This window comes from Schinkia azotoformans LMG 9581 (assembly GCF_000307855.1).
GTDB classification, from domain to species: domain Bacteria; phylum Bacillota; class Bacilli; order Bacillales; family Bacillaceae_J; genus Schinkia; species Schinkia azotoformans.
Genome location: NZ_AJLR01000038.1, coordinates 57,672 through 106,311 on the forward strand (window position 1 = coordinate 57,672; position 48,640 = coordinate 106,311).

The window sequence follows — 48,640 nt, forward strand, 5'->3', positions numbered from 1 at the left end:
ACGAACGATGTTCCCAGGCTTCGCTCACTTGAACCTGTCAAAGTGAAAGAAGAAATCCTCCTTGGCACATTGGCAAACTGGGCGATGCTGAATTACGGGAATCTCGACGGCGAGTCCTACGATGTTGTTGTTGTTGGAAGCGAGCCTGAAGGAATTTCAGCCGCAATTGCTGCTGCGCGTGAGGGTCAAAAAACGCTTTTACTAGATAAAAAGCTGATCATTGGCGGTCTTTATACGCTTGGGATGCTGAACATGATCGATATAAACTGGTCACCCACCCATGAGAGCGTCAATAAAGGGCTTTTTCTTGAATTCTACGAAAAAATAAATAACCGCACATCCTTTGATGTGAAGCAAGCAAAACGAGTTTTTGAAAACATGCTTGCCGATGAAAAAAAAATAACGGTGCAGCTTGGGGCTCAAAGCTTCCTCCCTATCATGAATCAAAATCATGTTGAAGCACTGCTATATAAGGATGCGAATGGGATTGTAAAAAAAATCATTGGGAAGCAATACATCGATTCCACTCCTGACGCTGATTTTGCCCAGCTTGCTGGTGCTAATTTTACAATCGGTCAAGAAGACTTTCGGAACGAAGCAAGAATGATGGCCGTTACACTCGTGTTCGAGCTGTCCGGGGTTGATTGGGCAAAGGTTCAAAATTACCTTAATAATGATGATGAAGTTTACACAGGAGCTGACCAATTTTCAGCCTGGGGTTATGGGAAGGAAATGGCACGATATAAGCCTAGTCAGGAAAATGTCCGAATTCGTGCTTTGAATATTGGTAGACAGGATAGCGGACATGTGCTGATCAACGCCTTCCAAATCCTTGGAGTCAACGGTTTGAATCCTGGTGAACTACAGACTGCCTGGGGGATTGCAAATGAGGAGTTACCGAAAATCACTGAATTTCTTCGGGAAAATTTAGTTGGATTTAAAAACGTAGAACTCGTTGGAACTGCCGATGAATTTTACGTTAGAGAAACACGCCACTTAGATGCCGAGTATAAATTGACAGTGGATGATGTCCTTGAAAATCGAGACTTTGATGACCGGATTGCGTTTGGCAGCTACCCGATCGACATGCAAGCCACGGTCATCGATGAAGGTGACCTCATTATCGGAAAACCAGATATGTATGCCGTTCCTTTTAGAAGCATTGTACCCAAAGGATTTGACAACCTTCTCGTCGCTGGCCGCAGTACCGGATACGATGCTCTAGCCCATGGCAGCGCACGAACCGTTCCAGTTGGTATGACCGTAGGCCAGGCCGCTGGAATTGCATCCGCCTATGCTAATAAAAAAAATATTAGTTTCCAGTCTTTCATCGGTGAATCAGGACTTCGTCATATGAAGAGCATTCAATCCATATTAAATCAAAACGGTGCGAATCTATACCCAATCCCTACTTATGACAATTCGATCATGAATCATTGGGCATATGATGGCGTAAAATTTTTACGTAGCTTCGGACTCATCGCAGCTGGTTACGATAACGAATATAGAATGGACGAAACAATTACCAAAACTGAATTTATTGATCTTGTTCGCCGAGTTAACCAGTATTCCGAGGCACCATTCACGACTGCCTTTCCTTTTTCAAAGGATGACGAAGTTTTAGGTAAGGACGATTTAACGGAATTTTTGAATGCCAATAGTGCGGCACCTAATTCCTTAACAGCAGCAACTGTTGATCATCTCCAAAATCAACCAGCTGTTGACCGAGCTCTAGCTTATATGGTAATAAAGGATTTTTTGGAGAACCGGTGACTGTCCCCCTACTGTGGTTAGTCCCCCGCCGCACAACCCAAAAAGAGTGATAGAGATGCTCAACTAAAGCATTTCTACCACTCTTCATTTTTTACAATTATTTCACGCACATTTCCTTAAGCTCTTCTTCAAGTACACAGGCCATTTCACGTGAGCGCGTGCTGACACTTCCGATAGATGCTTGGTAAAGTTCAGCTGTTGCTTTTTGTGTGCGACGATATACTGGGAACACTTTATCCACTAGTAAATAGTGAAGTGCCGCAGCATAAATTTTTTCATTTTTGATTTGTGGCTGCTTTTTATGATAATACGTCTGCCATAAAGTGCTGCCCGCTTCAATTACGGATTCAGGCATGTCCTCACTTTGAACCTTTTCTTCTAAAAGGTTAACGACCGCAGCAGCCTGGTCCTGCTCGCCCACTTTTTCAACAGCTGTTAAGGCTGAGCGTACATTTTTCATGTCAGGCTCTTCCTCTACATGTTCCTCAACCGCTGCGGCAACCTCTAATTCAAACGCATCAAGATCGCGGTCAGACATGAATAAATCTACAAGCTCTAAGAAGTGGTCTTGTAAAAATGCCATCGTATCAAAACCCGCACCTTCAGAAACAGATACAAACTTTTGACATAAGAACTGCTCAACATTTTCAGCCATCTCTTCTTCAAACGATAAAGCTGATGTGAAAAAGATCAAAGCCTCATTAGTAAACGGAACAATATATCCAAGTAACAGTGCGCCTTGATTTGGAACCTCTGTCAATTCATCTATTATTTTTACATTTTTTAATTCTTTTGAAAAAATATCTTTTACAACAACATTACGTCCATCAATATTTTCAACTCTCACTACAGACGGAGTTTTCCCAACCCACGCGCCTACAATTTCTTGAACCTTTGGACGTAAATTTACTATATTGGAATCGCAAAATTGCTCAAGTGCTGTTTTTCCACTTAAAACCTTGCTGGCAAATAAAGCCCAAACACCTACAAAGAAATAAAAAGAATCTCTCATTTTTTCCGGAGGATTAAATTCACTCATGCTTTTTTGCACAGTAGTCGAGAACTCCGAATGAGTAAAGGCGTCACGAAGAATTTCAGACTGCACCCCAACTACTTCCCGTTCAAGAATTGCCTGCATCGAGTCATTGTTACTCTTTGCTTCGCAGCATTTCTTATATTTTTTCCCGCTACCACAATAACACGGGTCATTTCTTTTAATATTATGCATAGAAAAATAGTCCCCTTTCAAAACAAAACAAGACGGCAAAACTACTATTTTTTTTCTAACGTCTTTAATTTTATAAGATTTACGGATTTCTATCAATGAGTTTATTGCATTATCCACCAAAATGTAAGTGGCGCCACAAAATTGCTATCTTTCCTATTTTATCAAATGTAGCCAAATAATAGTACGACAAAATTAAACAAAAATCTTTGTTGGCCAAATTTATATCAATTTTGGGACAAAGTTCCCGCCCCACTGGCCCATAATCCCCTGTGGTCCACTATTTTGTGTCAACTATATATCCACATTTCTTTCTATTTTCGATGAATCTTTTTCCGCCCGGACATACTGTGGACATAAAAACGGCCTATAGTTATATGTGTAGAGAGGGATGCGCAGCCTTGATACATAAGAAAACTGGAGGTATTTTAATGAGAAGAAATAATAAATTATTCAAAACTTATTTATTAACTGGTGCGATATCGTTGGGTGTTATCGGAGCCGCTCACAGTCCTGCGTTTGCAGCCACAAATTCAACAACCGCACCATCTGATGGATTTCAAGGGTTGAAGGTAAAAATGCACCAAAACCTTGACGATGCAACGAAGGAAAAAGTTCAAAGCATCATGGAGGATGCAAAAGCAAAATTGGCTGAACTCGGTGTCACACTTCCAGAAAAATTTGAAAAAGTCGACCGATTTGCGAATTTAGATGATGCTACTAAAGAAAAAGCACAGGCAATTATGGACAAAGTGAAAGACGGAACCCTTTCACACGAAGACGCCCAAAAGCAGTTATCTGAACTTGGAGTGGACCTTCCATTTGGTCGTGGCGGCATGCATGGCTCTCCTTTCGCTAACCTAGATGATGCTACTAAAGAAAAAGTACAGGCGATCATGGACAAGGTGAAAAATGGAACCCTTTCACACAAAGACGCTCAAAAGCAGTTATCTGAACTTGGTGTAGAACCCCCTGCTCGCGCTGGTAAACCTATAGATCTGTTTACGAATCTAGACGATGCTACTAAAGCTAAAGCCCAGGACATCCTAGACGAAGCTAAAACTCAAATTAAAGAGTTAATCGAAGAATAAATAGAATATGGGACGCGGGGTCGGGAACTCTGGCTCAGATCTGGACCAAAGTTCCCGACCCTGTGGCTCAATCAGACCCCGAGACGAACCCAGCCCCGTCATTCCGATCCCTTTTCACATTTGAACATCGATCAGCGTAATTTCACCGTCTCGAGATAGAGCATCCTTCAATACTTGTTCAAACTCATCCAACTGGGTAGGTCTTACCCCTTTTACGCCAAAGCTTTCAGCAAGCTGAACAAAGTCAGGGTTACCAAAGGAAGCACCGTAGCTATGACCGAATTTCTCCACCATCATTTGTTCCTCTAATTTTAACGAACCATTATTTAAAACAATGACAATAAACGATAGACCTAATCGTTGGGCGGTCTCTAATTCGGAAATATTCATTAATGCTCCACCATCACCGGTTATACAAATAACAGGTTCGTCCGGACAAGCTAATTTGGCACCAATGGAACCAGGTATGGCAATTCCCATTGAGGCTAATCCATTTGAGATGATAAGCCGACCAGCCTTTACGGGTTGATATGTACGAGCAATGGACATCTTGTGGGCTCCTACATCAGAAATTATGGTGGTTTTTTCCGTTGAATTTTTTTCAACAACGGTCAAAATATTCTCGGTCGTTCGTAATTGATTTCCTTTTAGATCCAAATTATCTTGATCAATTTGATAAGCTGTCCTAATTTGTTCCTTTAGATTTCCCATTGGAGCCCATGGTTTAGAGTGCATATCCAGCTTATTAAGCGCCTGTAATGTCTCTTTTAAATCACCAACTAACTCCCCCTTCACAGGATAGTGCTCATCAATTTCAGCTGGCAGAGGATCAATATGCAAAACAGGGAGCATCTTTTTATTCCAATCCTTAGGGGCACTTTCTACAAAATCAAAACCAACGACAATTAATAAATCAGATTGCCCTATCATTGGTAATACTTCGTCATTCTTTTTAAAACCAAATGTAAAATAATTAAGCGGATCGTTTTTAGGCAAAATCCCTTTCGCCATAAAGCTATGGATAACGGGTGATTTTAGGTTTTCAACAAATGTGCAGAGCTCCGCCTCAGCTTCCTGCCTTATCACCCCGTTCCCTACTATGATTAGCGGTCTTTGGCTGTGACCTATCAAAGTACGAGCATCCTCTATAGCTTGTGAAATAGGTGTGCTTTTCGGAATAGGTGTTACTACTAATGGCTTGGTTGGAATCATTTGCGAAGCTAAGTTCTCCGGTAATTCAATTAAAACTACACCCGGCTTTTCCATTTGTGCTACTCTAAAAGCCTCCCGAATGATTTTTGCGATGGTCTGTGAATCTTTAATTTGAACGCTCCATTTTGTTGCAGGTTCAAATATTTTTACTATATCTAAATATTGATGGGATTCTTGATGCTGCCTTTCAAGTCCCGCTTGTCCGGTAATGGCTACAACCGGAGAGTGGTCCAGATTTGCACTTGCTATTCCGGTTAATAGATTGGTGGCACCGGGTCCCAAAGTCGCTAAGCAAACGCCAACTTTTTTCGTTAATCTGCCATAAACATCAGCCATAAAAGCGGCCCCTTGTTCATGTCGAACATTTACGAACTGAATTTGTTTGGACTTAGACAATGAATCAATCAGGTCAAGGGTTTCCTTCCCCATGATGCCAAACACATACTCAACACCCTCATTTTCTAGGCACTGCACAAGTAAATCGGTCGCTTTCATAAATAATCCCCTTTACAAATTACGGTTTTCCTATTTTACCCTTTAACTTATTAAAATATTTTAGGATGTGGAGACGTGGCGGGACACTGAGGCGGGTTCATTGTCCCAAGGCGGATCGCGGGGTTGGGTTCTCTGAGCCATAGGGTCGGGAACTCTGGATCTAACCCTGGTACACAGTTCACGATCCTGCGGTCCAAACCGATCCCTTGACTCAAAACGCTGTAAATTTCTTGGAAACTGTGGTATAATTAATACATAACATCAATTGAAAATGCAGGTGCAGTATTATTTTTAGAAAGTATTTACAATTGAAGTTTTAGAAAGGTCGTGTTTACCTTCATATTTACTTATCTAGAGAAGGACTACGTTGATGAGTTGTTAGATTTAGATAAGAAGGTGTATAACTCTGAGTACCAGGTTAATAAGGAAACAACCTTACATCGATTGGACATAAATCCATTAACGGATTTAACAGTTGTCAACAATGACGATTTGGTTGGATATTTAACGGTTTGCCCGGTTGACGATGATACTTACAAAGGAATTATCGAGCATTCCGTTACAGAGGAAGAGATTGAACAACACACTCTGCCTTATGACAAAATGGGATTCTACAATTTATATTTGTCTTCCATTGTCATAGACAAAGAAAAATATCCTTATTATTCTGGTAAGTATTTATTTGATTTTTTAGAAAAACATTTACACAAGTTAAGAAAGCAAGGATTTTTTGTAAACAAGATCCTGGCTTTTGCTGTTTCAATTGCTGGAAGAAAAACATTGATAAGATTTGGATTCAAGGAAATTAAAAATAACGTCTTTGAGTTTTCTTGTATCAAACAAGGTATATATTTTATCAAGAGGAACTTCAAATTGCCCAAGGTTATTTCAACTATATTAAATGAACAAAAATTCATTTTTAAAAGAGGTTTTGTTTAGCGTCGTAGACCAATCAATGCAAATTAATGAATGGTATTGGGATACGGACACTTAGCGTCCTAGATTGTGGTTTATTCTAATTTATTATTTGGTGACTTTTGTTTTAATTTTGAGGACATAGGGTCGGGGCATTTTGCCCTGTTGCTCTTGCCCATTTGGGATGCGGGGGCGACGTCTCTGAGCTACAACCACACTCAAACTGGGACACAGTTCCCGACCCCATTGTTCTTTTATCCCTAAACAACGAAAAAGCAGAGGAATCTGATCCTCTGCCTTTTGTTTTTATCGGAATGTTTTCAATGCTCCGCTCCAAGCAATCACTTCATCAAGCATTGTATTTACATTATTTTGATGTAATTCTTGTGGTTTAAACTCTGTGCCGTTAACAAAGTCTGTAAATAAGCTTAAAGTTGGATGCGTGCGAACATCCGCAACTTTTTGTTCTGCAAGAATACCACGTAAATGTTCAGCTGCACGAGCACCGCCAGTTGAACCATAACTTACGATACCAGCTGCTTTGTTATACCAAGCTTCACGGGCAAAGTCGATGGCATTTTTTAACGCACCAGTAATACTGTGATTGTATTCTTGAACGATAAATACAAATCCATCTAAGCTTGCCAATTGCTCATTCCAAGCCGCAATTCCTGGCTCCGTTCCATCAGTTGTTCCTAGAAATGGAAGATTATAGTCAGCAATATCTACGATTTCAAAATTGGCATCTCCACGTTTGTCAGCAATTCCCATCACCCATTCCCCAACTTGCGGACTTACACGCCCTTGACGTGTACTTCCTAAAATGATTCCAATATTTAATTTTTCTGTAGTCATAGCTTCTTCCTCCTTGGTTGGTTTCCCAAATATTTTGTCTAAAAGTCCCATCCTTTACACCACCAATATTATTTTACTTATTTTTCATAATGATTATTAAGCCAAAGGTGGACCGGATTGATTGTTTATCAGCTTTTATCTGGCCCACAGCGTTTTTGTACTATAGAAGCTAAAGTAGGTATAAGTGGCAGGGTCCTGTCAGAAAGGTTAAAGGATTTGGAAAACGAAGGAATTATAAGGCGGGAGGGTTTTCCGGAAACTCCAGTTCGAATCGAGTATTCACTAACCAATAAAGGTCTAGGACTGGAGCAGTTAATGAGAGAGGTAGAAAATTGGTCACAAAATTGGCTGGAGGCATAAGTGGGATAGAGGGTCTGTTGGTGGGATGCGGGGTCGGGTTCTCCGGTCCATCTGGTTCACCGGACCCGTCCCCACCGCCCTGTGATCCACTCACATTCTAAAAATCCCAATTAAAATCAGAGCAACCCCCGACAATAAGGAGAACTTATTAAACCACCTTAAATCTCCGAATATCCGACCGATGTTGATTCCTGCTATTACAAAAAAAGCACTTGAAAACGTGACTATTAAAGCAAACAAAATCGGTGGCAAGTCAATCAGGGCTGCTCCGATTCCTGCACCAAAGGAATCCAATGATAACGCTATACCAAGGATAAAGGCTTCTACAACGCTGATCGTTCCAGATTTGTCCAAATCTGCTTCCATCGGCTTTTTTAATATTTTTACGATTAATCCTAGAGATTTGATTTCAAACTCAACCATTTTGGGCTTGCCCGGGTTTGCTTCATCGGAATTTGAAGTAAAAAATTGAATCAAAACCCAAATCCCGATGCCAATTAAGATGATGCCCCCGATTCTTTCAGCTGCATGGTATGAAATATACATTTCGATAACGGAACCTATTCCCATTGCCAACAGCAAAACGAAAAAGGTACATGATGAAATAACAAGGATTGATTTCAACGGGATTGATACCTTCCGAAGACCGTATGTCAATCCAACAGTGAAGCTGTCCAGACTTACAGCTAACGCTAATAACAATAAAGCAAATAGATCACTCATTTTTTACCCCTTTCTATCGACGATACTGCCATATTGTATGAAAGAGGAGCTCATTGATTGCTAACTTTTTAAAAAAAGCCATTAAAATGGGACGCAGTTCCCGACCCCGTGGCTCAATGGGCCACAGTTCCCGGAACTGCGCCTCCCAGAAAGGCATTCACCCTTTTGAACTTTACTTTCTTGCAAATGAATTATTGAATGTTTTAGCCAAAATGCACCAACACAATACTAGAATCACGGTTAGGATTGGTATAAAATTAGTCATTCCGTGGGTAAAATTTGCAATAGCCTCATCATGAGCGATCATTTTCCCAGCTGTTAGAGCTAAAATCCCTGCGCCAAAATACATAAAAAAAGGCACCCTATCTATTAAGAAAAGCATTAACTTACTTCCACTTATAATGATTGGGATTGAAAAAATAAGTCCAAATAACACGTAAAGGAAGTGCCCACCTGCTGCTCCCGCTACAGCTAAGACATTATCCAATCCCATAATAATATCTGCAAAAACAATCGTGGAGATCGCACTGGATAAACTGGCACCTGCTCTTACAGATACCTTTTCACTTTTGTCCCCTAACACTAAGCCAACGGCAACCCCTATTAACAATATTCCTCCAACCAATGTTAGATATGGAATTTCCAATAAAAGCATCGCAAAAATCGTTAAAATTGTTCTTAAAATAACGGCAAGCGTGGCTCCCCATATCATCGCCTTATTCCGCTGGGCTTTCGGGAGGTTTTTACTTGCCATGGCAATAACCACTGCATTATCCCCACCCAAAATAATATCAATCCCGATTATTGTTAATATTGTTACTATACTTTCAACCATTTTCGATACCCCCTTATCCCCCTTGCTTCACTATCACAGTATATTAGGACAAAGCTGGGAATATGAAAGGAAATGGTGGAACACATTGGGAGGTTCTCTGGATAGGTCACGGGGGCGGGTTCTCCGGCCCAATTTCGACACCATGGGCTCTGGGTGGGACATAGGTCCCGACCCCACGTCCCAGTCCACTGCTGCTGACCCTGCGATCCGACCCATCAACCCAGCACATGCTCCTCGCCCACTACGCCCTAAAAACCACAACTTTTTTACTATTTTTTTGTATAATCCATAATTCGACACAATCTTTTTTATTTAACAATTATTCTAAAAGAGAATATACTTAATGATAGTATCGAATTGGAACACGTTTCCTATCCACAGTGACATAAAGGAGGTATATGAAGATAATGATGCGAACAGAATCTTGGTATACTTTGAATTCTAAATATAATTGCGAACATATCTATGGGATGGATCCCCATGCCATACCAAAGCTGTTTCAAATAATAACTCCAGAGGAACTTGAAGAAAAAAAACAAATATACGCTGAGTTGATCCACCTTACTAAGTTTTTTGTAAAAAAATTGTTTTTCTTTTTAAGCGAGGTCCCAGCGATGATCATTATTACAGATGATAGCTGTAATGTCCTTAAGGTAATGGGGAATGAAGACCTTAAGAAGAAAATTGGGATTAATGAGGGGATTAGTTTTGTAGAAAAATATGCTGGAACAAATTCTATTTTCCTTTGTTTGAACCATAACCAACCAATTCAGGTTAAGGGCAGCGAGCATTTTCATGATGCACTTCATAATATTTCTTGTTCTAGCTGTAAATTTTCATTGAATAACGGGCTAACAGGTACGATTACTCTGATGACAACAGTGGACAAGTCCTCCTCTTTTCATTTGGGGCTCGTTTCATCCGCTGTTGATTCAATTGAAAGAGAAATAGAATTGAATAAAAAAAATAAACAATTAAACCTGTTCAACCAAATTATTATTAATTCAACAAAAAATGGAATTATTATCACGGACCAAAATGGGATTATAACGGACTTTAATGAAGCAGCTGAAAGCTACACAGGATTTAAGAGGCAGGACGTCATCGGCTACAGCATTGAAACCTATGAAGATGAATTTAAGGGTTTTTCTCATTATATTGAAAAAGTTTTAAAAGACCATGAGAAGTTCGAAAATATTGAGATACATTTTTACAATAATAAATTTACGAAAGTTTGTTTGTTCGATGCTTTACCGATTTACGATGGCGACCAATTTATCGGTGCCTTCTGCCAATTCAGAGATATCACAGACCGCTTTGAATTAGAGCAGCAGGTCATTGCCAACGAAAAGCTTTCCATTATCGGTAAAATGAGTGCCAGTTTAGCACATGAAATTAGGAATCCTTTAACGCCAATTAGCGGATTTCTTCATTTATTAGAAAACAACTTTGATAGCTCAAAGTCACCAGAATATTTTAAAATCATCAATGATGAACTGGAACGAATGAAAGAACTAATCAATAATTTCGTTATCGTTTCAAAACCTGAAGCACCATTTAAAAAAGAAGTAAACATCCCAAAATTACTTCAAAATACTATTCAATTTATGGAAACTCAGGCCAATCTGCATAATGTCTCTATTAAATTTACAGATAAAGTAAATGAAGACGACTTAAGTATTTATATCGATAAAAATCAAATTAAGCAAGTCTTGATTAATCTGATCCAAAATGCTATTGAGGAGATGCATGCAGGTGGGGAAATTAATATCGTTTTAAATAAGGATACTTCTACAAATCGGGTGGAAATTTCTGTGATCGACCAAGGCTCCGGTATTGACCAAGAAGTACTGAACAATCTATTCACACCATTTTTAACAACAAAACCAAGTGGGACAGGCCTAGGATTATCGGTTTGCCATCGGATTATCAAAAACCACAATGGTGAAATTGATGTTGAAACAATAAAAAACAAAGGGACAACATTCAAAATCAAATTACCTATTAATGGGACACGGGCCCAGGCATAGCGTGGGACACAGGGGCGGGTTCTCTGGCCAAGTTTTTGGGCCATGGGGTCGGGAACTCCGGCTCAACAGGGACACAGAACCCGACTCTTCGTCCCAAAAAATTAAATGAGGCGATTAAAATGACAACTGTTTTAAACGTACTAATGAAGCATTTGAAAAAATGGAATGTAACACATATTTTTGGAATACCTGGCCGCCCTGTAGTGCCGCTCATTACAGAAATGGTTAAGCACGACATCACCTTTGTTTTGGCACGCCATGAAACTGGTGCGGGTTATGCTGCTGGAGGCTTTGCCTTACAAAAGAAAACGTTAGGAGTTGCATTCGCCACAGCGGGGCCTGGTGGAACAAACATGATTACGTCTGCCGGACAAGCAATGGCGCACAATGTACCCGTACTATTTTTAACAGGGCAAATTTCTGCGGGCAAAATCGGTAAATCGTATAGTCAGGACTCCTCTTCATTTGGAACAGATTTAGTTAAAATGCTCGAGCCTGTTACAAAATACAGTGCTAGAGTAGATCGAGGAGATTCGTTCGAAAACCATTTTAGACATGCGATTGAACGTGCCTTTACGGGCGTGAAAGGGCCTGTCCACCTTTCGATGCCACTTGATGTTTTACAGGAAAAAATCACATCTTTTGACATAGACCTACCTCAAGCACCCCAGACAATCGCAGCAAATATTGAAGAAGCATTCAATTTGATAAAAGAAGCCAAAAATCCGGTTTTCTTTTTAGGAAAAGGAATCCGCTCATCCGATAGTTACGAAGAAATTTTTGAAATCGCATCGAGGTTAAGTATTCCGGTCATAACGACAGGCGGAGGAAAAGGAACATTTCCAACCAACCACCCGCTTTCATTAGGAGTGTATGGCTTAGGAGGAACCGAAGAAGCCGATCAATTTTTACAATCTGGCATTGATGTCATGATTGTCGCCGGTTCATCACTTAATGATATGGCTTTGGCAGGATTCCGCCCGGACTTTTATCCGGAAAAAATCATTCAGTTTGACCTTGATCCAACATTTGTCGGCAAAACAATCCCAAGACCGACCCTATTTGTTCCGGGAGATTTGAAGGAAAATTTGAAAAAGATCCTATACCTGACATTGGAATTTGAAGTCACTGATCTTTGGAATGAAAGCGATGACAGTAGCCTGGGCCATTCGTGGGGACAAAGCTGGGGCTGGGGAAACCCAGACCATGCGGATAATCCGGGACATAGGGATCTGGATTATAGGGGCGGGTTCTCTGGCTCACATTTTCCTAGTCAACATGACTCAAACCCAATCAACCCAGAACTAGAAAATGTTTCACCAGAAAATATACCTACTATCCTAAAACGGTTAAAAGAAACCTACGGAGATTTATTTATTGCAGCCGAGCAAATTGGGGCTACTAATGAAGACATGTCTTCCTTCCAAAAGATATTTGAAGAACTGGAGACCGTCTCAAAACATGTAGCAGCAACACGCGAAGACTGGGCCGGAGTTCCCGCCCCCATAGCTCACCCCATGGCTCAACAATGGGCTGAAGCCTCCATGCCCCAGCCTTATATCTCGTCGGTGTCAGCGGTCCATGAAATCCGTCGGAATTTACCTGAATTTTCAAAAGTTTTTGCAGATGTTGGTAGTCATGCTTATTACGCTGTTAAACACTTTGATGTGTACCAGCCAAATACTTTTTTCTTTGATGACCGCTTTATAGCGATGGGAAACGGGATTGGCTATGCGATTGGGGCAAAAATCGCGGAAGGCTCTCACAATCACAATCAGCCTATCGCTTGTATTACAGGGGACGGCTGCATGCTCATGCACGGTACAGAAGTAGCAACTGCAGTCGAACATCGCGCTCCGATTCTTTTCTTTGTTTTTAATAATAGTGGATTGGACATGGTGGAAACTGGCATGAAGCATTGGCAAAACTGCCCCGGCCATGTTGTCTACAACAACCCAATAGATTTTGTTTATTTTGCAAAAGCATTAGGTTGCGAAGGCTTCAGATGTTTGAACAAAGAGGATATTGCAAATGCAATTCAAAGGGGATTACAAAGTAAGGTACCAACCATCATTGAGATTATGGTTGACCCTGATGAAATCCCGCCTACTTTAAAACGAGATGAATAAATGGCTGCACTATATTATTGAAAAAAAAGACAAATCAGTGAGCAGCCACTATCGAATTTTTTACAAAAATAATAACTACATAGTAAAAATTATTAGGTTGCTAGGAGGAGAAAAAAATGTCCAAACGTAAAGAAATTGGATTAGAAAACTTGCGAGGGATTTCAGGGAAGGTCGGAGTTGAAGCAGTCGAAAAATTAAGAGGGACCTCTCCGGAGTTGTCTGACTTTATCACCGAATTCGCCTTTGGCGATATCTATTCATTGCCGGCACTAACAAAAAGGGACAAAGTGCTCATTACACTCTCCTCCATCATAACGCAGGGTGACGTGGGAGCACTAAAGGTACACCTCCACTCTGCCCGAAACATCGGATTAACAAATGAAGAAATAAAAAATGTGATCCTGCATTGTATCCCGTACGTTGGTTTTCCGAAAGTGATCAGTGCGATGCAGGTGTTTGAGGGTATTTTGAAGGATTGAGTTTGGCTGGGGCATGGGATCTGACCACGGTTGGGGACACGGAGGCGGGTTCTCTGTCCCAGTTGAGCCACAGTTCCCGCCCCCGCGTCCCAGTTCAAGCGCACCAAAGCCTTATTACTGAATGCGGGCTATCACACTTCTTGAAATACCCGTAATTCTTGATAGCTGCCTTACTGTAATTCCCTCCATTTTTTTCAATACCAACAAAACATCGTTTCGCTCCTTTTTGTCCATTTGCTGGATCATAGCTATATTTTCAATTCCCATTTGATTTAGGATATTGATTACTTCACTATCCGTTTTTTTAACTATGTCAAAATCGTCCAGAAATTCATCCTCATTTGTTTCTTCCATAAAATCTTTGAACTTTTGGACTGTATCGGTTTTTTCTTTAGAAAATTGTTTCAGCACAGGTTCGGTATCTATCATGTCCCCGGTGCTGAAAAACTCATGGATGCTTGTCCACTTATTTTCAAAAACATCGCTTGCTATTCCTGCCTTTAGCGGGTTTTGATGTATATACCTAATGACCCTCATGAAATAGTCATTCGTTTCTACATTTTCGCTCCTAAACCGTCCCTGGAAAAGAGAACCACAACGCTGATATTTGAAATTAAACCATAGGGCATAACTAGCACTGATTCTTTTTACAATATCTGAAATCCCCTCTTCAGTTTCCTTCAAAAGTAAATGCACATGATTATCCATCAAACAATAACTGAAAAGTTGAAAGTTACTAATTTCTTTAATTTTTTTTAGCACCTCTATAAACTTACGCTTATCAGCATCTCCCTCAAAAATAATTTGTTTATTAATTCCGCGCAACATCACATGATAAGTTCCAGTATTGCTTTTTGTCCTTGGCTTTTTTGCCATGTTAAAATCACCTCTTGGAATTAGTAACCTGTCCTTTACCCCCCAAAAGCCTATATACTGTTTTTGTCTTTTGTCTTTGTTATGAAAAAATTTAAAAGTCGTAGAAAAATAAAATAAACGAGGCTGTATCTTTTGAAGTTATTTACTAGAAGCATCCACTAGAAGTAACGTTTAAGGAATCGGATAAAAAAATTTTGCGTCCGCGAACTTGTGTATGAAGCCATTCCTATATTTTTTCCACTTTACTAACACTAACCCCCTTCTACATTTAATAAACCCAGTTTGGCACAAAATTAAATTCGGAGCAAACTTGAGATTTTCAATTTTCAAGGTAGTTTGGGCTGAAATTTTTAAAATTCACTAGAGAAAATTGAAATTTGGTTAGGAGTTTTGAGGAAATTTTCAATTTTATATAATTTTTGGGGATATAGGGCGGTTTGGGACATGGGGGCGGGAACTCCGGCTTAACTGGGACAGAGAACCCGACCCTGTGGCTCATCATAGGATTTAAATAAACGTTTAATTAAGACAGGTTTCTAATCTGCCAATCTATTTCCCCGCTTCCGATCTCTCGCAGAAAAGCATTGGCACGTGAAAACGGGCGGCTACCGAAGAATCCGCGATTTGCCGAAAATGGACTTGGATGCGGCGATTTTATTATAAAATGCCTTGATGAAGTAATCAGCTGCTGCTTTTGTTGTGCATAGGCACCCCACAAAATAAATACAACTGGTTTCCCACGTTGATTTAAGGTTTCTATAACTTTGTCAGTGAACATTTCCCAGCCTAGAGCCTTATGCGAATTTGGAATACCTGCCCGTACGGTTAAAACGGCGTTTAGCAACAACACTCCCTGCTTCGTCCAATCCACTAAATAGCCATGGTTAGGAATATAACACCCTACATCACTCTGCAGCTCTTTATAGATGTTTTGCAACGACGGTGGAATTTTCACTCCCGGTTTCACCGAAAAGCTTAATCCATGAGCCTGCCCAGGTCCGTGATACGGATCCTGGCCTATGATCACGACTTTTGTATCTTCAAAAGAGGTAAAGTGCAAAGCATTGTAAATATCATATTGATCAGGATAAATCACCTGCGTCTGGTATTCTTCCCGCAAAATTGTTCGCAGTCGTTGATAATAAGGCTTTGCGAATTCCCCTTCAAGCAATGGAGCCCAATCATTTTTTAAAATTGCCATCTAATAACACTCACTTCCACTAGTACTCAATCATTCTCATTATAAAACAATCACAAAAAATCGTGGACCAAATTTACAAATTAAATGAACGTTTAATTAAAAATTGGGATGCAGGTACTGGGACACAGTTCCCGACCCCGCGGTCCAGGCCGACCCCTTGGACCATGACATAGGGGCGGGTTCGTTGGCTCGTTTCTTGGATAGGACAGCGGGCTAAACCTGTCCCCATGTCCAAGTTTTCCCCTCCCTCGTTTTAGCAATAATCATATATAACCCTATACCAACAATTGCTCCTGAACTATCTATTAGAATATCCTTCACCTGTCCCCCTCTGCCAGGTACAAACAACTGATGAACTTCATCACCAATAGCGTAAAGAACACAAATCCCAAATGCCATGGCCAATGTAGCAACCCCACTTATTGTACTTCCGTTCACCCTACTTCTTCTTATTGCATTCAGCACTAATATGCCAAGCGTTAAATATGCAAAAAAATGAGCGTTTTTACGGACAAAATGGTTTATGGTATCCATATTAAAGTCTTTTTCTGGAGTAACTTTTTCGACGGTCTCAACGATAACCTTTGTTACCCCTTTGCTTAGATTGTTTGATTGCTCCGCTTCTTGAGAAGATAAATAAAAAATGAGCAGCATCCAAAACAAAACTGCTGCCCATGAAATAATTATCATTATGATTTTACTGTTTGTTACTATAGACATAAATTTTCTTCCTTTCTTCATAAGCGTTCTTTACGAGAACCAATATATTGGATATCCATGATCTACAATATAACCAGGAGGATTTTCACTACTTCTAGTTTATGATAATTATTAATAGAAGCAACACAAATTGTATTTGCATATAGCAAACATTCTGCTAAAATTGAAAAAGATGTAAAAAGAATTAGTCATTTCGGATTGCACCTATCAAATTAATAAACTATCATTCTAGGAGGTATTCAATTGTATAAAAAGAATTTTAAAAAGGAATTGCTCACAGCCATTTCCTCTGCATTCTTAATAACAGCCGCAGTAACACCAATCACCGCAGAACACTCCCATGCCGCTACTACATTTAAAGACATCTCGACTGGCGTTTTCTATGAAAAAGCGGTATATTCTCTTTCTGATAAAGGTGTCATTGGTGGTTATAGCGATGGTACATTCAAGCCGGACAAAGCAGTTACGAGAGCAGAAGCAGCGAAAATGATAGCGTTTGATTTAGGTCTTGGAAAACCGGTTGGAACATCAGCAAATTTTTCTGATGTCAAAAAAGAGGACTGGTTCTATGAGCCAGTAACTGCACTTACGCAAGCAGGTGGGATTAGTGGTTACGAAGACGGAACATTCAAGCCAAACAAAACGATTACGAGAGCCGAAATGGCTAGCATGCTCGTTAAGGCCTTTTCAATAGAAGAAAAGCCCGGTGCGCAAAAAGCCAAATTTACCGATGTAAATCCAGCTAGTTGGTATGCAAAAGCTGTACAAACATTATATGGTAACAACATCACTTCAGGAAGATCAGCAAGTCAATTTGCACCAAATGATCCAGTCACCCGCGGTGAAATTGCTGCTTTTATCCAAAAAGTAAATGATGGAAAAAGCAGCCAAGCTAAAGATCAAACAACTGGAAACACTGAAACGACAAACGTTAACAATACTGAAAAACCGAGTGAAGGCAGTTCTACGACAATAGAAACACCAGGTACACCAGCTAGCGGCGGTGGAGGTGGCGGTCCCGTTACGAATCCAACACCAACTCCAACTCCGACTCCAACTGCCGAAAGCATTCTATCTAAATATGAGAATCAATTGAGCAGTTTAAAAACACAAGCAGAAGCTGAGTTTAGCAAACTGAAATCGGATTTTTTAAATGATCAACTTAGCTTTTCAGAAGCACTCAACCAAGGAGAATCTTTATATAAGTACTATGAGGGTGAGTTCAATGCCAAATATGAAAATGCGAAAAACGAATTAGCACAAAATGGTTATTCCGAAAGTAAAGCAGATTACTTCCAAGAGGAATTTAATAATTTGCTAGGAAAGTACTCTGAATACACCAAATTTCTAAACTAAAATTCTAGATTTAACAACAAGAAGAGGTCATGACAATCATCAAAACTGTCATGACCTTTACTAAATAACTACTAAAATGGGAAAACATGTTGAATGCTCTATTATTTTAAAAGAAAACTATGTTATAATTCCAAAAGAAGTAAATTTATACTAGTACAATAGTTTAGTAACCAGTGTAACAAACAAAAATATAGAAGGAGTGGTTATTTGATATGAAAAAGAAAGCTACTAGAAGGTTAAATTCTCAGAAACTCATTGCTTCAACCGTTTCTGCAGCAGTTGTAATTTCTCCACTTGGTGGAAGCTTTACTGCAGATGCAGCTGTAAAGTCTTTCAAAGATGTATCCAAGGATGCTTATTACTATAAAGCAGTCCAAGACTTAGTAGAAAAAGGCGTTATTGACGGTTATCCGGATGGTACATTCAAGCCGAATAATGCTGTTACACGCGCTGAATTTTCAGCACTTTTAACAAAAATTCTAGATTTGAATACAGATTCTGTTAATAATCCAAACTTCAAAGACGTACATACAAATGCTTGGTACTACAACTCTGTTGCTGCCCTAGCAAACCAAGGGTTAGTTGGCGGTTATGAAGATGGCACTTTCCAGCCAAATAAACAGATTACCCGTGCTGAAATTGCAGCACTACTTACAAGGGTGTGCAATCTTTCAGCAGATGGTCAAGCTACATTACCATTCGCTGATGTCCCTGCTAATTCATGGTACAAAGAAGTAGTTACTGCCCTTTATCAATCTAAATTAGTGAGTGGAAAAACTAACACAACATTTGCACCAAATGATCATGCAACTCGTGCCGAAGCAACAGTATTCTTACACCGTGCAGATAGTCAAGGGCTCCTCCCTGCGTTGGCTTCAGCTAGTATCAATGCCGTAACAAATGAAGCTGTGACAATTGGCGGTGTATCATACAAAATTGCAGATAATCTTAAAGGGATTTTTAATACAGCAAATAGTAGCATCTTAAAAGATGGCAAAATCAGCTTTGTATCTTCAAACCAAACGATTACAAAGATTACTTCTTTAGAACTAACAGCTAGCGGACAAGCTGTAGGTGCTGATGAAGTAGAATTCAGCAAGAACGTTGTTTTAGACGGAGGCAATAATACGATTGATGGCAATGTAAAAGTTGCAGGAAACTATGTTTCTATTAAAAATGTAAAAATTGCCGGAGATTTCGAGATTGGGAAAGAGCTGCAAAACGATTTTTACTCAGAAAATATTAGCGTTTCAGGAAAAACTACTATCAATGGTGGCGACAACAACACTGTTGTATTTACTGACGCTGCATTAAATGCTGTTGAAGTGAATAAACAAGATGTCAATGTTGCAGCAAAAGGCAAAACAACGATTAAAGAAGTTGTTGTAACTAAGAATGCAACGATCACTGGAGATGATAGTGCTGTCATTTCGAAAGTAACAGTAAATGATGGTGTTGAAAAACTTGACCTTAAAGTGAAGGTCGATAACGCAGTCGTTGACACAACAAAAGAAATGTCACTATACGGTAAGAAAATTGGAACACTAGAATTAGTGAAATCCACGAAAATAACACTTGTAAAAGGGACAAAAGTTGAAAATCTTATTCTCCCTGCTGATGTAGCAGCAAAAGACATTATTAAAAACTATAACGATGTAAAAAAAGACATCGCAAAAATTAATGGCAAGAATAACCCTGATGCTACAACAGGTGGTGGTGGCGGCGGTGGTGGCGGCGGTTCAGTCACTACACCGGATGATATTAATAGCGGTAAAACGATTAATGGTAACTACACAATTGATATTGATAAAGAATCTGCTTTGACTTTTGGGCCTGCATCCGGCACAACAACGATTACAGGGGATTTAACAATCAAAGGTGATGCAGAGGAGATTATTACTCTTCGCAACATCATTGTTAAAGGCACTTTAACAGTAAATATACCAAAAGGAACTGTTAAATTAGCGGATAGTGTAACAGTAAGCAAAACGGATTTAAAAGATGTTAAATTTGGTACTTTCTCAAGTGAAGCAACCCATACTGGGACTATTGATGTACAAGACGATGATGCCGTAATTGAACTTAATGGTGCAGCTAGTAATGCAAACGTTGATATTTCCGGTGGTGGAACAATCCAGCTTAAAGGAACGTTCAAAGGGAATATAACAGTTAATAAAGCTGTGAATCTAAGCCTTGCTGAAGGGGCTACCCTTTCAAATATTGCTATTCAAGCAGCAGGCGTCGAACTTACAATTCCAACTGGCGCTTCTATTGGCCATCTTAAAGTTGAAGCAGCTGATTTAAAACTTGGCGGTTCAGGTGTTGCCGATATCCTTGATAAAATTGAAGTCATTGGCGACTATCAAGTGGCTGTCGACGAAAGCCAAATACCAGAGGAGAAAAAAGATCTACTCCTTGTGTTTAATGCCCTAAACGCTCTTACTTGGAATGATATCAAAGGAGATAATGGTGCATTAACTGAAAAAATCGGTAACAAAAAATCATTAAACTTAATCCCAACAATTGATGGCTTTGACGGTGTTAACGTCAAGTGGGAATCTGATGCTATCGATACAACTACTGGTAAAATTACAAAAGATGGCTATGAAGGCCCGATTACATTAACAGCTACATTATCAAAAGGGGATTATAAATTAACAAAACAATATATCATTAATCTTGATACAGTAGCACCAGTTGTTGGCGAAATTCAGCATATCGAAAAACATGAAACAAGCGCGAAATTCAAAGCATCTTCAAACGAAACTGGTAAGCTTTATTACCTTGTTAAAGAGGGCACCGTTGCACCAACTATTGACGAGATAACAGGAGAAGACGGAAAATCGGTTGCTGTTACTGCGAATGAAGATACAACGTTTGAAGTTACCAATTTAGAACCTGGAACAGCCTATACAATCTATGTCGCTGCTGAAGATGAACTAGGAAATATTGGAGCTACACCAAAGGCATTGTCGTTTAAAACTTATGCTGTTGGTCAAGGTCCAAAAATCTCAAGCATTTCCTTCGGCGATGTGATTACGAAAATTGACGGAGACAACACATTTGAGGCTGACTTAAGAAAAGTAACAAGCAACACCGTATTTTCAGCAACGGTGAAAGTAACACAAACTAGTAACCTACAGCTTTCTATAGAAAACCTTGGTACGATTGGCGACTTTGGATTAACTGAAGGAGTTGATAATACTATTGATAATGTAGACTTCTCAAAGGTGAATGCTAATAATATTAACTTTGAAGAAGTAAACTTTACTGAACTTCTTAACGTTTTACTAGCAAATCCAGATGTGAATAAAGCTGCCTTGTATGATGCAATTAAATTTGGGGAAATCTTCACAATCGTGAGCGATAAAGATTCAGACACATTACAAGCATTATTAGCTAATGTTGATATTAATAAGATTTTTGATGCTGTTAAAGGTACTGGTACTGCTAGCGATATCTACAACATCGTTGATTTTGCAGCAATTAATGATGTAGTTGAATTCACTGACTTTGTTGATAAAGTGGCTGTATTCAATATTTTAACTAAGTACGAAGAATTTGGTGAACTTAAATTTAGCGACTTAAGCAATCCAAAGAAAATCATTGAAACAATTAATGCCAGCGATAAAAAGGCTGAAATCTATAGTGATTTATATGCATTAATTGATTTTAATCAAATATTTAATACAATGCTAAACGATTCGAAGTACGGTAAGGAATCAGTAAGAGATGTATTTAGAGCATTGCATGTCGAACAGCTTCTTGCTGCACTTGATGAAGATGCAGTCCATAATGTCTTCGCTACAGTTGATTTAAATAAAGTGTTTGAGATCTTAGGTAATTCTTCTGTACGTAGCGAGATCTTTAATGGAGATGTTATTAATCTACCAGCAATCTTTGCAGCAACTGGAAAATCTCAAGGCTTCACAAAAGATCTATTCGATATCTTGGAGAAATTTGATGGCGAAGACGACAATACGTTAACAGTTGGAGCTAGACTATATAACGATAATGGCGAAACACCTTACACTATTAAAATGGTAATTTCCGATTAATGGAAGAAAGGCTATTAAAAAGAGCAACCATACTGGTTGCTCTTTTTGCGTTATATACGGGACTAAGCTCTCACCTTTTGTACCACAATCTTAACTATTCTATATAATTTTTTTCAAATCGCCAGGCATCTCGGCACATAGCAACAATATTGCGTTTGGCTGTCCAACCAAGTTTTCGATTTGCTTTTGAAGTATCAGCGTAACACTCAGCAATATTTCCGGGTCAGCGATTTACGATTTCATAAGGTATTTCAATATCGTTAGCTTCTTCAAAAGCTTTAACCAACTCCAGTACACTAGTACCTTTTCCGGTTCCTAAATTATAGATATGGACCCCTTCCGTTAAATTTTCTAATGCGGCGACATGGCCTTCAGCAAGGTCCACAACATGAATATAATCACGAACTCCTGTCCCGTCCACAGTTGGATAGTCTTTTCCGAAGATTTTCAACTTCTCTAATTTCCCCTTAGCTACTTGTGTTACAAACGGCATGAGATTATTTGGGATTCCATTTGGGGCTTCGCCGATCAATCTACTTTCATGGGCACCTACCGGATTAAAATATCGAAGGATTGACAAGTAGAAAGTAGGATTTGCTTTTGCTATATCAATTAAAATCCGCTCACTCATTGCTTTTGTTTCACCATAGGGATTCGTCGTAGGTAAAAGTTCCATACTTTCTACAAAAGGTACTCTGTTTTCACCGTACACTGTAGCCGATGAGCTAAAGACAAACCGATTTACACCATATTTATGACAAGTCTTTGCAAGGACAAGTGTACTAACAATATTGTTATAATAATAATCTTGGGGCTTTTCTACAGACTCAGCAACCGCTTTAAGACCAGCAATGTGAATAACACCATCAATCTTATAATTCCTAAAAATAATTTCAACAGCTTCTACATCCGTTACATCAATCTTATAAAAGGCAATTTCTTTACCTGTAATGTCCATTATTTTCTCAACAGTCTCACGCCTACTATTACAAAGATTATCTGCAATAATGACTGAATGTCCAGCTTCTAGTAAAGCAACACAAGTATGTGAGCCAATATACCCAGCGCCACCAGTTACTAATATGTTCATCACTTATTGTCCCCTTATTAGTAGTATGAAGTAGATTTTACCATAATATCTTTCAAAAAAGATACATTGCTAGTTGAGATGGTTGAATATTTATTCGTTTTTTGTCAATACAGATATAAGAGAAAAAAATTGGTGAGGTTGAAATAGTTTGCTTGAATTTAATACTAGGGTGTTGTTTGGAGCCGATAAAATTGCTCATTTCAGTACATATGCTGTAATTGCACTTTGCATTGGAATAGTCCTTATATCCGTAACATCCAGAACACATCGTTTAAGAGGACTTTCATTTATTTGGTTTATACTTGTTTTAATCGGAGTAGTAGAAGAATATCGTCAATTTCTTTTGCCAGACAGGACTGCAGAGCTTTGGGATGCTGTAGCCAACATACTAGGAGTAAGCACCGGTATGCTACTACCCCTTCTCTTTTCCATAAAAAAAGAAGCACTACCGGTGGCAAGGTACTTCGTCATCTTTTTTATTATTCTTTTTCCCTTATTCCTAGGTTTGGCGGAAATAAACGAACGCCACATTATTATAGATCCTGGGGAAATAAACCATGTAGACAGTGGTTCAGGTCATGGGGGGAGCCGTGGGGGCAGACACTTCTAATATGGACACTGAACCCGACCCCCATGGCTCACTCCATGGTTCAAACCCGCCCTCGTGTCGGTTCGCCCCAACCCCGACTCAGCCCCATATCCCCTAACCGACCCCACGGTCAAGTTTTCAATCAAACATCACAATTCTTTCTTCTTTTTGTATAATCTTAGCCACCGAAAACCCCTGCTTTTCAATTTTTTCTATTATTTTATTGGTGCTAACTAGGCTTGGATTAAACTCAATGGTAATCTTTCCTTTCGGTAATTTACCTTTAAAAGAAAAAATACCACATAAAGCTTCAACTTCTTTTTCAATCTTAGTAACACATTTAAAACAAGATATTCCCAATACATACAATGTTACATGATTCATTTCGCCCTCACCCCATGTTTTTGGTGGATTATTATAAGCTGATCTAGTTTCTGGCTACAACATATAGTCTCGTTGCTATTTATACCAAAGGCTTTTGCCGTAAAAATTAATTCCTTTTTCAGCATTTGTATTTGTTTTTCTAAACTTTCCATATCATCAACCATTACAAACACCTCTTTTGAGTTGATGTCTATACTTATAGGTTGATTTTATGATAATGATTCTCATTCGTAATTGACCTAAATCAAATTTTAAATTTTTTTATAAAAAAGATAAGCACGAATTAGTTGTAGTTCAGCTTAATAGCAACTTTGACATTGTGTCAGAGTACATGAGCCGCAGTTCCCGACCCCGTGGGCTACTCTTTTACTTTTAATGTAATTGTTTGATTGGTTTCATTCCAGTTGACTTGTGCTCCCAGTGCTTGAGATACAAAGTTTAGAGGTAGTACTGTTCGACTTTTTACATTTTTGACCGGTACATCCATAATGGTCTCCTTACCATTAACCTTTAGTACATTACTGCCTACTGTTAATTGGATTGAGAGATCATCTTTGTTGATGGTAACTTGGCCTCTTGCTTCGTCCCAAAGGATATTATCACGGTTTACCCCCAACGCCTCTGCCACATAACGTATGGGCAGGTAGGTACGCCCTGCTTCAATGAAGGGGGCAACGTCCATTAAATTATCAACCCCAGCCTTACTATACGTTGTATTACCAATTTTAAAGACAACATCATAGGGAGATGAGTCCTCTTCAATCGTTTGAGGTGGAACTACTTTTGCTACGATTGCCTCTCCTCTAACTAGGGCACTTCCAGAGATTTTTACAGTTACAGCTCCTTCGGAATCTACTTGAGAAGAAATATAAAATTTCATCTTAAAGCTACGTTCTGTTTGGGAAGATGTTGATGTTGGCATTATAAATTCAATTGTATTTTTTTCACCAGTAATTTTGGTATTTAACGTATTTTCAAGCTCCTGACGAGAACGATCCGAAATTCCATTTGCTTCTATTAATTTGTAGCCAACAACTTTGGTCCATTCGGGAAATTCAATAACGACATTATTTCTAGATAACCATGAATTAGCTGATCCTTCTTTAATAGTAAGGGCTGCCGTTTCGAGCTTTTGCAAATCTTCATTGTTTTGTCCCGGGATTAATATGGGGGCTTCTTCAGTATTTATTTTTGTAATTACAGCTGGAACAGTTGCAAATGTATATTGACCATATGATAAGGTTGAACCTCTAGGATCAACTGTTACTTTTAAATCTCCTAACGCATCCTCTACTTTAAAGTAAAGCGGAATGTTAACGGATTTATCGCCACCTTCCCATGAACCCGAAATTTCCAATTCAATATTTTGAGCGGTTGCTTGCGCGACTGTAAAACTGGCTCCATTTGTACCCTTAAACATTTTTCCTGATGGATACTGACTTGTAAGCCATTTGACACCAGGGGATAAAGTTAAGCGAAATGTATCACCCGATGTAAATCCAACATCCTCTTCCTTAATAATAAGATTGGATAATGCATTCCCATTTAGGTCACTCTCATAATTATCCGGAACAGCTAAGATTCTATCTACTATGTTCTTGCTGTTTGCACTTACATCTAAAGGGAATACGAATGGAGTTAAAGCACCTGCTGCGACCATTGCTGATGTTAAGATTCGCATTGGTCTTTTCAGTTTTATTTGAAATGCCATGTAAACCTCCCCTTCCTTTTGTGGAACCATTGTATCACTTTTATAATACCATAAAACTGGGAATCGGTGTGGGACACAGGGTCGAGTTCTCTGACCCACATCTGTAACTGGGACACAGTTCCCGGCCCCGCGTCCCACTCCTCACACAAAAATGGGACACAGTTCCCGACCCTGTGTCCCAACAACTGGGCTTGTGTTCCGCCCGGTTAGTCTTCTATTATATTCATTCCATCCTCTAATACTTCTACTTTTGTTGTTACCACTTTGTCATTTGCGTTCAAGCCACTCTTCACTGAGACTTGGGAATCAGTTATTTGGCCCACTTCTACTTCTGTTAGTTTGGCATGACCGTCTTCAACCACGTATACAAATATCTTTCCGTCTTTTTCCACTAATGCTTTAGCTGGAATAATTGTGCCTTTTGATTGTTCATCATCAATGAACATCACTTCACTTACCATTCCTGGCTTCAATTTTAGTTCGGAATTCCTCACTGTAATTTCGACCGGATAACCCTTACCATTTACGCTCACTGGACTAACATTGCTGACTTTACCAATAGAACTAGTGTCAGCAGCGGCTATTTTTACTTGAACAGCGTCACCTACGCTGATCGTATTGATTTTTTCAGCTGGTACATATACTAGAGCCCGCACATTACTAATATCCGAAACTACTACAGTCGCGGTTTGCGGCCCTACTATTTCCCCTACTGCACTATTAACAGAACTTATTGTCCCTGCAATAGGCGAAACGATTGATGCTTCTCCAAGATTATGATTTACAATTTGGGCAGCTGCTTCGGCTTGTTTCAACTGTTCTTCACTGACCGTTACCTGTGGATTTTCTTTTGCAATTTGCAGCTGTGTTTTTGCGTTATTGTAAGCAACCTGGGCTGTCGCAAGTTTATCCTGAGTAGTTTTTCTACTAACCTCTACGGACTTCATAGCAGATTCTGCTGTCACAAATGCGGTCTCAGCCTGCTCCAACTGTGACTTCGACACCGCGCCTGCAGCAAACAGTTCTTTTGTACGATTCAAATTAGCCTGGGCGTCAGCAAGATTTTTAGCAATCTTTTTCTCTGAAGCATTAATTTCTTCCAAGCTATTTTTTAATTGGCTCACCGTTGAGGCCGCCTGATTCAGCCCGTTCTCCGCTGCAATCACCCCATTTTTATAGCTTGATTTTGCCGCTTCAATCCCAGACTTTGCAACTCCCAATGCTGCCTCAGATTGGAGTGATTGATTTTTTAAATCCTGATCTTCTAAAGAAAACAAAAGATCTCCTTTTTTAACCGTCATTCCTACCTCTACAGGTATACTTGCAATTCGGCCTGAAAGCTTTGGAACAACCGTCACTTCTTCATTCGCTTGAACAGTCCCGGTAAAAATCGGTCCGTTGTTTAAAAATCCTTCATAAGCCGTCGCTGTTTTTACATTTACAGAAAGCTCTTGGCTTGAAACTTCAATCACATTAGAACTGCAGCCAGTTAGACCTGGTGTGGCCACTAATAAAAGACTTATAGCAGCAAATAGTGTTTTATTTTTCATTCGCAAATGACTGCTCCTTTCGTTAACTTCATTTAAAAATGGGCCAGAGTTCCCGACCCCATGTCCCAACTACACCAAAATGAACCACAGTTCCCGGTCCTGTGTCCCATCACTCGGTTTGCTTTGGTTTCTTAAAGAAAAAAACCAAAGGAATGCATAAAAATAATGGTAAGGCCGCTATCCAAAATGTGTCTGCTATCCCTCTTGTTGTCGATTCAAGTTGGATTAGACTTCCTAGTGTACTTAAACTTATTGGTGATGAGCCGCTTACTTGAAAAATGGCTGGATTATCAAGTGTGATCGATTCCGCCATATAGCTGCCATGTAAGGCGGCACGTTTTTGCATGATCATCGTGAGGATTGCAATCGATATGGAGCCCGCGACTTGCCTAATCAAATTCGATAAGGAAGAAGCATTCCCCACTTGTTTTGGAAGAACAGCATTCATGCCCGCTGTATTGATCGGCATCATACATAAGCCGAGCCCAAGACCACGTACGATCAAAACAAAATTGATCCAACTATGTGATGTATCTGCCGTTAATCGGTATAACTCATAGCTCGGCACAGCAGACAGTATCAAACCTACCACACCGACAGGAATAGCACCGAATTTATCAAATAGCTTACCGGCAATTGGCATCATTAACGCCATCGCAATCGCCTGCGGCATCAACAAAATCCCTGTATCAACAGCAGAAATATGCTGGATATTTTGAAAATAGATCGGTATCAAAAACATACCGCCCATAAGCCCCACAGTTAAAAAGCTGGAGATAGCCAGACTAAGCGTAAATGGAAAATTTTTAAATAAACTTAATTCAATAATCGGGTTTTCTTTCCCTTTTTCCACCCAAATTAATAAAATCAAAGCGGATATGGCTATGTATAGTAAAAATACAATCTCAAAGGACGTCCATCCCACTTTATTTCCGTTACTCAATGCATATAACATCGTTGCACATGACGTCGCGATTAGGAAAAAGCCCATAAAATCGAATGTCTTCGTTTTATCAATTTCAGTCTCTTTTAATAAAATACTAACCATAAAAAGGGCAAAAAGTGCGATCGGGATATTGATGATAAATAGAAAACGCCAATTAAACCATTCAATTAAATAACCGCTTAGGGTTGGGCCGATGGCCGGCGCCACCATCGCCGATATCCCCCATAAACCTAAGGCCATTCCGATTTGGTTCCGAGGTACAATCTTATAGATCAAGGCCATACTGATCGGCATAATGACACCGCCGCCCAACCCTTGAATGACCCTTGCAATAATCAAAGTCATATCGCTCCACGCAATCGCGCAGAGAAAAGCGCCTCCTGTAAACACCGCCAATGAAAGTAGGAAAAATTTTTTATATCCTAAGCGGTCTCCGGCATATCCCGATATCGGGATAATGATCCCAGAAGCAAGCATATAGCCAGTTAACACCCATTGAATTCGATCCTGTGTTGACCCGAATACATTCATGAGCTGTGGAATGGCAATATTGAGAAGGCTATTATTTAAAATAGCAACAAAAGCGCCAATAATAATCGCAAATAACGGCAACCAATAGGATTGCTGTTGCTCTTGAGGAGGTAATTGTGCTGTCAACTCATTTCCCAATGTTAGGCCCTCCCCTATTTGATCTTAATTTTGATAACCACATTCGACCCTGGAATTAATTCTAAATCCTTTGGTTTAAAAACAGTAATCTCAATCGGTATTCTTTGCGTGACCTTATTGAAGTTACCGCTCGTATTTGTTGCTGGTAATAAGGAAAAAGTTGAATTCGTTGCTTTTCCAATTTTACTTACTTTCCCTTTCAGCTTTTGCCCACCTAATGCATCAATGGAAACGGTAACCTCTTGACCTGCTTTTATTTTTCCTATATCGGTTTCTTCAATATTGGCAGACACGTATAAATCATTTAAATCCATTACTAAAGCAATCGGCTGAGAAGGTGATGCTAATTCATCTGTCTTTGAATATACCTTGACAACGGTCCCGCTCACTGGTGCTTTTACAATTGCTTTATTTATCGAACTTGCATCAAGATTGGCGGTATCGAGCTCGGCCAAGGTTTGATTTTCTTGGACAATCTCACCCTCTTCTACAAAAACATTAGAGATTTCACCAGTAATTTGCGGTGTAGCCTTATACAATTCCCCTGCAAACCTAGCATCCTCTGTTTTCACATAATGCGCACTTTGATACCAATAATAATAACCAATTCCAATACCGGCACCAATTATTATAATAAGTATCAAGATTAAAGATTTCTTACGTTCCATACTCCCACCCTGTCTACTTTATTTTTATGGAACACGGGGACGGTTCGCCTGTTCCAAAACCAACATTTTATTTCGAACACGAAATATTATTCCTTTTTATACTCTGCAACCTTTTTCATCATATGATTGGCCAATAGTTCCAACGAACGATAAATCTGCTCCACACTTTCTTCATCTAAATCTTCAAATAAAATTTCAAAAAAGCTCTCTTCAAGTACCGGCATTTTTTTCCGTAATTGCGTCAGCTTTTCTGTCCCCGCTACCCAAACAATTCTACGATCCTTTGAATCTCGAATTCTAGTAACATAGCCATTTTTCTCCAAACGGTCAATAATACTTGAAACCGTACTATTGGCAAGCTTAACCGTTTCACTAATCGAAGATACCATCTGTGGCTCATCCTTAATACAGCGACAAACCAACACTTGCGGCACTGTTAAATTCGTATCCCCAATTTCGTGTGTAATAAGATCATAGTAAGATTTATTAATATTTCCAATTTGTTTTCTAATGCTGTTCGTATGTATTTTCATAACCCTGGAATTCGAGGATGACTCTCCTGTTCCAACTCCCCGTTCTCAGTCCCTCATCCTCCTTTTAATCATGTAATAATGTGAAATATTTCGTATTCGAATAATTAAGTATTATACCAAGTTTAGCTAAAATTACAAAGAAAAAGTTTGGGACGTGGGGGCGGATTTTCTGGCCTAGTATCTGATTTTCTAGCCCAGTTTGGCTTAATACGGGACACAGTTCCCGACCCTGCGTCCCACCCCGACTATTTGTCCCATTCATCATACTTTAAATTTAGTCACTAATTCTTGTAATTGCAGTGCTAATTTACTCAAGGCTTCACTTGAGGCATTGATTTCCTCCATAGAAACTAATTGTTCTTCGGAGGCTGCTGCTACACTTTGCGATTGTCCAGAAGCTTCTCTGGCGATTTCGGCTAAATGCTCAACTGACGCTGTGGCTTCCTCCGTATTGGAAGAAATTTGTTCCGAAGTAACTGATACTTCCTGAATTTGACCATAAACATGTTCAACTGCTATCAATACTTGTTGGAATACCTCACCTGTTTTGCTGATGACTGCCTTTCCTGCATCAACTTCATGAATATTATGCTCTATTTCACTAGTAGCAACTTCCGTATTTTTTTGAATCCCTTGAATTAACTGCACAATTTGGGTGGCAGATGCACGTGATTGATCTGCTAACTTTCTTACCTCATCAGCAACAACTGTAAAACCTCTACCATGTTCCCCTGCCCGTGCTGCTTCAATCGCTGCATTTAGTGCGAGTAAATTCGTTTGTTCTGCTATATTGGATATGACATCAATAATTTTTCCGATTTCCTGCGATTGTTCACTCAACTTTCTCATGGCTACCGTAGTGTTTTGTGTGCCAGCCTCAATGGTTTCCATCTGATGGATGGCTTCTTGAATAGAGAGATATCCTTGTTCTGACAAGGTTTCTGCATCCTCTGCGGAATCCTTCACAGTCATTGAAAACTTGGCAATCCGGTGAATGCCATTCGATACTTCCTCCATTGCCATTGCGCTTTGCTCTGATCTGATAACTTGGATTTCAGCCCCACTAGCAACCTCTTGAATAGCAGCAGAAATTTGTTTTGTTGCATTAGTGGCCTGTTCACTAGTAGCTTGTAATTCTTGAGACGATGCTGTTACCTGTTCAGCACTACTTTCAATCTGCCTAATAACTTGCCTAAAATTATAGGCCATTTCATTAAAATCTTCTGTCAACATACCCAGTTCATCGTTTGTATGTATTTCAAGCGGTTTTACTTGTAGATTTCCTTCTGAAAGCTCATTTACATGGGCTGTAATAACCTTAATCGGAGCTATAATTTTTCTAACAAACAGAATTGTAATAATAGCCAAAATACCCGATAGCACGACTCCCAAAGCTATTGGAAATGCTAGAGTCTCCCATACCCTCTTATTAATGATCCCTGCATCAAAGTCGATTGCATTAATTGCTACTACCTCTTTAGAAGAATCATTATCTTTAAAAATTGGAGCGTATCCAGTAACGCGTTTGATTCCTCCATATGAATATATATCAGAGTAGGTTGAATGCTTCATTTCTCTAATTTTCTCAATGACTTCCGGTTCTAGATCAACCGAATCTCCCGCGATAATTCCCTGTGATTTTAAGGATTTATCTGCTGCAATAATTTTACCTTCAAAGTCTAAAATGTAAGCATCTAAAAATATAGGCTTCTTTTCAATTATCCAACCAATTTGATCTTCAAGTTTTAGTAAGTCATTTTGACTTCCACTAGCAACACTTTCAAGTAAATGAGGGTCAATAACACCAGTCGTAATATTGGCACAGCCTATCAATTCTAGTCCAGCAGACTCCTTTACCTGTTTTGAGACAGTAAAATAAAAAACAAATGAAATCATGACAAAACAAATTGTAAAAAGGATAATAACAATACCAACGATTTTCCCTGTAACTCCTACTTTCACGCTATCCCTCTGTTCTTAATTATTGATGGTTTTAAAATTCCCTATTTACTTGCTACAAAAACTTTTACTTATATTGAAAATTGAAGTGATGCTGTTTTAATAAGGTTAGGGAATTCTGGGTGTAAAATCGTAGATGGGAATATGTTAATAAGCAATAGGTTTGATATGGAAGCACTTTTTTGAAAATTGTAGGGACGCAATACTTGAGGATCATATATCTGGAGTTCCTAGATTGGAACGTAGTAACACTTCACTTCCTATTCTCTTCCAATAGATTGTATCAAATTGTATTTAAAATAAGGAAAGAATTTGTATTATACTTATACTATATATACCATTATTTTCATCCTACAACAATTTTTGTTATATCACTTATAAAAATAAAAAAAAGTGAGATAAATCACATTTTGTCATTTTTTGTCGAATTTTATTTTTGCGGGACACAGTTCCCGGTCCTGTGGCTCGCCCATCCCCGCGTCCCATCCCACAAAAAAAGGATAGAGAAGTTATCTTCCCTATCCTTTGTTGCATCTAAAATCCACTTTGTCCCCAATAATTTAATCCAAAACCGCCACTAGCACCATACTTTTCAAAAATTTTCATGGCATTCCATTGGGCATCGTTTAATCCTCCATAGATCAAATCGTTTGAGTTTGAATTTGAGTTTGATCCATTTGTTTTAGGTGTTGTTTTTTTATTCGCATATGTCTTTGGATCTGTACTAAAATGCCACTTATCATTGATTGTAACCTTACTTGCAGCGGCATCATAATTCACTTTGTATCCTAATTGTTCAGAAACAAACCTCAATGGCACTAGGGTACGGCCATCTTTATTTTTTGCAGGCGCATCTAAGGTAATGGGTTTATTGTTAACGTAGGCCGTTTTCGAGCCAATCGTTAAGGCAATAGTAATATCCCCTTTCTTCGCAGTTACCGTTTGAGTACTATTGTTCCAATCCATTTCGGCTCCTGTTAAATCCAGAATTGTTCGAAGAGGTACAAAAGTTCGACCATCTTCCACTATCGGTGGCGTGTCAAATGAAACCTCTCCTGGCGGCATTTCCAAAATAGATTCTAAATCCATCCAAGCTATTGGTTGCACGTCTAGCAGGCTGTCCCATGACTTAGTTTGTTGCAAGGCTTGCATTTCCTTTGTTTTAACGACATCTGCCCATTGTCCAGTTTCCACAGCTTTTGACCACTCAGGTGTTTTCACCAAATTAGCCCATTGATCCGTTGTAACGACATTCGTCCATACTTCAACATATTCTGGTTCTGACCATTGCTCAACGTAACTTGGATTGGTCCATATATCTTGTTTTGTCGATGGATTAGATTGATTAGGCTTTGACTCCGTCTCTTTTTTCTCAGGCTCCTTCCAAAGACCTTCTGACCATAAATCCGTATAGGGAGATCCCTGGTCATTATTCTGCACGTTTGACTGACCCCAGTCTAGATTTGTTGACCAATCTGTAGTGGTGGATCCAGGAGTTGTTGGTGTTGTTGGATTTTCATCCCCCCAAAGATCCTCTGACCAAAGCCCTGCAGCAGATGTCGCTTGCACTGTACTAATGGAAAGTAAAGCTGACAAACCGATGATTCCTAATTTCTTTTTCATGACATTACATTCCCCTTTCTAAACGATATTTTTATAAATACTTTTGAACCTACCTTTATGTTACAGCCAACAAGTAAGAATCTTTGTGAATAAGAATAAGCCTCCCTCCTAATCCATTTGAACTACAAAATATTATACAGATGGAATCTTACAAAAATCTTACAAAGATCTTACAACGAGGTATCTAAAAGTGAGCCGAAGTTCCCGACCCCGTGGCCCAGTGTTTTTACCGTTTTTTCCCGGTTAATTATAGCAATTGTACATGATAATATTGGGATTAAATGATTGTAAAATAGTCCTATTTTGCGAAAGGATGTTTCTATTGAAGGGAATACTAATTGTTGACGATTCTCTTTTTATGAGACGTCATTTAAGAAATATTTTAATTGAATCAAACTATCGGGAGATTATAGAAGCGGAAAATGGAATGGATGCAATCCATAAATACAAGATTTACTCACCTGAGATTGTATTAATGGATATTACGATGCCTGTGCTTAATGGTATGGATGCTTTAAAAGAAATAATTAATATTGATCCCCAAGCCAAGGTAATTATTTGTTCGTCATTAGGAGGACAACAAATCATTATTAAAGAGGCAATTAAAATCGGAGCAATAGATTTCGTTGTAAAACCTCATTTTCATAATTTGGTAACTATTGTAAATAGGCATTTTACTTTAAATACATAAAGGGCTGAAATAGGGACAGCCTTTGTCCCTATTTCTCTTCTATTGCTTAATAATACGGGACACAGTTCCCGACCCCATGGGACCCCATGGCATGGCATAGCACCCGACCCCACAGCTCAACATGGAAAAAAAATAAAAATTCTTTGGAATTTGAAACCATTTTATGTAGAATTTCGTCTAAAATAAGAGGGGAAGACTATTAATCTACTAGAGGAGGATTTATTATTATGAAAAATTGGAAAAAACCGTTTAGCGTTTTATCCGCAACAGCGCTTCTGAGTGGGGTATTGTTCACAACTAGCGTGGACGCTTCTTCAGCTCTTAAAAAAGTTGATGCCCATTATAAAAATATTAAAATCATCAATAACAGCCAGGAAGTTACAATTGATCCAAAGACTGAACCATTTCTCTTGAATGGGGTAACGTACATACCTCTTAGAATGATGGGAGAATTATATAACAAAAACGTGCAGTGGAATGGTGAATCAAATACGATTACGATCAAGGATATTACAACACCTATCAGCCAAGCAACAGTCGATTCGCTTACTGCACAAATTAAAGCAAAAGATTTACAAATTGCCCAGCTACAAGCTGAGATTAATAAATTAAAAGAATCCCAAAAAACAGGGAACCTTAATGCTTTAGAAAAACAACTAAATGATGACTATTATGATTATTACAATGACCTCGATGATGTTGATATTATGTTAAGTGGAGACAAAAATAAAATTGATGTCCGTATTGATGTAGACGGAAAGGACTGGAATTCTCTCACTAGCAGCGAGAAAACAAAATTCCTTCAAGCTATCATTAATGACATTTTGAAAGAATTTAAGGATGCCGATATTAAAGGAACAATAAAAGATGCTGATAATAGCAGTAAGCAATTAGCTAGTTTTAACATCGATTCATCAGATAAAGTAAGACTTACCGCTACAAATACAGACCTTGATGATTTAGAGGACGAATTAAATGATGATTACTATGATTATAATGGAATCGATGATATTGACATTTCATTAGATGGTGATGAGGATGAAATTGATCTAACAATTGAAGTTAACGCCGATGATTGGAACGATCTTAGTAAAAAAAATAAACTTAAATTCCTACAAGATATCGTTGACGACATCCTATATGAATTTAAAAAGGCTGAAATAGATGGAACTGTTAAGAATGCAGATAATGGTAAAAAATTAGATACATTCTATGCGGATGGTAGCGATGGCGGCGATGTAGAGATAGATTAATTTTATAGAAAAAATCAACAGCCAGCGTCCGAAAGGCGCTGGCTGTTTGTTGCTTATGGAAATATTGTTATTTACGTTAGAAAACAGGAAAAACGTCGCCGTTAACGCTACCTCAAATAGTTTAATTTTGATCCGTTAGTACTCCAACATTCGAGTTATTAGTAACATATCCTAAACCTAAAGTTGTTTCAACAAAATTGGGTGGTGTCGTAGTGTCGCTTAAACTACCTTCGCCATTGAATCCAATATTCACATCAAATCCTACTTTTATTGGCTCTTCAAGAGTTAACTCCAGTTCGTTTTGATTCTCAGTTTCCTTATAATCTATTACCGGAATTATATAAAACTCTTCGTCCTTGTCCACTTTTACAGTAAACATGTCTTTACTTAATGAATCGTGCAAAACAATTGGTTCATCAAAAACAATTAGAATTTTCAAACCTGTTTCATCTACGGTTATTGATGTAGCTTTTGGTGCGGTTATATCAGGTTCACCCTCATCCCCACCGATCGAGTTGTCTGTTATTTCTGAAAATTTATGCCAATTATAAATTTCTCCACTATTTGGTTGTACCTCTATCCTAATAGTTGTAGCATCAGAAACATCTAAATTATCAATAGTTACACTATAATTCGGATTATTATTTGCTTTAACATTGTATTTTGCTAAATCTTTAATCCACTTTCCTTCTGTATCTCTGTCAGAAATATAGATAGTGTAATCAGTAACTATTGATTCATCTTCAGCTTTAGTAAACTCAATTATACCAGATATCAAACCAGCTGTTGGATTTGTATCAGTAAAGGAAGAAATGCTAATCCCGTTTAATGATAAAGTTTTATTTGGGATTTTAATAACTATATCTTCCGCCGGACTATTTCCTGAACCATCATAAACCAGATTTTTTGGTATTGTAAATTGAGCATCTGATTCTACTGTGTTTTTTATCCATAATTGTTTTGAATACCATGTATCCCACTTATTTTCTGCTTCTATTCCAATCCCTTGTTCAGTTAAATACTGTAGGATAGCATGCTTAGATTCATCGGAAAGCTCCTTGCTAAATTCAATAACAAGATCATCAGTTCCATCAATATCAATTATATTATCTTTCGATGTTAGGACAATCTTATTAACTGAAGGGGGATTGCCAATTACTTTAAATGATAAGTTTCCTGATGTGATAGGAATACCAAGTACATAGCCCGTAATCTCAATTTCTTCTTCTGCCCCATGTGTTGCGATCACAGTATACAGGCCAGGTGTCTCATCACTTTCTACGACACTAATTACATCTAGATAAACATACTCCTCTAACTTAAAGTCAAAATCGTATTGTCCTATTTCGTCGCTATATACTAATCCCCTAATTGGTTTCCCTTTAGTATCCACTACCTTCACATCAAATGTAAACTCGGTATCAATTGATATAGTATCTGACATTGTAGAACTTATAATACTCTTAGTTCCATCAACCTCCGGACCAAAAGTACCCGAAATTTCTCCATAACCAATTACTTTCCCCTCATGCATTGCAGCCCCTATAGCATCAAGACTATCCTCTGGGCTTGCATCTTCAGCTAGGTCAAATTTTTCAACATTTAAAGCAAAAACCTCTAATAAATATTCATGTTTAATATTTGGTTGTGGTCCACCATAACCTTTGTCGTTAGGTGCATAGAATGGTGGGTAACTGTTTTTTAACTCAACACCTACCATTTCATCTGTTCGTGAAACTCCTTCACCTATACTGTTAATATTCTTTGGAATATCCTTAACAATCCAGTGAACGAAATGATCCGTATCCAAGTCTGTTAAAAGAATTATATAGGACTGGGCATCTTCAACTTTTGTCCATTCAACTGGTAAACTAACATTTCCTCCATCCATGCTATATTTTTCATCAATATTTCCTTCATTCTCAAACGCTGTTGTTATTTCAATCGGTGTGAGCGGATCATATGAAACTGAGAAACTCCAAGTGGATTTGTCATTTATTCCAGCAAATTCATTTCCGGCCTTATCTTTAAAGGCGCCTTTTTGAATTGTAACATATACTTTCGAACTATAAGGATCGTCAGACTCTGTCATCATTTCAAATTCTGTTTCACTTGAAAATGTTTCATATTCATCCTCATCAACATATACATGTTCCATTAGGTAATTCCAAAGTTTAATTGTAACAACCTTTCCTGATACAATTACATAATCACTTAAGACTGGTATATCAATCTTTCCCTCTGAGTTTTCAGTGTCTTCGGAAGCCGCAGTAACTACAATATCTTCATCAACAGGTTTAATAGTAATAAACTTTTCTTCAACGGCTGTTACATCTTCATCAAAAGTAATTACCCAATCACGTAATAACGATACATTTTTAGCACCGTTTTCCGGGGATAGGGATATAATGGTTGGTGGTGTCGTATCCCCACTCCCGGTTGAGCCACCATTTCCAGAGGAACTACCGCCTCCCCCACCGCCACCGGTATTTCTAGTCATGTTAATTGGTTTATTTTTATATGAAGATTCATTTGCTTTTGAACCGGAAGCTTTGTCAATCGTTCCATCGCCCAACACCTTTACAGCAGCTTCAAGCACCAAAGAAATGATCTTCGCATCTTTAGCTAAATTGATAGTTGTATCCTTTGCTTTTTTATCTACATTCAGATTTTGAATAGATCCTCGAGGAATCTCAACTGCAACTGTGGTTGCCTGAATATCAACCGTTTCAAAATTACCGATGAGAGTTACTTTGGAATTTGCAGGTAATGTTTCAGCAAGAGTAATCGCCTGGAATGCCACTCCTTCTGTGCCAACCTGCTCCACCTTCGCATTTGATTGTAGTGTTACCTCTTGAACTGTCGTACTTCCAGTTGCAACGATCCGCACCGTACCATCTGCTTTATTAACGATAACTGTTAAAAGAACAGTATCTTCAAAATAAATACTATTCTCTCCGCCGCCGTTAACATACGTTTTCCCTTTAACGGTTACGCCTTTTAGATAAACTTCCCCGTTGCCAACTTCCTTAGCAATGGTTAAATTACCTTCGATTATCATATTTTTTAAAGTTATATCGGGAGCAGTTACTACAACATTACCCTTCACTGTTTCTAATCCAGCTGCCGGGCCGTAAGTACCAGCAGTGTCATACACTTTTTCTGACACAGTCTGGCCGACGCCATTCAGGGCACGGCTTAAAATAACAACCGCCTCGGCTCTTGTTGTATTGTTTAACGGCTTAAAAGTACCATCGTTAAAGCCTTTCATAAGTCCTTGTGCCACAATACCACCGACAACGCCTTTGCTCCACTGTGGAATACTCCCCTTGTCCTTAAATTGCTCGACACTATCTGCAGCGTTTTCTACTTTCAATAGACGTGACAGAATAGCCGCTACTTCTTGGCGATTGATATTGTTCTTCGGCTTAATTGTTCCGTCCTGGTATCCGCCAATATAACCCGCGGCCTTTGCTTTCAGCACTTCACTGTAATACCAATCTTTCGTCGAAACATCATTAAAACCAGTTTCACTAGACTCAGTGAATTCGAATGCACGATTCACTAACGCAATAAATTCAGCCCTAGAAATCGAGGCATCAGGTTTAAAACTACCATCCTTATAACCACCAATCAAACCCTTCTCTACCCACTCACTAATCTCCTCTTCAGCCCAGTGCCCCTTTATGTCTGACCCTGAAGAAAAAACGTTGGTTCCAAAAAATGATAAAATCATAGCTAGAACCATTACAACTGGTAAAAATCTTTGAAACCTTCTCCGATTTCCCACTGCTACTCTCCTCCTATTCTATTTGAACTACAAAATAGATTATATAGAAGGCGTCTTACAAAATTCTTACAAAAGTCTTACAAAACAGGTGAATTTAGGAATCTAAGTAATTTTTTTATACCAAGCCAGAGTTCCCCAGGTCAGAGTTCCCGACCCCGTGTCCCAATTTAACTCCTATGAATCTCCTGATAATTCTTCAGCATTTTCCTTAATGCTTCCCTTCTCCAACTTTTGATGTGGTTGGCTGGTACCCCCTCTATTTTCGAAATTTCACGAAGCTTTTTATTTTCGATTATTGCATGATTCACCCACGCCAATTGTCTTTCTGATAGTCCATCGCAATATGACAAAATGATCTCTCGTTCCAATGGCACTCCACTACCTGTATCCTCGATAAACTCTAGCACTTCATCACTTACAGCAGTATACCGCTGCTTAAATCGAGCCAGTTCCTTCATGTGTTGCAACATTCTCCCCCTTACCGTTTTCTGCGCAAAGGCTGGAAATGGTCCTTTTTCGGGGTCAAAGCGTTGATAAGCTTCCCAAAGCCCTATTAGCCCAATCTGATAAAATTCCTCTTGACCCTTGAAAACTTGTAATGAAAGAATCTGTTTTTTTACCATCGGTTCAAATTGAAGCAAGACTTCCTCTATTGATTTGTTTTGATAAATCAAGACATTGTCCTTCTGAAAATGCGCACCTTCTAAGTATTCCGCGGTACCATTACTGTAATCGGACAATAAAAGACTGTCATATCACCCTATTTAAAATTCGAAGCAAACTAGGGTGACCAAACTTTAAGTAAGAAACTATGAAACTTTAAATATCACTACTACAACAAAAGCCATATGTAACAATAAACATATTGTCAAGAATGGTGGGGCAGGGTTTCCGACCCACTGGTCCACTTTCTGGGCCAGAGTTCCCGACCCCATGGTTCTTGCATTCACTTCTGCAATTTTGGGCTAAAAAACTGCTGTTTGCTTGTCACTAAGAAGCTGCTAGTTGAGGAGACGGTCTTGTTCCGAATCAAGACTTGAAATTGATTAAGTAGACTGGTTAATGAATCCCGTAGTTTGTCTTTTATGGTAAATTTTAATCCATACTGTTGAAGGTTATCTACTTCATTCGTCCAAACTATCGATCCGCTAACCTCAAGAGTTTGTTCCAAGATGTATGTTTTTAATTTTAAAATTAAATCGGGCCGTGGTGGTAATTTAATATTGGATGTGAACCGGACACCTCCAGGACCTATATCTTCAATTAACACCTTCGTCATACCCAACTGTACTGCCTTTCCACCTAATGAAGTGATCGTCATTTCTGCTACTAACGGTCTTGGCAATTCAATTCTGAAATATTCACGGCGATTTTCAAAAGAAGAATCTTCCGTTAAAACTCCAGTGTGTGGCAAACACTTGCCTATTTTAAGTATTCTTTCAAATTCTTCACTTGCGATGGGTTTGCTGAATAAATATCCTTGCATTTCATTGCAATGGATTTTGCGTAAATAGGCATATTGTTCGCTAGTCTCTACTCCTTCTGCGACAACATCTATCTTTAATTTTTCAGACAGCTTAATGATTGCTGTAGCAATTTCGGTATTCTCGATATCAATTGGAATTTGTTGAATAAATGATCTATCAATTTTGACTGTGCTCGGTTTAAGCGTTTTCAAATAACTTAAGGAGGAATAGCCGGTTCCAAAATCGTCAATGGCAATACTGATGCCCATTTCACGTAATTGTTCCAATTTGAGTGCAATATTTGCTTCATTTTCCATAACAACGGTCTCGGTAATCTCAATTTCAAGCCATTTCGGCTCAAGTCCAGTTGCTGCTAGAATGTTTTCAACTGTATCGACGATGTTGACCTGTAAAAATTGCAGCGCTGAAAAGTTCACGGAAATTTTAATCGAGTCATACCCTTGATCCTGCCATTTTTTATTTTGAGCGCAGGCCATGTATAACAACTGCTCGCCAAGCGTATTAATTAATCCTGATTCCTCAGCTAATGTGATAAATTCCTCAGGGGATACAATTCCCCATTCAGGATGTTTCCAGCGAGCCAAGGCTTCTGCCCCCACTATTTTATTAGACTTGCTGTCGATCCTAGGTTGGTATAGTAAAAAAATATTCTTTTCTTGTACAGCTTTTCTAAGATCATTTTGCAGAGTGAATTTTTTATACATACTGATATTCATAGTAGGCGAAAAAATTTGATATTTATTTTTTCCTTCATCCTTCGCCCGGTACATCGCGAGATCCGCATTTTTTACTAAGTCTTGGATGTTGTTGCTCCCATAAGGATATAAACTGATACCAATGCTGGTTGTAATAAACAGTTCATAATTTTCTACCCTGAATGGCAACTCAAAAAGCTTTAAAATTTGTTGAGCAACGTCATGAATCTCATCCAATTCTTTAAGGTTTGATAAAATAACAGTAAATTCGTCTCCCCCTAACCGTGAAACAAAATCTGTTACCCTTCTAATATTACTCAAGCGAAACGCGACTTCTTTCAAAAGCTTGTCACCAATATTGTGCCCCAACGTATCATTCAAAAATTTAAACCCATCCAGATCTAGAAACATTAAGGCCAACACGGATTGGCTATGTTTTGCCTCTTCAAATTTGCGCTTCAGTTCTTCTTCAAAAAGCCTTCTATTTGGAAGCCCGGTTAAGTAATCGAAATAAGCCATATGCTCCGCTTTTTCTTCTTGGTTCCTAAGCTCATCTTCTATGTTTTTGTAATTGGTTATGTCATTAATAACGACAAGATAACCTTTTACATTTCGATTGCCGTCATACCATGGCAACGGGCTAATCATAGCATCGATTAATGTGCCATCTTTCCTTAGCCTTTTTGCTTCTGTACTAGGCATTGAATGCCCTGCCATGATACCAGCAAACATTTTTTTGAATTTCTCTGCTTCAAAGTCAGGAATAATGGGAAAAGCCTGACCTAAAACTTCTTCTTCTTTCCAACCAAACATTTTTTCAGACGTTTTGTTCCAGTATTTAACGGTCATGTTTGAATCAAGTGCAATCAGTGCTAATGGCGACATTTGAAATGCAGTAAGTAAATTCTGAACTGTTTCTTTAGAATCCCACAACATTTTGCCCTACCTCCAAATTGTAATACCTATCTCCTTTTTCATTTAAAAAAAATAAAAAAGACTTGCTTCCGTAATAAAAGGAACAAGTCTTTTACTTCAAAATTACGGTAACTGGCTGACATTCCATACATAACGGATTAGTCCCTATAGCTTTGCGTCACTACATTTCTGTAGTTTTGCCTTTTTCAATTTTTTATCACTTAATCTATTTTTAATTTTACACCAAATAGGACTATTGTACAGTGAAAATGCGAATATTTGTAAAAAATCTAAACTTTTTTGCTGGAATATGATGAAAAAGCAGGATAATACGCGGATAAGTCTATATTAAAAAAGTACTAGATTGAGTTTGGGCCAGAATTCCCGACCCCATGGTTCAAAAATGAACTAAAAAAATCTTAGAATTTGAACAAAATGTGACCGATAGGGTGTGGAAAAATGTAATTTTTTAAATGATAATAGAATCAAACCTATTAAGGAGCTGATTGAATGCTAAGAAGAAAACTGTTTCGAAATTTATTTGGTAAAACTTTAAGACAAAAACGTTATGAAGGCAGTAAGAAAAAGTTAACATTATCAGAATTTGTTTCAAAAACAGATCTTGACGACAGCTATATAGGAAAGATTGAACGAGGTGAAAAATTACCGGATGCTCTAACTCTGTATAAAATATTTGTCGGTCGTGGCATTAGCATTGATCAGCTTTTTAACGATATGAAACCGCAATTCGAAATGCTAGTAAAGCTAGAAAAAAGGTGAAATTCCCTAAATAAATATTGCATGTACTTATTTTTCAATGATTTGCAAACGTTTTCATAAGTGGATATTATTTCTATTAGAAAAGAAAATGTCGATTGTTTAAGTTGTTAAACTATCATCAAAATATTCTAAAATAGGAGAGTGTCATTATGAAACAAATCATCAATCATTATGAGGTAAATCAAAATACGATGGCTTTATTATCGGTTGCTCATACGGAATACTCCACACTTGTACTTGAAGAAAACCAACAATTCTATGTTCGAAAAACACCTATTCAAATTGTCAAGGATGCCTGTCTAGAAGGCGGTTCTACCTATGATGGAAGACGTAGAGCTGTAAGTTATAGGACCGGTTCACAGCAAAAGGTTCCCATTCCAATTAATCCAAAAGACGAAATTTTTGCATTTCCAACCCACTCACCTAAATCGTTTGAATGTAACTGGATTTTCTATCATCATGTCAAATACATATCAACATATAAATCTCCCGACCAACTAAGCGTTCAATCAGTGATCACATTTAAAAATGGACAACGCATCTCTTTACAAGAATCCCAATATATATTAGAAAAACAAATGCAGCGAACAGCCATGTGCATTATCGGGTTTTAATTATCCCAGGAACATAGGGACGGTTCTTGTATTCCATTATTAAATTGGAACACAAGAACTGTCCCGGCATTCCATTAAAATCTTGATAATAAACTCTTAGCTTTATGCCCATGGTATATTGCTTTAGATCTGAACTTAGATTTAAGTTCTTCACATAAGGCGTCATTTGACAGTACTTCATTGTACCCTTGTAAATAACGGTGTAAATAATAACCGACCTTCATAAAAATTTTCAACACATGGATTCCTCCCCTTAATCCACACAAATCGACGGAATAAAACTTGTTGTATTCGGAAACTGGCTGACATAGTTGTAAAACAACGTTAGTCCCTATAGCTTTGCGCCACCATTTTTCAATGGCTTTGCCATTTCGTATAATCTACGTGTTATACAGAAACAATACAATATTTATAGCACCCTTGATAAGAGGCTGCGGACCTATATTGGAGGGAAGCGAAGTTTCTCTTGGATCTGTCAATACTGTGCTTTTATCCAAAAAACAAGTGGTAATTCCAACCAATATGATATATAATTTATTCTAAATTAAATATCATACCGAAAGTTAAATGGCAAACCTATTGAAAAATAGGGACGCAAAGCCACGGGCCTAACGTTATTACAACTATGGTAGCCGGGTTACCAAAGAGATGGTTATGTAAAAACTTTTCTAATCCACCTTTTTGGTGGATTTTTATTTTGCCATTGAAAGGAGGATAGAGATTTTTGAAGACTAAAAGTTTATTAAATAATTTAATTGATCAAAATCAATTTGAACATTACTTTCAACCCATATATAACCTGAATGATAATTCATCAATTGGTGGTGAATTCCTGTTAAGAACAAATATGGGCTCTCCTGATTTTATATTTAGTGAGGCAAAAAAAACAAATAGGCTCTATGATCTAGACACCAAGTCTATCCATAAAGCCCTAACGAGTTCCCATTTCATAAATAGAAGGTTTATGAAAAAAGAATTAAAGTTATTTATAAACGTCTTCCCATCGACTCTTATAAATAAAACTTTTCCTGCATTTCTAAATGATATTTTTACAAAATTCAAGGAGTCCTGTCAACACATAATCTTTGAGATTAATGAAACTGATACTTTCGACTTAAATTTATTGTTTGAAAGGGTAAAATTGTTAAAAGAGTATGGATTTTCAATTGCCCTTGACGATGTTGGTAAAGGCTGGCCTTCCATGCAATCAATAATTGAATTTGAACCAAATTATATAAAACTAGATCGATATTTTTCTAAAAACCTTGAGAAATCTGTAAATAAGCAAGACATGATTAAATCTGTACTTTCGTACTGTGACAATACAAATGTAAATTTAGTACTGGAAGGAATAGAGAATGAAGAAAGTCTAAATACTGCACGAGATATAGGTGTACGTATGGCTCAAGGATACTATCTAGGTATGCCTGAAAAGATTAATTAAGAAGTAATGAGCCCCAACTTAAATAACTGAGAAGGGGCTTTTTCAGGGTGAATAGAACTTAGAAGAGAAGAAAAAACTATTGCACTTAACAAAATGCTTATATGATTCTATGGCTCCCCCTCTGTTAGGATAGATGTCGTATAGAACTTTAGTGTTATACTATAGTAAACACGGAGGTTGATCGACATGACGGAGAAACTAGGAAAACGATATCCCAAGGAACTAAAAGAATCTATTATAAAAAGAATGATGCCGCCAAATAACGAGGCCATCAGCCAAATAAGCGAAGAAGTTGGCATAACGGAAGCAACATTATATAAGTGGAGGAAAGAAGCTCGTGCTGCTGGGAATGCAACAGCCGGAGATGGACAAGGGTCGGAGCAATGGAGCAGCGAGGACAAATTCCTTATCGTAATGGAAACGTACGCAATGAATCAAGCCGATTTAGCAGAGTATGGCCGAAAGAAAGGCCTGTATAGAGAACAAATTGAAGCATGGCGTGATAGCTGCTTGAACGCTAATGGTCGGGAAACTAACCAAACAAAGCAGTTGAATCAAGAATTGAAGGAAGAGAAAAAACGAGCAAAAACATTAGAAAAAGATTTACGTAAAAAGGAGAAGGCATTGGCGGAAGCCACAGCCTTATTACTATTAAGAAAAAAGGCCCAAGCGATCTGGGGGGACCAAGAGGACGAATGATCAGCCCGTCAGATCGCGCACTAGCAGTAGAACTCATCCAAGAAGCTAACAAAAACGGTGCGCGATTAGCCCTAGCGAGCAAAGAATTGAACATTAGTGTACGCACGTATGAACGGTGGGTTTCAGAAGGTGGAATTAAGGAAGATCAGCGTCCTATCGCTTCACGTCCAGAGCCTAAAAATAAACTAACGAAAGAGGAAAAACAAGAGATTCTAGAAGTCGTTAAAAAGGAGGAATTCGCTGATTTACCGCCAACTCAAATTGTGCCAAAATTAGCGGACCAATGTATCTATATTGCCTCTGAATCTAGTTTTTATCGTGTGCTTGATTACCGCCACCGAAATGTACCATCAATGACATCTTTCTTACCACCTAATGACAATAAATGTACCAGAAAACGACAGGCTATTTACCACTTCGCGCCTTCTGTATAATTAGTGAGCACACCTTCAGGTGTGACATTATTATGCAGGAGGTTTTTTGTATGATTCTTTATCGAAAGATTTTGGAATTACACGATGAGGGAATTAGCCTTAGAGGTATTGCCGCAAGTACAGGTAAATCTCGTCAAAAAGTAACTGAGATCATCGGCCTTGCCGAAAAAAAGGGATTAGTCTGTCCATTAGAGGAAGAAATGACGGATAAATGGATTGAGGAATTTCTCTTTCCTGAGAAGACGCTAGAAGCATCAGGGCGACAACCTTTGAACTTTGACTATATTCATGAAGAGTTGGCAAAGCCTAATGTGACTCTTTCACTTCTTCATCATGAATATGAAGCAGAATGTAGAGCGAATCAAAAAATCCCTTACTCTTATCGGAGTTTTTTACGGCACTATAGCAGGTACGCAGATAAGTACAAAGCGACATTGCGTATTCGTAGAAAGCCCGGTGAAATTATGGAAGTTGACTAGGCGGGATCCACTGCTTTCATTATCGATAGGGATACTGGGGAGAAGATAAAAGCCTATGTGTTCGTTGCGACATTACCGTGCAGCCAATTTTCATATGCGGAAGCAAGTTTATCTATGGATTCACATTCGTGGATTACGGCTCATAATAATGCGTACAAGTATTTCGGGGGCACTACCCAGATTATAGTTCCCGACAACTTAAAAACGGGCGTTACGAAGCATACAACCCGTGAATTGATATTAAATCCTACTTACAAAGAAATGGCAGACTACTACAACACTGTTGTAATGCCTGCACGAGTTCGTACACCGAAGGATAAGGCTAGTGTTGAAGGTTCTGTTGGGGTAATCTCCACATGGATTATCGCGGCATTAAGAAACACACACTTTTTCAGTATTGACGAATTGAACGAAGAGGTTCGGATAAAGTTAGATGAATTCAATAAGCGACCCTTTACTCGAAAAAAAGGGTCGCGTTTGTCTGCATTCGAAGAAGAGGAGAAATTTGCGCTTTCTCCCCTTCCCATTGCACCTTATAAAATGTCTGAATGGAAAAAGGCAACAGTGGGTCCTAACTATCACCTATCTGTCGATAGCATGTTTTATTCGGTCCCGTACGAATACATCAATCGAGAAGTCGATGTGAAAGTATCAGAGGACCTCATTGAAGTCTTTTTCAATCATATGAGAGTGGCATCTCATAAACGATTATATGGGAAATTTGGTCAGTCTACCACTATTCGCGATCATATGCCTGATAACCATAAATTGTTTGTTGATCAAACCCCGGAAGCTGCGATTGAATGGGCAGAAAATATCGGAGCATCAACCCTAAGCGTGATTCGGTATTTTCTTGATAATTCACAAACTGAAAAACTGGCTTTACAATCCATATTTTCATTGAAAAAGTTTGAGCGTCGTTACACAAAATATGAAATTGAACGTGCGTGTAAAATGGTAATTTCTATGACCCAAAGACCAACGGTCAAAAGCATTCAAACAATACTGAAGAACAATAAAAAGAATGATGCCGAGCAAGAACTGAAAAGGAAAACTGAAATCAGCAAAAATAATTATGGCTTTACTCGTGGAGCTTCTTATTATGGGGGAACGGATAAATGATGAATGAACAAACATTAAGCAAATTAATCGAAATGAAGTTGGGCGGTATGGCCGAATCCTATAAAGAACAAGCACTGAATAAGGATTTTCAAAAGATGAGTTTTGAAGACCGTTTTAGTTTACTCGTTGATTTAGAATATTCTCGCCGAAAGAGTAATAAGCTGTAACCGTCAAGTAGTTTT

37 protein-coding genes, 4 pseudogenes and 3 riboswitches (1 of these 44 running past the window's edge) are annotated in these 48,640 nt (G+C 38.6%); of the genes and pseudogenes, 19 read left to right on the plus strand and 22 right to left on the minus strand.

The window, feature by feature from the left end:
- Positions 1-1,773: the 3' portion of an FAD-dependent oxidoreductase gene (locus BAZO_RS03550; RefSeq protein ID WP_003329905.1), read on the plus strand. Its footprint begins 90 nt before the window's first position; only the last 1,773 of its 1,863 coding nucleotides appear in the window; its start codon lies off the left edge, out of view; the stop codon is at positions 1,771-1,773.
- A gap of 97 nt (positions 1,774-1,870) precedes the next feature.
- Here BAZO_RS03550 and BAZO_RS03555 read toward each other — a convergent pair whose 3' ends face one another.
- Entirely contained in the window at positions 1,871-3,001 is a 1,131-nt protein-coding gene (locus BAZO_RS03555) for an SEC-C domain-containing protein (RefSeq protein ID WP_003329906.1), read from the minus strand.
- A gap of 428 nt (positions 3,002-3,429) precedes the next feature.
- Between BAZO_RS03555 and BAZO_RS03560 the strand changes: the two genes are divergently transcribed.
- Positions 3,430-4,089, plus strand: a complete 660-nt coding sequence (locus tag BAZO_RS03560; protein WP_003329907.1) for a hypothetical protein — start codon at positions 3,430-3,432, stop codon at positions 4,087-4,089.
- Between the two features lie 114 nt (positions 4,090-4,203).
- Here the strand turns inward: BAZO_RS03560 and BAZO_RS03565 are convergent, their stop codons facing one another.
- A complete protein-coding gene (locus BAZO_RS03565) occupies positions 4,204-5,796 on the minus strand; it encodes an acetolactate synthase large subunit (protein WP_003329908.1) in 1,593 nt (530 codons plus the stop codon).
- 375 nt (positions 5,797-6,171) lie between these two features.
- Between BAZO_RS03565 and BAZO_RS03570 the strand changes: the two genes are divergently transcribed.
- Positions 6,172-6,735: an immunoglobulin domain-containing protein gene (locus tag BAZO_RS03570; protein ID WP_003329909.1), complete on the plus strand. Its 564-nt coding sequence runs from the start codon at positions 6,172-6,174 to the stop codon at positions 6,733-6,735.
- A gap of 282 nt (positions 6,736-7,017) precedes the next feature.
- Here BAZO_RS03570 and BAZO_RS03575 read toward each other — a convergent pair whose 3' ends face one another.
- Positions 7,018-7,617, minus strand: coding sequence for an NADPH-dependent FMN reductase (locus BAZO_RS03575; RefSeq protein WP_003329911.1), 600 nt, complete (start codon positions 7,615-7,617; stop codon positions 7,018-7,020).
- A gap of 42 nt (positions 7,618-7,659) precedes the next feature.
- On the opposite strand from BAZO_RS03575, the pseudogene BAZO_RS03580 reads away from it, so the two are divergent.
- Positions 7,660-7,926 (plus strand): annotated as a pseudogene (locus BAZO_RS03580) (winged helix-turn-helix transcriptional regulator); the annotation flags it as partial.
- Between the two features lie 90 nt (positions 7,927-8,016).
- Here the strand turns inward: BAZO_RS03580 and ytaF are convergent.
- Together ytaF and BAZO_RS03590 are read right to left on the minus strand one after the other, a co-directional pair.
- The gene (ytaF, locus tag BAZO_RS03585; protein ID WP_003329913.1) at positions 8,017-8,649 is read right to left on the minus strand and encodes a sporulation membrane protein YtaF; all 633 of its coding nucleotides are present in this window, start codon (positions 8,647-8,649) and stop codon (positions 8,017-8,019) included.
- A 172-nt stretch (positions 8,650-8,821) separates the two neighbouring features.
- Positions 8,822-9,484 carry a TerC family protein gene (locus BAZO_RS03590; protein WP_003329914.1) on the minus strand — a complete coding sequence of 221 codons (663 nt, stop codon included), beginning with the start codon at positions 9,482-9,484 and terminating at the stop codon, positions 8,822-8,824.
- 407 nt (positions 9,485-9,891) lie between these two features.
- Here BAZO_RS03590 and BAZO_RS03595 point away from each other — a divergent pair, with 407 nt between their 5' ends.
- From BAZO_RS03595 to BAZO_RS03610, 3 genes are all read left to right on the plus strand, one after another.
- On the plus strand, positions 9,892-11,514 hold the full coding sequence (locus BAZO_RS03595) for an ATP-binding protein (RefSeq protein WP_003329915.1): 1,623 nt from the start codon (positions 9,892-9,894) through the stop codon (positions 11,512-11,514).
- A 119-nt stretch (positions 11,515-11,633) separates the two neighbouring features.
- Entirely contained in the window at positions 11,634-13,643 is a 2,010-nt protein-coding gene (locus tag BAZO_RS22875) for a thiamine pyrophosphate-binding protein (RefSeq protein ID WP_235786693.1), read from the plus strand.
- A 116-nt stretch (positions 13,644-13,759) separates the two neighbouring features.
- A complete protein-coding gene (locus tag BAZO_RS03610; RefSeq protein WP_003329917.1) occupies positions 13,760-14,122 on the plus strand; it encodes a carboxymuconolactone decarboxylase family protein in 363 nt (120 codons plus the stop codon).
- Positions 14,123-14,236: 114 nt separating this feature from the next.
- On the opposite strand, the gene BAZO_RS03615 is transcribed toward BAZO_RS03610, so the two are convergent.
- The 3 genes from BAZO_RS03615 to BAZO_RS03625 form a co-directional block, all read right to left on the minus strand.
- The gene (locus BAZO_RS03615; RefSeq protein WP_003329918.1) at positions 14,237-14,998 is read right to left on the minus strand and encodes a transposase; all 762 of its coding nucleotides are present in this window, start codon (positions 14,996-14,998) and stop codon (positions 14,237-14,239) included.
- Between the two features lie 523 nt (positions 14,999-15,521).
- Positions 15,522-16,199 (minus strand): uracil-DNA glycosylase, encoded by a 678-nt coding sequence (locus tag BAZO_RS03620; RefSeq protein ID WP_003329919.1) that lies wholly within the window; start codon positions 16,197-16,199, stop codon positions 15,522-15,524.
- 213 nt (positions 16,200-16,412) lie between these two features.
- Positions 16,413-16,919, minus strand: a complete 507-nt coding sequence (locus BAZO_RS03625) for a VanZ family protein (RefSeq protein WP_003329920.1) — start codon at positions 16,917-16,919, stop codon at positions 16,413-16,415.
- 243 nt (positions 16,920-17,162) lie between these two features.
- Here BAZO_RS03625 and BAZO_RS03630 point away from each other — a divergent pair, with 243 nt between their 5' ends.
- Entirely contained in the window at positions 17,163-18,275 is a 1,113-nt protein-coding gene (locus BAZO_RS03630) for an S-layer homology domain-containing protein (protein ID WP_003329921.1), read from the plus strand.
- Between the two features lie 212 nt (positions 18,276-18,487).
- Positions 18,488-22,333, plus strand: a complete 3,846-nt coding sequence (locus BAZO_RS03635; protein WP_003329922.1) for an S-layer homology domain-containing protein — start codon at positions 18,488-18,490, stop codon at positions 22,331-22,333.
- Between the two features lie 94 nt (positions 22,334-22,427).
- Here BAZO_RS03635 and galE read toward each other — a convergent pair.
- Positions 22,428-23,423, minus strand: a pseudogene (gene galE, locus BAZO_RS03640) (UDP-glucose 4-epimerase GalE).
- A 148-nt stretch (positions 23,424-23,571) separates the two neighbouring features.
- Between galE and BAZO_RS03645 the strand changes: the two are divergent.
- Positions 23,572-24,033, plus strand: coding sequence for a VanZ family protein (locus tag BAZO_RS03645; RefSeq protein ID WP_003329925.1), 462 nt, complete (start codon positions 23,572-23,574; stop codon positions 24,031-24,033).
- 117 nt (positions 24,034-24,150) lie between these two features.
- Here the strand turns inward: BAZO_RS03645 and BAZO_RS03650 are convergent, their stop codons facing one another.
- The 9 genes from BAZO_RS03650 to BAZO_RS21080 all read right to left on the minus strand — a co-directional run bounded on the left by BAZO_RS03650 (position 24,151) and on the right by BAZO_RS21080 (position 34,055).
- Positions 24,151-24,396, minus strand: a complete 246-nt coding sequence (locus tag BAZO_RS03650) for a heavy-metal-associated domain-containing protein (protein ID WP_003329926.1) — start codon at positions 24,394-24,396, stop codon at positions 24,151-24,153.
- Positions 24,393-24,560: an aspartyl-phosphate phosphatase Spo0E family protein gene (locus tag BAZO_RS03655; protein WP_003329927.1), complete on the minus strand. Its 168-nt coding sequence runs from the start codon at positions 24,558-24,560 to the stop codon at positions 24,393-24,395. Before BAZO_RS03655 ends, BAZO_RS03650 begins: the two co-directional genes overlap by 4 nt.
- A 194-nt stretch (positions 24,561-24,754) precedes the next feature.
- Positions 24,755-26,107 carry a copper amine oxidase N-terminal domain-containing protein gene (locus BAZO_RS03660; RefSeq protein ID WP_003329928.1) on the minus strand — a complete coding sequence of 451 codons (1,353 nt, stop codon included), beginning with the start codon at positions 26,105-26,107 and terminating at the stop codon, positions 24,755-24,757.
- A gap of 206 nt (positions 26,108-26,313) precedes the next feature.
- Positions 26,314-27,657: an efflux RND transporter periplasmic adaptor subunit gene (locus tag BAZO_RS03665; RefSeq protein ID WP_003329930.1), complete on the minus strand. Its 1,344-nt coding sequence runs from the start codon at positions 27,655-27,657 to the stop codon at positions 26,314-26,316.
- Between the two features lie 109 nt (positions 27,658-27,766).
- Entirely contained in the window at positions 27,767-29,272 is a 1,506-nt protein-coding gene (locus tag BAZO_RS03670; protein ID WP_003329931.1) for a DHA2 family efflux MFS transporter permease subunit, read from the minus strand.
- A gap of 14 nt (positions 29,273-29,286) precedes the next feature.
- The gene (locus BAZO_RS03675) at positions 29,287-29,940 is read right to left on the minus strand and encodes a biotin/lipoyl-containing protein (RefSeq protein WP_003329932.1); all 654 of its coding nucleotides are present in this window, start codon (positions 29,938-29,940) and stop codon (positions 29,287-29,289) included.
- A gap of 86 nt (positions 29,941-30,026) precedes the next feature.
- Positions 30,027-30,473, minus strand: a complete 447-nt coding sequence (locus tag BAZO_RS03680; RefSeq protein WP_003329933.1) for a MarR family winged helix-turn-helix transcriptional regulator — start codon at positions 30,471-30,473, stop codon at positions 30,027-30,029.
- 261 nt (positions 30,474-30,734) lie between these two features.
- Positions 30,735-32,435: a methyl-accepting chemotaxis protein gene (locus BAZO_RS03685; RefSeq protein ID WP_003329934.1), complete on the minus strand. Its 1,701-nt coding sequence runs from the start codon at positions 32,433-32,435 to the stop codon at positions 30,735-30,737.
- A gap of 531 nt (positions 32,436-32,966) precedes the next feature.
- On the minus strand, positions 32,967-34,055 hold the full coding sequence (locus BAZO_RS21080; protein WP_003329936.1) for a copper amine oxidase N-terminal domain-containing protein: 1,089 nt from the start codon (positions 34,053-34,055) through the stop codon (positions 32,967-32,969).
- Positions 34,056-34,368: 313 nt separating this feature from the next.
- On the opposite strand from BAZO_RS21080, the gene BAZO_RS03695 reads away from it, so the two are divergent.
- Complete coding sequence (locus BAZO_RS03695; protein WP_039956973.1) at positions 34,369-34,746, plus strand: response regulator; 378 nt, start codon at positions 34,369-34,371, stop codon at positions 34,744-34,746.
- 227 nt (positions 34,747-34,973) lie between these two features.
- Complete coding sequence (locus BAZO_RS03700) at positions 34,974-35,999, plus strand: stalk domain-containing protein (protein ID WP_003329938.1); 1,026 nt, start codon at positions 34,974-34,976, stop codon at positions 35,997-35,999.
- Positions 36,000-36,120: 121 nt separating this feature from the next.
- On the opposite strand, the gene BAZO_RS21085 is transcribed toward BAZO_RS03700, so the two are convergent.
- The 3 genes from BAZO_RS21085 to BAZO_RS03715 all read right to left on the minus strand — a co-directional run bounded on the left by BAZO_RS21085 (position 36,121) and on the right by BAZO_RS03715 (position 42,907).
- Entirely contained in the window at positions 36,121-39,789 is a 3,669-nt protein-coding gene (locus BAZO_RS21085) for a YbhB/YbcL family Raf kinase inhibitor-like protein (RefSeq protein WP_003329939.1), read from the minus strand.
- A 167-nt stretch (positions 39,790-39,956) separates the two neighbouring features.
- Positions 39,957-40,463, minus strand: a complete 507-nt coding sequence (locus BAZO_RS03710) for a sigma-70 family RNA polymerase sigma factor (protein ID WP_157382056.1) — start codon at positions 40,461-40,463, stop codon at positions 39,957-39,959.
- Positions 40,464-40,735: 272 nt separating this feature from the next.
- On the minus strand, positions 40,736-42,907 hold the full coding sequence (locus BAZO_RS03715) for an EAL domain-containing protein (RefSeq protein ID WP_003329941.1): 2,172 nt from the start codon (positions 42,905-42,907) through the stop codon (positions 40,736-40,738).
- A 103-nt stretch (positions 42,908-43,010) separates the two neighbouring features.
- Positions 43,011-43,098: riboswitch (cyclic di-GMP riboswitch) on the minus strand.
- Positions 43,099-43,396: 298 nt separating this feature from the next.
- On the opposite strand from BAZO_RS03715, the gene BAZO_RS03720 reads away from it, so the two are divergent.
- Positions 43,397-43,666: a helix-turn-helix domain-containing protein gene (locus tag BAZO_RS03720; protein WP_003329942.1), complete on the plus strand. Its 270-nt coding sequence runs from the start codon at positions 43,397-43,399 to the stop codon at positions 43,664-43,666.
- Between the two features lie 149 nt (positions 43,667-43,815).
- A complete protein-coding gene (locus BAZO_RS03725; RefSeq protein WP_003329943.1) occupies positions 43,816-44,280 on the plus strand; it encodes a competence protein ComK in 465 nt (154 codons plus the stop codon).
- A gap of 74 nt (positions 44,281-44,354) precedes the next feature.
- Here the strand turns inward: BAZO_RS03725 and BAZO_RS22250 are convergent, their stop codons facing one another.
- Complete coding sequence (locus tag BAZO_RS22250; protein ID WP_157382057.1) at positions 44,355-44,519, minus strand: hypothetical protein; 165 nt, start codon at positions 44,517-44,519, stop codon at positions 44,355-44,357.
- Between the two features lie 51 nt (positions 44,520-44,570).
- Positions 44,571-44,658: riboswitch (cyclic di-GMP riboswitch) on the minus strand.
- 181 nt (positions 44,659-44,839) lie between these two features.
- Positions 44,840-44,925: riboswitch (cyclic di-GMP riboswitch) on the plus strand.
- Positions 44,926-45,004: 79 nt separating this feature from the next.
- Between BAZO_RS22250 and BAZO_RS03730 the strand changes: the two genes are divergently transcribed.
- From BAZO_RS03730 to BAZO_RS03750, 5 genes and pseudogenes are all read left to right on the plus strand, one after another.
- Positions 45,005-45,724 carry an EAL domain-containing protein gene (locus BAZO_RS03730; RefSeq protein WP_003329944.1) on the plus strand — a complete coding sequence of 240 codons (720 nt, stop codon included), beginning with the start codon at positions 45,005-45,007 and terminating at the stop codon, positions 45,722-45,724.
- 186 nt (positions 45,725-45,910) lie between these two features.
- Positions 45,911-46,423: a transposase gene (locus tag BAZO_RS03735; RefSeq protein WP_003329945.1), complete on the plus strand. Its 513-nt coding sequence runs from the start codon at positions 45,911-45,913 to the stop codon at positions 46,421-46,423.
- A complete protein-coding gene (locus tag BAZO_RS03740; RefSeq protein WP_003329946.1) occupies positions 46,420-46,857 on the plus strand; it encodes a helix-turn-helix domain-containing protein in 438 nt (145 codons plus the stop codon). The genes BAZO_RS03735 and BAZO_RS03740 overlap by 4 nt, the downstream gene beginning before the upstream one ends.
- Positions 46,858-46,907: 50 nt before the next feature.
- Positions 46,908-48,458: pseudogene (gene istA, locus BAZO_RS03745) on the plus strand (IS21 family transposase).
- Positions 48,455-48,622: pseudogene (locus tag BAZO_RS03750) on the plus strand (AAA family ATPase); the annotation flags it as partial. The pseudogenes istA and BAZO_RS03750, both read left to right, overlap by 4 nt.
- Positions 48,623-48,640: the final 18 nt, after the last annotated feature.

Bases quoted from the DNA above. Each gene is read 5' to 3' on its own strand.
- BAZO_RS03615 (WP_003329918.1), bottom strand. From the start codon at position 14,998: ATGGCAAAAAAGCCAAGGACAAAAAGCAATACTGGAACTTATCATGTG.
- BAZO_RS03595 (WP_003329915.1), top strand. From the start codon at position 9,892: ATGATGCGAACAGAATCTTGGTATACTTTGAATTCTAAATATAATTGC.
- BAZO_RS03680 (WP_003329933.1), bottom strand. From the start codon at position 30,473: ATGAAAATACATACGAACAGCATTAGAAAACAAATTGGAAATATTAAT.
- BAZO_RS22875 (WP_235786693.1), top strand. From the start codon at position 11,634: ATGACAACTGTTTTAAACGTACTAATGAAGCATTTGAAAAAATGGAAT.
- BAZO_RS03565 (WP_003329908.1), bottom strand. From the start codon at position 5,796: ATGAAAGCGACCGATTTACTTGTGCAGTGCCTAGAAAATGAGGGTGTT.
- BAZO_RS03675 (WP_003329932.1), bottom strand. From the start codon at position 29,940: ATGGAACGTAAGAAATCTTTAATCTTGATACTTATTATAATAATTGGT.
- BAZO_RS03620 (WP_003329919.1), bottom strand. From the start codon at position 16,199: ATGGCAATTTTAAAAAATGATTGGGCTCCATTGCTTGAAGGGGAATTC.
- BAZO_RS03735 (WP_003329945.1), top strand. From the start codon at position 45,911: ATGACGGAGAAACTAGGAAAACGATATCCCAAGGAACTAAAAGAATCT.
- BAZO_RS03665 (WP_003329930.1), bottom strand. From the start codon at position 27,657: ATGAAAAATAAAACACTATTTGCTGCTATAAGTCTTTTATTAGTGGCC.
- ytaF (WP_003329913.1), bottom strand. From the start codon at position 8,649: ATGAGTGATCTATTTGCTTTATTGTTATTAGCGTTAGCTGTAAGTCTG.
- BAZO_RS03740 (WP_003329946.1), top strand. From the start codon at position 46,420: ATGATCAGCCCGTCAGATCGCGCACTAGCAGTAGAACTCATCCAAGAA.
- BAZO_RS03695 (WP_039956973.1), top strand. From the start codon at position 34,369: ATGTTTCTATTGAAGGGAATACTAATTGTTGACGATTCTCTTTTTATG.
- BAZO_RS03555 (WP_003329906.1), bottom strand. From the start codon at position 3,001: ATGCATAATATTAAAAGAAATGACCCGTGTTATTGTGGTAGCGGGAAA.
- BAZO_RS03700 (WP_003329938.1), top strand. From the start codon at position 34,974: ATGAAAAATTGGAAAAAACCGTTTAGCGTTTTATCCGCAACAGCGCTT.
- BAZO_RS03715 (WP_003329941.1), bottom strand. From the start codon at position 42,907: ATGTTGTGGGATTCTAAAGAAACAGTTCAGAATTTACTTACTGCATTT.
- BAZO_RS03725 (WP_003329943.1), top strand. From the start codon at position 43,816: ATGAAACAAATCATCAATCATTATGAGGTAAATCAAAATACGATGGCT.
- BAZO_RS03575 (WP_003329911.1), bottom strand. From the start codon at position 7,617: ATGGGACTTTTAGACAAAATATTTGGGAAACCAACCAAGGAGGAAGAA.
- BAZO_RS03635 (WP_003329922.1), top strand. From the start codon at position 18,488: ATGAAAAAGAAAGCTACTAGAAGGTTAAATTCTCAGAAACTCATTGCT.
- BAZO_RS03625 (WP_003329920.1), bottom strand. From the start codon at position 16,919: ATGTCTATAGTAACAAACAGTAAAATCATAATGATAATTATTTCATGG.
- BAZO_RS03720 (WP_003329942.1), top strand. From the start codon at position 43,397: ATGCTAAGAAGAAAACTGTTTCGAAATTTATTTGGTAAAACTTTAAGA.
- BAZO_RS03560 (WP_003329907.1), top strand. From the start codon at position 3,430: ATGAGAAGAAATAATAAATTATTCAAAACTTATTTATTAACTGGTGCG.
- BAZO_RS03660 (WP_003329928.1), bottom strand. From the start codon at position 26,107: ATGGCATTTCAAATAAAACTGAAAAGACCAATGCGAATCTTAACATCA.
- BAZO_RS03650 (WP_003329926.1), bottom strand. From the start codon at position 24,396: ATGAATCATGTAACATTGTATGTATTGGGAATATCTTGTTTTAAATGT.
- BAZO_RS03590 (WP_003329914.1), bottom strand. From the start codon at position 9,484: ATGGTTGAAAGTATAGTAACAATATTAACAATAATCGGGATTGATATT.
- BAZO_RS03610 (WP_003329917.1), top strand. From the start codon at position 13,760: ATGTCCAAACGTAAAGAAATTGGATTAGAAAACTTGCGAGGGATTTCA.
- BAZO_RS03655 (WP_003329927.1), bottom strand. From the start codon at position 24,560: ATGGTTGATGATATGGAAAGTTTAGAAAAACAAATACAAATGCTGAAA.
- BAZO_RS21080 (WP_003329936.1), bottom strand. From the start codon at position 34,055: ATGAAAAAGAAATTAGGAATCATCGGTTTGTCAGCTTTACTTTCCATT.